Origin of the sequence: Pedobacter sp. SAFR-022 (assembly GCF_051965375.1) — a bacterium.
In the GTDB taxonomy this organism is placed as follows: domain Bacteria; phylum Bacteroidota; class Bacteroidia; order Sphingobacteriales; family Sphingobacteriaceae; genus Pedobacter.
Genome location: NZ_JBQCME010000005.1, coordinates 230687 through 288357 on the forward strand (window position 1 = coordinate 230687; position 57671 = coordinate 288357).

49 protein-coding genes (2 of these 49 running past the window's edge) are annotated in these 57671 nt (G+C 46.2%); 9 read left to right on the forward strand and 40 right to left on the reverse strand.

What is annotated here, in order from left to right:
• The 19 genes from ACTHQF_RS13680 to ACTHQF_RS13770 all read right to left on the reverse strand — a co-directional run.
• Positions 1-421: the 5' portion of a NuoI/complex I 23 kDa subunit family protein gene (locus ACTHQF_RS13680; protein ID WP_440430906.1), read on the reverse strand. 80 nt of this gene lie to the left of the window's left edge; 421 of the gene's 501 nt are visible here — the first part of the coding sequence; the start codon lies at positions 419-421; its stop codon lies off the left edge, out of view.
• A gap of 33 nt (positions 422-454) precedes the next feature.
• Positions 455-1492: an NADH-quinone oxidoreductase subunit NuoH gene (nuoH, locus tag ACTHQF_RS13685; protein ID WP_440430908.1), complete on the reverse strand. Its 1038-nt coding sequence runs from the start codon at positions 1490-1492 to the stop codon at positions 455-457.
• Positions 1492-2496, reverse strand: coding sequence for a 2Fe-2S iron-sulfur cluster-binding protein (locus ACTHQF_RS13690; RefSeq protein WP_440430909.1), 1005 nt, complete (start codon positions 2494-2496; stop codon positions 1492-1494). The genes nuoH and ACTHQF_RS13690 overlap by 1 nt, the downstream gene beginning before the upstream one ends.
• Positions 2497-2521: 25 nt before the next feature.
• Positions 2522-3880 carry an NADH-quinone oxidoreductase subunit NuoF gene (nuoF, locus tag ACTHQF_RS13695; protein ID WP_440430911.1) on the reverse strand — a complete coding sequence of 453 codons (1359 nt, stop codon included), beginning with the start codon at positions 3878-3880 and terminating at the stop codon, positions 2522-2524.
• Complete coding sequence (locus ACTHQF_RS13700; protein WP_440430913.1) at positions 3880-4392, reverse strand: NADH-quinone oxidoreductase subunit NuoE family protein; 513 nt, start codon at positions 4390-4392, stop codon at positions 3880-3882. The genes nuoF and ACTHQF_RS13700 overlap by 1 nt, the downstream gene beginning before the upstream one ends.
• Entirely contained in the window at positions 4385-5599 is a 1215-nt protein-coding gene (locus ACTHQF_RS13705; RefSeq protein ID WP_440430915.1) for an NADH-quinone oxidoreductase subunit D, read from the reverse strand. The genes ACTHQF_RS13700 and ACTHQF_RS13705 overlap by 8 nt, the downstream gene beginning before the upstream one ends.
• Before the next feature lie 3 nt (positions 5600-5602).
• Positions 5603-6106, reverse strand: a complete 504-nt coding sequence (locus tag ACTHQF_RS13710) for an NADH-quinone oxidoreductase subunit C (RefSeq protein ID WP_440430917.1) — start codon at positions 6104-6106, stop codon at positions 5603-5605.
• The gene (locus tag ACTHQF_RS13715) at positions 6106-6648 is read right to left on the reverse strand and encodes an NADH-quinone oxidoreductase subunit B (protein ID WP_440430919.1); all 543 of its coding nucleotides are present in this window, start codon (positions 6646-6648) and stop codon (positions 6106-6108) included. The genes ACTHQF_RS13710 and ACTHQF_RS13715 overlap by 1 nt, the downstream gene beginning before the upstream one ends.
• A 106-nt stretch (positions 6649-6754) precedes the next feature.
• Positions 6755-7126 carry an NADH-quinone oxidoreductase subunit A gene (locus tag ACTHQF_RS13720; protein ID WP_440430921.1) on the reverse strand — a complete coding sequence of 124 codons (372 nt, stop codon included), beginning with the start codon at positions 7124-7126 and terminating at the stop codon, positions 6755-6757.
• Positions 7127-7196: 70 nt separating this feature from the next.
• Positions 7197-8900 (reverse strand): tetratricopeptide repeat protein, encoded by a 1704-nt coding sequence (locus ACTHQF_RS13725; RefSeq protein ID WP_440430922.1) that lies wholly within the window; start codon positions 8898-8900, stop codon positions 7197-7199.
• 90 nt (positions 8901-8990) lie between these two features.
• Positions 8991-10694: a tetratricopeptide repeat protein gene (locus tag ACTHQF_RS13730; RefSeq protein WP_440430924.1), complete on the reverse strand. Its 1704-nt coding sequence runs from the start codon at positions 10692-10694 to the stop codon at positions 8991-8993.
• A 16-nt stretch (positions 10695-10710) separates the two neighbouring features.
• Positions 10711-11616: a PstS family phosphate ABC transporter substrate-binding protein gene (locus tag ACTHQF_RS13735; RefSeq protein WP_440430926.1), complete on the reverse strand. Its 906-nt coding sequence runs from the start codon at positions 11614-11616 to the stop codon at positions 10711-10713.
• Positions 11617-11850: 234 nt separating this feature from the next.
• Entirely contained in the window at positions 11851-12669 is an 819-nt protein-coding gene (locus ACTHQF_RS13740; RefSeq protein ID WP_440430928.1) for an energy transducer TonB, read from the reverse strand.
• A 25-nt stretch (positions 12670-12694) separates the two neighbouring features.
• Positions 12695-13246, reverse strand: a complete 552-nt coding sequence (locus tag ACTHQF_RS13745; RefSeq protein ID WP_440430930.1) for an ExbD/TolR family protein — start codon at positions 13244-13246, stop codon at positions 12695-12697.
• A 9-nt stretch (positions 13247-13255) separates the two neighbouring features.
• Positions 13256-13873 (reverse strand): ExbD/TolR family protein, encoded by a 618-nt coding sequence (locus ACTHQF_RS13750; RefSeq protein WP_440430931.1) that lies wholly within the window; start codon positions 13871-13873, stop codon positions 13256-13258.
• Between the two features lie 85 nt (positions 13874-13958).
• A complete protein-coding gene (locus ACTHQF_RS13755; protein WP_440430933.1) occupies positions 13959-14789 on the reverse strand; it encodes a MotA/TolQ/ExbB proton channel family protein in 831 nt (276 codons plus the stop codon).
• 269 nt (positions 14790-15058) lie between these two features.
• Positions 15059-16663 (reverse strand): phosphoenolpyruvate carboxykinase (ATP), encoded by a 1605-nt coding sequence (gene pckA / locus ACTHQF_RS13760; protein ID WP_440430935.1) that lies wholly within the window; start codon positions 16661-16663, stop codon positions 15059-15061.
• Between the two features lie 142 nt (positions 16664-16805).
• On the reverse strand, positions 16806-17156 hold the full coding sequence (locus tag ACTHQF_RS13765) for a translation initiation factor (protein WP_440430937.1): 351 nt from the start codon (positions 17154-17156) through the stop codon (positions 16806-16808).
• Positions 17146-18036 (reverse strand): diacylglycerol/lipid kinase family protein, encoded by an 891-nt coding sequence (locus tag ACTHQF_RS13770; RefSeq protein ID WP_440430939.1) that lies wholly within the window; start codon positions 18034-18036, stop codon positions 17146-17148. The genes ACTHQF_RS13765 and ACTHQF_RS13770 overlap by 11 nt, the downstream gene beginning before the upstream one ends.
• Before the next feature lie 229 nt (positions 18037-18265).
• Here ACTHQF_RS13770 and metK point away from each other — a divergent pair, with 229 nt between their 5' ends.
• Together metK and ACTHQF_RS13780 are read left to right on the forward strand one after the other, a co-directional pair.
• Positions 18266-19516 (forward strand): methionine adenosyltransferase, encoded by a 1251-nt coding sequence (gene metK, locus ACTHQF_RS13775; RefSeq protein ID WP_440430941.1) that lies wholly within the window; start codon positions 18266-18268, stop codon positions 19514-19516.
• 260 nt (positions 19517-19776) lie between these two features.
• Positions 19777-20121 (forward strand): hypothetical protein, encoded by a 345-nt coding sequence (locus ACTHQF_RS13780; RefSeq protein WP_440430943.1) that lies wholly within the window; start codon positions 19777-19779, stop codon positions 20119-20121.
• Between the two features lie 23 nt (positions 20122-20144).
• On the opposite strand, the gene ACTHQF_RS13785 is transcribed toward ACTHQF_RS13780, so the two are convergent.
• Both ACTHQF_RS13785 and ACTHQF_RS13790 read right to left on the reverse strand, forming a co-directional pair.
• The gene (locus ACTHQF_RS13785; RefSeq protein WP_440430945.1) at positions 20145-20474 is read right to left on the reverse strand and encodes a helix-turn-helix domain-containing protein; all 330 of its coding nucleotides are present in this window, start codon (positions 20472-20474) and stop codon (positions 20145-20147) included.
• A gap of 97 nt (positions 20475-20571) precedes the next feature.
• A complete protein-coding gene (locus ACTHQF_RS13790) occupies positions 20572-22110 on the reverse strand; it encodes a PQQ-dependent sugar dehydrogenase (RefSeq protein WP_440430947.1) in 1539 nt (512 codons plus the stop codon).
• A 174-nt stretch (positions 22111-22284) separates the two neighbouring features.
• Here ACTHQF_RS13790 and ACTHQF_RS13795 point away from each other — a divergent pair, with 174 nt between their 5' ends.
• Both ACTHQF_RS13795 and ACTHQF_RS13800 read left to right on the forward strand, forming a co-directional pair.
• On the forward strand, positions 22285-22647 hold the full coding sequence (locus tag ACTHQF_RS13795; RefSeq protein WP_440430948.1) for a hypothetical protein: 363 nt from the start codon (positions 22285-22287) through the stop codon (positions 22645-22647).
• Between the two features lie 70 nt (positions 22648-22717).
• The gene (locus ACTHQF_RS13800) at positions 22718-23890 is read left to right on the forward strand and encodes an aldose epimerase family protein (RefSeq protein ID WP_440430950.1); all 1173 of its coding nucleotides are present in this window, start codon (positions 22718-22720) and stop codon (positions 23888-23890) included.
• A gap of 50 nt (positions 23891-23940) precedes the next feature.
• On the opposite strand, the gene ACTHQF_RS13805 is transcribed toward ACTHQF_RS13800, so the two are convergent.
• The gene (locus ACTHQF_RS13805; RefSeq protein ID WP_440430951.1) at positions 23941-25386 is read right to left on the reverse strand and encodes an ATP-binding protein; all 1446 of its coding nucleotides are present in this window, start codon (positions 25384-25386) and stop codon (positions 23941-23943) included.
• A gap of 57 nt (positions 25387-25443) precedes the next feature.
• Between ACTHQF_RS13805 and ACTHQF_RS13810 the strand changes: the two genes are divergently transcribed.
• The gene (locus tag ACTHQF_RS13810) at positions 25444-26331 is read left to right on the forward strand and encodes an alpha/beta fold hydrolase (RefSeq protein ID WP_440430952.1); all 888 of its coding nucleotides are present in this window, start codon (positions 25444-25446) and stop codon (positions 26329-26331) included.
• A gap of 10 nt (positions 26332-26341) precedes the next feature.
• On the opposite strand, the gene ACTHQF_RS13815 is transcribed toward ACTHQF_RS13810, so the two are convergent.
• Positions 26342-27013: a metal-dependent transcriptional regulator gene (locus ACTHQF_RS13815; RefSeq protein ID WP_440430954.1), complete on the reverse strand. Its 672-nt coding sequence runs from the start codon at positions 27011-27013 to the stop codon at positions 26342-26344.
• A 142-nt stretch (positions 27014-27155) separates the two neighbouring features.
• Between ACTHQF_RS13815 and ACTHQF_RS13820 the strand changes: the two genes are divergently transcribed.
• Entirely contained in the window at positions 27156-29414 is a 2259-nt protein-coding gene (locus ACTHQF_RS13820) for a TonB-dependent receptor (protein ID WP_440430956.1), read from the forward strand.
• 2 nt (positions 29415-29416) lie between these two features.
• Here ACTHQF_RS13820 and ACTHQF_RS13825 read toward each other — a convergent pair whose 3' ends face one another.
• On the reverse strand, positions 29417-30208 hold the full coding sequence (locus tag ACTHQF_RS13825) for a TIGR00266 family protein (RefSeq protein WP_440430957.1): 792 nt from the start codon (positions 30206-30208) through the stop codon (positions 29417-29419).
• 216 nt (positions 30209-30424) lie between these two features.
• The gene (locus ACTHQF_RS13830) at positions 30425-30751 is read right to left on the reverse strand and encodes a winged helix-turn-helix transcriptional regulator (RefSeq protein ID WP_440430959.1); all 327 of its coding nucleotides are present in this window, start codon (positions 30749-30751) and stop codon (positions 30425-30427) included.
• A gap of 113 nt (positions 30752-30864) precedes the next feature.
• Here ACTHQF_RS13830 and ACTHQF_RS13835 point away from each other — a divergent pair, with 113 nt between their 5' ends.
• A complete protein-coding gene (locus ACTHQF_RS13835; RefSeq protein ID WP_440430961.1) occupies positions 30865-31641 on the forward strand; it encodes an SDR family oxidoreductase in 777 nt (258 codons plus the stop codon).
• Positions 31642-31695: 54 nt separating this feature from the next.
• Here the strand turns inward: ACTHQF_RS13835 and ACTHQF_RS13840 are convergent, their stop codons facing one another.
• The 9 genes from ACTHQF_RS13840 to ACTHQF_RS13880 all read right to left on the reverse strand — a co-directional run bounded on the left by ACTHQF_RS13840 (position 31696) and on the right by ACTHQF_RS13880 (position 46504).
• Complete coding sequence (locus ACTHQF_RS13840; RefSeq protein WP_440431006.1) at positions 31696-32565, reverse strand: hydroxypyruvate isomerase family protein; 870 nt, start codon at positions 32563-32565, stop codon at positions 31696-31698.
• Positions 32566-32646: 81 nt separating this feature from the next.
• A complete protein-coding gene (locus ACTHQF_RS13845; RefSeq protein WP_440430963.1) occupies positions 32647-33669 on the reverse strand; it encodes an FAD:protein FMN transferase in 1023 nt (340 codons plus the stop codon).
• A 9-nt stretch (positions 33670-33678) separates the two neighbouring features.
• Positions 33679-34998 (reverse strand): Gfo/Idh/MocA family protein, encoded by a 1320-nt coding sequence (locus tag ACTHQF_RS13850; RefSeq protein WP_440430965.1) that lies wholly within the window; start codon positions 34996-34998, stop codon positions 33679-33681.
• A 24-nt stretch (positions 34999-35022) separates the two neighbouring features.
• Entirely contained in the window at positions 35023-35985 is a 963-nt protein-coding gene (locus ACTHQF_RS13855; protein ID WP_440430967.1) for a formylglycine-generating enzyme family protein, read from the reverse strand.
• Positions 35986-36002: 17 nt separating this feature from the next.
• Positions 36003-37877 (reverse strand): RagB/SusD family nutrient uptake outer membrane protein, encoded by a 1875-nt coding sequence (locus tag ACTHQF_RS13860; RefSeq protein WP_440430969.1) that lies wholly within the window; start codon positions 37875-37877, stop codon positions 36003-36005.
• Positions 37878-37906: 29 nt separating this feature from the next.
• Positions 37907-41194 carry a SusC/RagA family TonB-linked outer membrane protein gene (locus ACTHQF_RS13865; RefSeq protein ID WP_440430971.1) on the reverse strand — a complete coding sequence of 1096 codons (3288 nt, stop codon included), beginning with the start codon at positions 41192-41194 and terminating at the stop codon, positions 37907-37909.
• Between the two features lie 767 nt (positions 41195-41961).
• Positions 41962-43650 (reverse strand): sodium/sugar symporter, encoded by a 1689-nt coding sequence (locus ACTHQF_RS13870; RefSeq protein ID WP_440430973.1) that lies wholly within the window; start codon positions 43648-43650, stop codon positions 41962-41964.
• Positions 43651-43674: 24 nt separating this feature from the next.
• On the reverse strand, positions 43675-45006 hold the full coding sequence (xylA, locus tag ACTHQF_RS13875; RefSeq protein WP_440430975.1) for a xylose isomerase: 1332 nt from the start codon (positions 45004-45006) through the stop codon (positions 43675-43677).
• A 22-nt stretch (positions 45007-45028) separates the two neighbouring features.
• Entirely contained in the window at positions 45029-46504 is a 1476-nt protein-coding gene (locus ACTHQF_RS13880; RefSeq protein ID WP_440430977.1) for a xylulokinase, read from the reverse strand.
• 112 nt (positions 46505-46616) lie between these two features.
• Between ACTHQF_RS13880 and ACTHQF_RS13885 the strand changes: the two genes are divergently transcribed.
• Positions 46617-47657 (forward strand): LacI family DNA-binding transcriptional regulator, encoded by a 1041-nt coding sequence (locus ACTHQF_RS13885; RefSeq protein WP_440430978.1) that lies wholly within the window; start codon positions 46617-46619, stop codon positions 47655-47657.
• Positions 47658-47701: 44 nt separating this feature from the next.
• On the opposite strand, the gene ACTHQF_RS13890 is transcribed toward ACTHQF_RS13885, so the two are convergent.
• The 3 genes from ACTHQF_RS13890 to ACTHQF_RS13900 all read right to left on the reverse strand — a co-directional run bounded on the left by ACTHQF_RS13890 (position 47702) and on the right by ACTHQF_RS13900 (position 52819).
• Complete coding sequence (locus ACTHQF_RS13890; protein WP_440430980.1) at positions 47702-49048, reverse strand: PepSY-associated TM helix domain-containing protein; 1347 nt, start codon at positions 49046-49048, stop codon at positions 47702-47704.
• A 39-nt stretch (positions 49049-49087) separates the two neighbouring features.
• Positions 49088-50329, reverse strand: coding sequence for a DUF4374 domain-containing protein (locus tag ACTHQF_RS13895; protein WP_440430982.1), 1242 nt, complete (start codon positions 50327-50329; stop codon positions 49088-49090).
• A 111-nt stretch (positions 50330-50440) separates the two neighbouring features.
• Positions 50441-52819 (reverse strand): TonB-dependent receptor, encoded by a 2379-nt coding sequence (locus ACTHQF_RS13900; protein WP_440430984.1) that lies wholly within the window; start codon positions 52817-52819, stop codon positions 50441-50443.
• A 99-nt stretch (positions 52820-52918) separates the two neighbouring features.
• Here ACTHQF_RS13900 and ACTHQF_RS13905 point away from each other — a divergent pair, with 99 nt between their 5' ends.
• A complete protein-coding gene (locus tag ACTHQF_RS13905) occupies positions 52919-53668 on the forward strand; it encodes a helix-turn-helix transcriptional regulator (protein ID WP_440430985.1) in 750 nt (249 codons plus the stop codon).
• A gap of 11 nt (positions 53669-53679) precedes the next feature.
• On the opposite strand, the gene ACTHQF_RS13910 is transcribed toward ACTHQF_RS13905, so the two are convergent.
• From ACTHQF_RS13910 to ACTHQF_RS13920, 3 genes are all read right to left on the reverse strand, one after another.
• Entirely contained in the window at positions 53680-54453 is a 774-nt protein-coding gene (locus tag ACTHQF_RS13910; RefSeq protein WP_440430987.1) for a 3-keto-disaccharide hydrolase, read from the reverse strand.
• Positions 54414-56204, reverse strand: a complete 1791-nt coding sequence (locus ACTHQF_RS13915) for a beta-L-arabinofuranosidase domain-containing protein (protein WP_440430989.1) — start codon at positions 56202-56204, stop codon at positions 54414-54416. Before ACTHQF_RS13915 ends, ACTHQF_RS13910 begins: the two co-directional genes overlap by 40 nt.
• A 71-nt stretch (positions 56205-56275) precedes the next feature.
• Positions 56276-57671, reverse strand: the 3' end of a protein-coding gene (locus tag ACTHQF_RS13920; RefSeq protein ID WP_440430991.1) for a sugar-binding domain-containing protein. Its footprint extends 1415 nt past the window's final position; 1396 of the gene's 2811 nt are visible here — the last part of the coding sequence; the start codon falls outside the window, past its right edge — the gene reads right to left on this strand; its stop codon occupies positions 56276-56278.

The following is a 57671-nucleotide window of genomic DNA, read 5'->3' on the forward strand; positions in this document are numbered from 1 at the left end:
TTGGTCCGTCCAGGTAAATTGCTTCCTTCGGACAAGCTTCCTCGCATAATCCGCAGAAGATACACCTAAGCATGTTAATTTCATAAACTGCGGCATACTTTTCCTCGCGGTAAAGATGTTTTTCTTCCGGCTTGCGCTCAGCAGCGATCATTGTAATCGCTTCTGCCGGGCAGGATAATGCGCAGAGGCCACAGGCCGTGCAGCGCTCCCGACCGTCTTCGTCGCGTTTTAGCGAGTGCATGCCGCGCCAGTTGGTCGAGAATTCCCTTTCAACTTCCGGGTACCGGATGGTGGCCTCTTTTTTAAAGAAGTGGCTTATGGTGATAGACAAACCTTTGGTAATTGCCGGCAGATACATGCGCTCGGCCAGTGTCAACGGCTTTTGTTCTAATACTTTCTTTTTATTGGTTAATGGTTCCATGAAACCTCCCTATTTATTCCGCTCTGCGGGTTATTAAAATTTTTCAACTATCGCAATGACTACCCCTGTTACAATAACGTTGGCAATCGCCAAAGGTATAAGCACTTTCCAGCCTAAATGCATCAACTGATCGTAGCGGAAGCGTGGAATGGTCCAGCGCACCCACATGAAAAAGAAGATGAATGCAAATATCTTAGCGAAGAATACTACCGTACCGATCAAAGGGCCAATAGTAGTCCCGGTATGCTGCAATACCCAGTCCATTCCAGGGTAATTGTATCCGCCAAAATAAAGCGCTGCGATCACCGCTGAAGAAACAAACATGTTAATGTACTCGGCAAAAAGGTAGAAGCCAAGCTTCATAGACGAATACTCGGTATGATATCCTCCGATTAACTCTGTTTCACATTCCGGTAAATCAAATGGTGCACGGTTGGTTTCCGCAAATGCACAAATCAGGAACAGGATAAATCCTATAGGTTGATAAATTACATTCCAATGCCAGCCATGCTGCTGCTCTACGATCTCTTTCAAACTCATCGTGCCCGAAACCAGCAATAATGCGATAATAGATAGACCCATTGCAATTTCATAGCTGATGTTCTGTGATGCAGCACGAATCGCACTTAACAATGAATACTTATTGTTAGAGGCCCAGCCCCCGATCATTACACCGTATACACCCAAAGACACCACACCAAAAATGTACAATACGCCAACGTTGATATCGGTTACCTGCAAAGGAATTACGCGTTCACCAATCTGAATGGCCGTTCCCCAGGGTATTACCGCGGTACCAATACAGGCTGTAAGCATGGCTAAGCCGGGGCCAACCATAAAAAGCCATTTATTCGAGTTTGCAGGTACAATTTCTTCCTTCATGAACATCTTTAAGCCGTCGGCAAGCGGCTGAAAAATCCCGAAGGGACCTGCTCTGTCCGGACCTAAGCGGTCCTGCAGAAAAGCGGCTACTTTACGCTCTGCATACGTCGAATACATCGCGATCACCAGACTGATTCCGAAGATTATGGTAACGAGTATAAATTTCTCTAAAACAAAGGCTATCTCCATCAGAATTTACTGGTTTTTTCAAGTTCTATTTTGTTTGCCTCCCGCAATTTAGGATTAACCTGGATTACTGGCAATGGCTTTAGTGTTTCATAGTGATTAGATGCAATTACCGAAGCATCGCTGATGTGTGTAGGATGTTCCAGCACCCAGTCAGATGTTTGCTTTTTATCAAAGCGGCAGGTATTGCAAATGAAGGCCTCCACTTCGCCGTAAACATCCTTACGCGCAGTTACACGTAGTACATCTTCACCTTTGTACCACAAGGTAACCTTGCCACTGCAGGTTGGACAATCCCGATGAGCATCAATCGGCTTGGTAAACCAGACACGATTCCTGAACCTGAAAGTTTTGTCCGTTAAAGCACCAACAGGACAAACATCGATAACGTTGCCAGAGAAATCGTTATCTACAGCTTGCTGTATGTAGGTAGAGATTTCCGAGTGGTCACCACGGTTGAGCACCCCATGTACACGCTTTTCGGTGATCTGGTCGGCCAGGAAGACACAACGGTAGCAGAGTATGCAACGGTTCATGTGCAACTGAATCTTATCACCGATATCAATACGGTCGAAGGTCCTACGCTCAAACTCATACCGGGTTTTCTGTAATCCGTGCTCATAGGTAAGATTCTGAAGATCACATTCTCCTGCCTGGTCGCAGATTGGGCAATCCAGCGGGTGGTTGATTAAAAGGATCTCCACTACGCCACTGCGTGCCTCCATTACCTCCGGAGAAGTTATGTTTAGAACCTCCATGCCATCCATAACGGTGGTCCGGCAGGAAGCGACAAGCTTCGGCATCGGCCTTGGGTCTTTCTCAGAACCTTTACTCACCTTAACGATGCAGGTACGGCATTTACCGCCACTACCCTCAAGTTTAGAATAATAGCACATCGCAGGTGGCACAATGTCACCTCCAATTTGCCTTGCGGCATTCAATATCGTCGTTCCGGGTTCCACTTCAACTGTGATCCCGTCTATCGTCACCTTAACTTTATCACTCATAACCGATGATATGTATTTGGTTAAATTATGTAGTAACTTCTGTTTTTGCAATAGGCACTGCATAGTTCGCCAGGCCATAATTGGTCTCCAAACATTTTACAGGCTCTTTTACATGCCATTCAAATTCATCCCTGAAGTGCCTTATTGCACTGGCTACCGGCCAGGCTGCAGCATCGCCCAGCGGACAGATGGTATTTCCTTCTATCTTTCTTGCAACATCTACCAGAAGATCAATATCGCTCATTTTACCCTGACCATATTCAATCTTACGCAGAATCTTCTCCATCCAGCCGGTACCTTCACGGCATGGAGAACATTGTCCGCAACTTTCATGTGAATAAAAGCGCGCAAAATTCCAGGTATTGCGAACCATACATTGGTCTTCATCAAAAGCAATAAAACCACCCGAACCCATCATGGTTCCTGTGACAAAACCACCTTCAGATAAACCCTCATAGCTCATCACACGTGCTTCGCCATTCGCCTGTTTCAGGGTGAGATTCGCAGGAAGCACGGGTACGGAGGATCCTCCGGCAACGGTCGCTTTCAACCGCTTACCATTGGCAATACCGCCACAATATTCTTCAGAGTAGATAAACTCCTCCACAGGGAGGCCGAGTTCAATCTCATATACCCCTGGGCGAACAAGATTTCCGGAAGCTGAGATCAGTTTAGTTCCCGTACTTCTTCCAACACCTATCTTCGCGTATTCATCACCACCATCGTTAATGATTGGAACCGTCGCGGCAATCGACTCCACATTGTTCACCACCGTTGGGCAGCCATAGAGGCCTGCAATCGCCGGGAAAGGTGGTTTGATCCTCGGATTACCCCGTTTTCCCTCCAGTGATTCCAGTAATGCGGTTTCTTCACCACAGATGTAGGCACCACCGCCTGGCTGCACGTACAACTCCAGATCATAGCCGGTGCCTAAAATATTTTTCCCAAGGTATCCAGCATTCCTAGCTTCCGCAATCGCGCGCTCTAAAATCCGGACCTGGGGCATCATTTCACCCCTAACATAAATGTAAGAGGTCTTTGCACCCAATGCAAAGCTGGAGACGATCATCCCCTCGATTAATGCATGAGGTATATGCGTCATCAGGAACCTATCCTTGAAAGTTCCAGGTTCCGATTCATCTGCATTACAAACCAGGTAGCGTGGCACGCCTTCCGGCTTAGCCAAAAAGCTCCACTTCATTCCCGTTGGGAAACCTGCACCACCCCTGCCGCGTAAGCCCGACTTCTTAACTTCCTCCACAACCTCATCGGGAGTCATCTTCAAAGCCTTCTCAACGGCCCGGTAACCACCTTTCTGGCGATAAACATCAAAAGTATTGATGCCCGGTACGTTTATATGTTCTAATAATAGTTTACGCCCCATTATTTATTTCGTAAGTCTTGGATTAACTGATCTACCTTTTCTTCATTCAGGTTCTCATAAAAGGTGTATTCTGGTCCAATTTGTAGTACCGGTCCAAACCCGCATGCCGCTAAGCATTCTACCCCTCTCCAGCTGAAAAGACCATCTGGAGTAACCTCGTTTTCTTTTACGCCGAGCCTGTTTTCAATATGCGCCATGACCTTCTCCGCGCCAACAAGGCAGCAAGGCCCGGTACGGCATACCTCAAGTACATACTTTCCTTGTGGTTTTAGAAAATACATGGTGTAGAAAGAAGCGACTTCATACACCTCAATCGGCTGGATGTTCAGGTAAGCCGCAACCTTATCCATTGCGGGCACACTTAGCCAGCCGAAAACGGCCTGCACCTCATGTAACATCGGCAGTAAGGCCGACTTCTGCTTGCCAGCAGGGTATCTGCTTATGATTTCATCAAACTTTGCAATCAAAGTCTCCGGAAATACTTCAGGTTGTTGTTCTTCTACTTTAAGCATCTAATTCTCCAGCAATAATATTCATACTACTCATGTTGATAATGGCATCTGAAAGCAGCATACCTTTACTCATGGGTGCATACATTTGATAATTTATAAAACTAGGTCTTCTGAAGTGTAACCGATATGGTGTACGACCACCATCATTGATCAGGTAGAAGCCTAATTCACCATTTCCACCTTCTACGGCATGATAAACTTCTGCTTTAGGGGCATCAATCTCACCCATTACGATCTTAAAGTGGTAGATCAAGGCCTCCATGTTGTTATAAACCTCTTCTTTTGGCGGAAGGTAAAAATCAGGCACATCGGCATGGAATATGCCAGCAGGTTCCTGCTTCAGCTTCTCCATCGCCTGCTCGATCAGGCGCAGGCTTTGCCACATCTCTTCGTTGCGCACCAGGAAGCGATCGTAAATATCCCCATTGGTACCTACCGGAATTTCAAAATCAAAATCCTGGTATGATGAATATGGCTCACTAACGCGTACATCATAATCTACGCCTGTAGCCCTTAGAAGCGGGCCTGTCCAGCTATAGTCCAAAGCTGCTTCCGGCGTAACAGCGGCTACCCCCGCAGTTCGGTCAATGAAGATCCTGTTCCGGTTAAGAAGACTCTCAAACTCTCTTAATGCAACCGGAAAATCTTTCAAAAACTTGTTGATCTTGGCAAAAGCAATTTCATTAAAATCACGTTCAAAGCCGCCAATCCGGCCAATATTCGTCGTTAATCGCGCTCCACAGATCTCTTCGTAAATTTCGTAGATGTGTTCACGAAACTGGAACAGGTAAAGGAAAGTCGTTGTTGCACCGGTATCCTGTGCAATAATGGTGTTGCAAATGATATGGTCAGATATACGTGCAAGCTCCATCACGATCACGCGCAGGTAATCTACACGTTTAGGCATTTTGATGTTCAGCAGTTTTTCCACTGTCATGTGCCAGCCCATATTATTTATCGGCGACGAGCAATAATTAAGGCGATCTGTAAGCGGTGTAATCTGATAAAATGGGCGGTGTTCCGCGATTTTCTCGAATGCCCGGTGAATATAGCCAATAGTAGATACGCCGCTTACTATGCGTTCACCATCTAGCTGAAGTATGTTTTGAAACACACCATGAGTTGCTGGGTGTGTCGGCCCTAAATTCAGGGTCACCAACTCACTCTGCGGATCATTGTCTGTTGTTACTGGTCGATTGTGTACCATAAGTTATCTGCCAAAGTATTCATCTTTCTTGTCCACCCGATTAGGGTCTTCAAGCGGGTATTGTTTTAACATCGGATGTACACCCAATTCATCCATATTCAAGATTCTACGCAGGTCAGGGTGGCCATCGAACAGTACACCAAAAAGATCATACGTTTCGCGTTCCATCCAGTTAGCCCCATTCCACAGATCTGAAGCCGTAGGAATATTGGGTGTTTGAGTATTCAAAAATACCTTTATACGAATCCGGACCTTCGCTACCATATTGTGAAGATGATAAACAACCGCAAGCCCCTGTTGCTTTTCAGGATAGTGTACGGCGGTGATATCTGTCAGGAAATGGAAATTGGTCCTCGGATCTTTCTTTAGAAAAGTTAACACTTCAATGATATCATCCTTTGTAGTCTCAACTGTTAATAAGCCATAAGGCTCATCCACGTTCGTGACACGTGTTCCAAATTCGCTGCTTAAAAGTTGTATTAAATTATGGTTGGTCTCTTCTGTCATTATAAAATTCCGTATGAGGCTAACAATTGCTTATATTCTGGAGAATCCCGTCTTCTACCTGATTCATTGCGCACCAACTCCTGAATTTTCCCGAAGCCATCAAGAATGGCCTCCGGTCTTGGCGGGCAACCTGGCACGTAAACGTCAACAGGAATAATCTCGTCAATGCCTTGCAGCACCGAGTAGGTATCGAAAATACCACCACTAGATGCACAAGCACCGACAGCCATCACCCATCGTGGTTCAGCCATCTGTAAGTATACCTGCTTCAACACAGGGCTCATTTTTTTAGCGATCGTTCCCATCACCATCAACAGGTCTGCCTGACGCGGCGAAAAGCTCAAACGCTCAGACCCAAATCTACCAAAATCATAGTGTGAACCCATGGTGGCCATAAACTCAATACCACAGCATGAAGTCGCAAATGGTAGTGGCCACAAAGAGTGTGAACGAGCCAATCCAATGACTTTATCGAAGGACGTGGCAAAGAAGCCAGATCCTTCTATGCCCGGAGGGGCGTTTACGATATTGATTTCACTCATGATCTTACAAAAAAAAAAGTTCATTCCGACGAAGAATGAACTACAAATCTACAATAATAGAGGAATTTACATAATGTTGGCCTGATTTAGAAAGAATCTAAATAGCTTAGTTCCAGTCCAATGCTTTCTTCTTAATCACGTATATAAAGCCTAGTAAAAGCGTTCCCATAAAGATGAACATTTCAATCATACCATCCATGCCCAGCTCCCTAAAGTTTACCGCCCAAGGGTACATAAAGATCACCTCGACATCGAACAACACGAACAGGATCGCCACCAGGAAATACTTGATCGAAAATGGCTGACGCGCATTACCCACAACCTTAATCCCCGCTTCAAACGTGGACAATTTATCTGCTGTTTTCCTGCTTGGACCCAGATAATGCGTAGCGATTAGGGTTACAACGACGAACCCGAGTGCTACAATGACCTGAAAAATGATCGGCAAAAAATCTACTGGTACACTTTGACTTTCCATAAGCATGCTTTAGACACAAAAATATAAGAAAAAGGCAGGATAACAACCCTGCCTTATCTTTTCTGAAAATTTATTTACGCCTACCCGAACGTACCGGGCCAGCTAGTGACTTAATACCTGCCAAAGCTGCAGGATCCTGTGATTCCAGAGCCAAAGCTTTATTCCAGTAGGTTCTGGCTTTTTCCTTGTCCAATTTCGCAAATGCGAAAGCCGCAATGGCATTATAGGCCTCAACCAGATTTCGCTTGGTAGCGGCGGTTTGTGCAAGGCTACTTCGATCGGCAGCCTCAATATAGGCCTGATAGGCCGGCACCATGGCACCTTGTGGGTTCTGCTGGTCCTCCATTAGGAGCAGCGCTCTTGCACGCCAGAGATGAGCTGTAATCAGATCTGGTGAACTGCGCAAGGCCTGATCAAAAATCGCGTTAGCCTGAGCAAGCAGCGCCTGTGAGGGCTGCTCCTGACGGTTAAACGATTCGACGTACCGGAAATATAATGCCGTTCCATGATATAACCCAAGTTCCCCAGCATTCACAGGCTTTCCACCAAGCTGTTTCATCAATTCGAAGGTCTCTATCGCTTTGACCCAGTTTCTTGCATTGTAGTAGCGTTTGGCAATATGATCCATTGCTACTGTTTTTGAAGAATCAATTCTTATTGCTTTGGTAGCACTTACTAAGGCAGCATCGCCTAGCTGAAGTTTCTGTTGTGTCAGACTTAGATAAACATAGTCATCTGCGGTGGCTTTCCGTTCGTCAGCAAGGCTGCTAAACATGCTGTTCAGGTACTGCTGGGCTGCAGGGTAATTGCCATTTTCATAGGCAGCATAACCGCTTAACCGCGCCACGACGGGTGCTTTCCAGTTATTCGCCGGAACTGGCAAAAGCGCCTGTAGTTCCCGTTCAAGATTCCGGTAGTCCCCTACGGCAAACAGCAACTTGGCAAATTCAAGCCTAGAATCGAAGGACCGGTCTGTTAAATTGAGATATAGGCTGTAGTTCGCAACGGCGTTTGCTGCTGCTGCAGCATTATTCTTATCGTTTAAATAAGCTTGCAAGCTGTAATCAGACATCAGGCGATATGCCGGACCGTAGTTGCTGTTAGTTGCCAGCACAGCTTTTAATACACTATCAGCCTTTAAGGGCTGACCCGCCTTGAAGTACATCCCAGCGATCTGCACCTTGGCACGCAGCAGCGTAGAATCACGCTGTAGTGCTTTCGTATACTGCTCCAGCGCCTCAGTATATTTACCTTGTGCCGCATAGAAGTTCCCAAAGGCTAAAAAGACTTGTGCATCTTTATCTGACTTATCCAGTTCATCGGCCCTTTTCAAATAAGGTAATGCAGCGTTAAAATCGGGCTGCGCCGCAGATGTATAAGCCTCGCCAATGGCAAGATGAGCGTTATATTTACGCTTGGAACTTACATTGACCGCTTTGGCAAAGTTAATTTTAGCTGCGGCAAGGTTTCCAGCTTGCAAGTCGGCTTGCCCAATACCAGCATAGTTTAAGGGATTCTTTTTGGCAGCACGAATACCCTGGGCAAAAATAACTTTAGCCGAATCAAGGTAGCCGGTCTTCAGGTAAACTTCACCCAAACTGTAGTATAGATCACCCTCCTTGGGCTTTGTCCCCAACAGCGTTTTCAGCATTGATTTGGCCGTTTGGTACTGTTCCGCATCAATCGTTCTCCTGACCTCCCCTAGTTCCTGCCCAGAGGCGCCGAAACCCAGCGTCAGAAGTACAATCGCCAGAATATATTTTTGTTTCTTCATAGCTTGTCAAAATGGGTTATTAAACCACATTAAACAAAAAAGAGAATGCCAATGCGGCACTCTCTTCTTAAGATTGAATTATTTAACTTTTTACTTCTTTGCTGTTTTAGCAGGAGCTGACAATGATTTGATACCAGCTAATGCAGTTGCATTTTGCGGATCAATAGCAATTGCTTTGTTCCAGTAGGTTCTTGCTTTTTCTTTGTCTGTTGTAGACGCAAATCCAGCGATAGAGTTATAAGCTTCCACCATATTCTTTTTAGTAGCAGGTGTTTGCTTATCTACATGTGCTTCAGCAGAATCTAAATATTGCTGATAGTGTGGCACGTAGATACCTTGTGGGTCGGTTTCACTATCCTTGAAATAGTTAACCCTTGCACGCCATAAGTGTCCGTCATAAGTAGATGGAGATAATCTAACCAACTTCGCAAATGACGAATCCGCTTTTACTAAAAGATCTTTCGAAGGATTCTTCTTAGCAGTGTAATCTGCAGCATAGCTGAAGTAAGCCGCCAGACCATGGTAGTAGTAGTTATAAAGTGAACCTACACCACTTGGATTTAAACGGTTTACAACGTCATAAGTTGCCACTGCTTTTGGATAGTCTTTAGCCTCATAGAAGGACTTAGCCATGTTAGCTAATGCTTCAGCTTTAGTAGAGTCCATCTCAACAGCTTTGGTGATGTTGATCAAGGCAAGGCTATCTTGTTTTTGTTGCATCTGTGCCTGACCTAAGTACAGGTAATCATCAGCAACGATACGGCTTGTATCTTTAACCTTTGCAAAGAAATCGTTCATGTATTCCAATGCCTGAGGATAGTTTTTGTTTTCGTAAGCAGAGTAACCTCTCAAACGTGAAATCAAAAGACCTTTAGGGCTGTTTTGAGCCATTGCTGCCAACTCATTGGTTTCAGCTTCCAGTTTCTGGAAATCTTTCGCATAGAACAAAATCTGTGCGTATCTGATACGTGAGTCAAAAGACTTATCTGTTAAGTCTAAATACTTCTGATAGTTCTCAATTGCAGCTGCTGATTTTGCCTGTCCGTTTGGATCACCGAAAGACCATTGGTTATATAACTCAGAAAGCTCTCTGTATGCAGGACCGTAGTTAGGATCTTGAGCAATTACCTCCTTTAAAGCTGTTTCTGCCTCAGGAAACGCACGTGATTCTTTGTACATCCTTCCAATCTGAACTTTAGCCCTTAGGATGTTCGGATTAATGTTTAAAGCACGCATGTAGTTCTGAAGTGCTTCAGAGTTCTTACGCTGATAAGCATAGAAATCTCCAAGTGCTAAAAACGTCTCCGCATCTTTGTCGTTTTTATCCAGCTCATCCGCTTTTTGTAGATATGGCAAGGCCGCATTAAAGTCAGGTTTGTCAACCTCGATGTATGCTTTACCAATATATAGTTGAGGAATGTAATCGTTCTTTTTAGATACATCTACCGCTTTATCAAAATTTGTTTTCGCGGAAGCTGCATTGTTAGATAATAGATCTGCTTCTCCAAGTCCAATGTAGTTCAATGGATTCTTAGGATCAGCAGTTACACCTTGTGTAAACACCGCTCTTGCAGAGTCAATGTAGTCTGTTTTTAAGTAAACTTCACCTAAATTAAAATAATTCTCTCCTTTGCTGGCTTGAGATTTTACAAGCCCTTTCAGCATTGAAGTCGCTTTTTGATACTGTTCAGCATCTACCGCTTTCTTCGCATCTTCCAGGCTTTGAGCAAAAGAGGCAGAACCCATTACTGCTAAACCTAGACTTAAGGTTATTGCTTTTTTTGTCATCTTCATATTTCAAATATATTATTTAGTTTGAATTCTTTAAGTTAAAATCCCTTGAAATCAGCTTATGTGGCCCCAGACCTGATTTCAAGATTATAAGCTGTCCTCGCGGACTTGCTAACCAGTTTGCAAATCCCGTACCGACACCATCTTTACCTTCACAGTTGATGATGTAAACATTTCTAAGAAACGGATATATACCACTGATCAGATTATCCTGGGTAGGTTTGTAAAATGCATCATCACCCTTTCCACCTTTGACATTCTTTACACCAATTAGTTTAACCTTAGGATAATCGCTATCGCCTTTTTTTCCAGCTTGTAGATACCAGTTCAGGCCAATAACGCCAATGTAGTCTTTGTCCTCTGCGACGTATTTAATAACGTCAGCATTGCTGTTTAAAGTATACACCCCTTTAGATGGAAGTGTATTTATTTTAGCAAGATCCTTAAAGTACTTTACCGTGCTCGAATAAGGATTGTCAAAAACCAACTGCTTATTACCTGTGTAAGTTCCCTTCAAAATGGCGATCATCTCCTCAGCAGTGACGGTGCTATCAGGGCTTTCTGCATTCGCAATCAGTGCAATGCCATCAATCGCAAAACGCTGCGTATAGGCCACGATACCTCGATTGGTATAAAATTGCTCCTCTTTTGGCGTCAAGACCCTGGACATGACAATCACCCGGATGCTGTCATTCAAAAATGTAGGCAAAATCCGCTGTTCCTGGCCTTTGATCAGTTCAACTTTCGCGTCCGGATAGTCCGAGTTAAAAACTTCCAGTTGCTCATCCACAATATTGGAGAAAGTGTCATCAACCAGTACTTTCACCGAACCTGTGGTCCTCGTTTCCTGAACCCCCTCCGATTTCGGCTTGTCTTTACAAGAACTGAACGCTATCAAAATGCATAAAAAACCAAGATACTTCATGTCTATCTGTCCGTTTGATTAAGTCTGAAAAATCTGATGATCGCATATACGATCAGCAGAATACCAAATAAGATCCTGTAGGTCGGTTGAATGTCGAAAGGAATGTCCTTCCAAAAGATTAAAAGGATGCCTAATGCAAAGTAAAACAGCAAGATGATTAGGCCGAAAATAAACAGAAATCGCTGTTGGGGCGATTTCTGCTTAAAATTATTGTAGTTAAACATATTTTAACTCTTATTGAGATAAGGTGAAACTGATTGGAATGTTGTACTTAACACGTACTGGTTTTCCATTCTGAATACCTGGGGTCCACTTAGGGCTCGCCTTTAACACACGGATCGCCTCTTCGTCGGTACCACCACCCAGTTTTTTACCTGCTAATTGAATATCAGTCAGTTCTCCATTTTTCTCTACTACGAAAGAAAGGAACACTTTACCTTGAATATTGTTCTCAGCGGCCATTGGCGGATATTTTACGTTTTTAGAAACATAAGCGTAAAATTTATTGATACCGCCTGGGAAACTTGGTGGAGTTTCGATACTTACGAAATCGTAAACCTGGTTATCTTCTACCACAGCAGCTTGTTTCGGACCCTCACCTACTGGTGCGGTAATCACGATATCAGCATCCGGATCCCCGGCTATGGTTTTCTGACCTGGGTCAGCTTTTTTCAAATCCTCGATCTGTGGTGGCTCCTGGTCACGCACCTCAACATCCGGTTTTACAATCGGAGGCGGGAACTTCACCTGATCAACTTTTGGTGGTGGTGGCTCTACCGGTGGCGGCGGTGGAGTCTTTGGATCAACAGGTGGTGGTGGCTGAATCGCAACCTCAACCTGCTGTACTATTTCTTCTTCTGGCATCGAGCCTTTGATCAAACTAATGATCTTCGGCGTCATGAACAGCAATATAAATGCTGCCGATGCGATCAGCGTTGCTCTTGTTGTAGTTGAACCATTGTTCTGACGAAGCCTGTAGGCACCGTAAGACTTATTTTTGTTTTCAAAAACAACATCAAGCCATTCTTTTCTGAACAAATCTATTTTAGACATTGTGCTTGGTTTTAGTTGTTAAATGTTAGAGTATACCGTTTTGCTTCATTACAGCAATCTCAGAATCAAGGATGTTTTCATCATCAATAGCCGGAGCCGCGCTGATTTGAGCAATGTTCAACTCGTCCATAATATCCACAAAGTTCTTATAGGTTGCTCCTGAAGTTGGCTTAATAACGACTACAAGAGATTTCTTCGGGTCGTTACCATATAACTCAGCAACTTTCTTTTTGTTTGCCAGGATAGACTGTCTTACTTCTGGGTACCCTTCAATTGTCGGGGTTTCCTTACCTGCTTCTCCCATATACCAGGCTACCTTGTTGTTTTTTCCAAGTAGAATGGTCATGGTTTGAGATGCACGCAGCTCCAACCTGTTGGTATCGTCTTTTTCGTTTTTATCGGGTTTTGCAATGTCCATTGCAATAGGCTTCGAAAGCGACGTAGTTAGCATAAAGAAAGTGATCAAAAGGAAAGCTAAATCCACCATTGCGGTTAAATCTACTTTCGTGTTGGCTTTCTTGGTTCTAACTTTGCCGTCTTTTTTGCCACCCCCGCTGGAGGTATCTAATTCTGCCATTGCTATTTCTTATTGAGCACCGCCTTCGGCCGATGTAATTAAACTAAATTTGTTGATTTTCTGTTTCTGAAGAATATCTACAATCTTCTTAACAGTAGGATATTCTTCCTCAGCATCTCCTCGAATACTAATCCGCATCGCTTCAGAGTGCAACTCCGCAACTGCCTGGCGTGAATTTAAGATCCAATCCGCCAATTGGTTGTTTGTTGAATCTGCCGGGATTCCGGTACCCAAACCAGATTTCTCACGTGCTGCTTCATCCGGTAAATTGATGTACTGCTTCAAACTCTGAATTGGTACGCCAAAGGACTGAATTACACCGAAACGCTTACGTTCTTCTGGAGTAAATTCGATTTTGTACTGCGCTGCCATTTTATCCAAAGTGGCCATCTTCACGTCTTGTCCCGCTACTTCATAAAACACCTTGCCATGACCGATCGATAATTTTGCAATATCAACATCAGGTACCGGAATTTTATAGGTCGATGTCGGAATTGTAATCTTAAGAGGATCAGGTTGACGTGCTGTAGCTGTTAATATAAAGAAAGTCAGTAGTAAGAAAGACACGTCGCACATGGCGGTCATATCGATCGAAGTACTCTTTCTTTGAACCTTTGCTCTTGGCATAATTTAAATATTACTTATGTTTTTTTATTAATGATGTTTATTCTTCCGGTTTTCCATAAAGCCGGTAAAAAAAATTCATTATTTCTTATTTATGCGTAGAAGCATAAGTCTGGATGATGCTGAAACCAGCTTCATCAATTGCATAAGTTAATTTGTCAATTTTAGAAGTAAGGATGTTGTACATGATAATCGCAACAGTTGAAGTCGAGATACCTGTAGCGGTGTTGATCAACGCCTCAGAGATACCATTCGCTAGTGCTGCCTGATCCGGAGCTCCAGATGTAGCCAAACCACCGAATGCCTTGATCATACCTGTTACTGTTCCTAATAGACCGGTTAATGTACCTACTGATACTAAGGTTGCAATTACAGTTAAGTTCTGCTCTAACATTGGCATTTCTAATGTAGTTGCTTCTTCAATATCCTTTTGGATTGCAAGACATTTCTGATCTGTATCCATGTTAGCCTCAACTTCCATTTCACGATATTTTTTCAAACCAGATTTAATCACGTTTGCAACAGAGCCTTGTTGTTTGTCACACTCAGCCATAGCAGCTTCGATGTTGTTTGAACTTAAAAGGCCTTGAATTTTCTTGATGAATGTATCTAAGTTTCCGTTTCCTGTTGCTCTACCAATTACGATAAAACGCTCTACTGAAAACACAAATACCATTAATAACATACCCATTAAGATCGGTACGATAAATCCACCTTTGTAAGCCATACCACCATAATTTCCTGGAAGTGGGTGATTATCTGGATTGCCATCCACGAAGTTTGATGGATTACCAAGGACAAATTTGAAAAGCAGAACACCAATAATGATACAAATTGGAATTACTAGTGTTGCGAACATGTTAGAAGCTGTAGACGAGCCTTCTTTTTTAACTGGTGTAGTTTTTGGTGCGTTTGCCATTTTTTTGTTTTTAGTTTTTTAGTTTTTAGTTTGTTTTAATTTCGAATAATTTCTGTAATACACTTCAACGGCTAATGTAGGCAATTGTTGCTATAACAAATTTAAAATTTCAATTTTAAAATTACAGTAAAATTTCAAAAGTTATCAATTCGTTACGTTAACCGACAGACATTGGTAAAATCAAAAAAAGATTGCCCCTTTCCAGACAATCTTTCACAATTAAAACTAAAAAAAAAATGAAATGCAAATTTTAGCCTAAATTTCCGCCTTTAAATTGCTATTTCACGTACTTTAGGTAAAGAAGCTGACATCTCCTGGTTAGCATATGGCTCAAACACCCGGAAGTTTTCCAGGAATGCTTTTGCAAGCTCGTTGGCTTTGGCGTCGTAGGCTGCAGCATCTGCCCAGGTGTTTTTAGGATCCAGTATTTCAGCAGGTACACCAGCACAACTTTCCGGCATCTGCAACCCAAATACAGGATCGGTCTTATAACTCGCATTATTTAGCGTGCCATTAAGGGCTGCGGTAATCATTGCACGGGTATGCGCAAGCTTGATCCGCTTTCCAACACCATATACACCGCCGCTCCAGCCGGTATTGACCAACCAGACATTTACCGCATGCTTTTCCATCTTTTCACCAAGCAACTCGGCATAACGTGTAGGATGCAGGGGCATGAAAGCTTTTCCAAAGCAGGCTGAAAAAGTTAGCTGCGGCGCTGTAACGCCAGCTTCAGTCCCCGCTACTTTAGCAGTATAACCGGAGATAAAGTGAAACATGGCCTGTCCTGGAGTTAATTTCGATATGGGTGGTAATACACCAAGGGCATCTGCTGTAAGAAAAAAGATGTTCCGCGGAACTGGTGCTATGGAGGGTTGCAGGGCATTATCTATATAGTTAATCGGATATGCTACGCGGGTATTCTCCGTTTTTGACACATCTTCAAAATTCACCTCCCTGGTGTCCGGAAAAAAGTTGATATTTTCCAGCAAGGCACCAAAGCGGATAGCTGAATAGATCTGTGGCTCCTTTTCTGCGGTCAGGTCAACACATTTCGCATAACAGCCACCTTCGAAATTAAACACAGAGTCGCTACCCCAACCGTGCTCATCATCGCCAATCAAACTCCTTTCTTCGTCAGCAGACAGTGTGGTTTTACCCGTTCCGGAAAGACCAAAGAATATTGCCGTATCACCCGCAGCCCCAACATTGGCGGCGCAGTGCATAGATAAGGTCCTTTTCTGAACCGGCAACAGGAAGTTTAGCACCGAGAATATGCCTTTCTTAAGCTCTCCGGTATAACCGCTGCCACCTATTAATATTACTTGTTTACTGAAATTGATAATGGTAAAATTTCCCTGGCGGGTACCGTCACTTGCCGGATCAGCCTGTAAACCCGGTGCTGCAAGGATCGTCCAGTCCGGCCGGCTTAACTGATCCCGCTCTTCTACGCGCAAAAACAGGTTATGTGCGAAAAGATTTTGATAGGCCGTTTCCGTTACTACGCGAATGCTAATTTCATACGCAGGGTCTGCACAAGCAGCTGCATCCCTGACGTAACACTTCCTACTATTAAGATAATTGGTAACCTTATGATATAGAACCTCAAATTGTTCAGGCGAGATCTTAATGTTTACATCACCCCACCAAACATCATTTTCCGTCAGGGCATCGGCAACAATATAACGGTCTTTTGGCGAGCGGCCAGTAAACTTTCCCGTGTCAATGGCCAGGGCACCGCTATCGGCAAGTTTACCCTCTCCATTTGCCAGCGCCTCCTCTATTAACTCGGGAACGCTTAGCTGATACTTCACTAAACTTGTACCTAAACCCAGGTAACTTAAATCGGGTGTTGTTGATTTAACTTCAGGCATAAAATTTGGTTTATGCCTCAAAGCTAAATACTTTGAAAGGAATTTTTGCCCAGATTCAGCTATTTATTTTACTTATTGTGCTGCATACACTATAGACATCATGCTAAAATACAGCCATTTATCAGCAGCCCAGCCCACAACCTTAGCCTCCAGATCTTTTGGCTTTATAACCCTCTTTTTGAAGCAAGCTCAGCACCTTCTCCCTGAAGTCGCCCTGAATAATGATCTCGCCGTCCTTAGCAGATCCGCCCACCCCACATCGGGTTTTCAGCAGCTTTCCCAATTGTTGTAAATCTTCATCAGAACCTTTGAATCCGGTAACCAGTGTCACGGCTTTACCACCACGGTTTTTACGATCCAGCGTTACCCGGAGGTCTTGTTGCTGATTGGGTATGTTTATCGCCTCCACCGGCTCCACAGGATATTCAAAATCCGGATCGGTGGAATACATGATTCCTCCAAGATCCTCCAACGACTTCTTTTTAGGCTTCATAATCTGGTGTAATAATATTTAACGATAAAGGCACGATCTGGATCTTAAGCTCCGTTCCCATCTGGAAGGGTTCCCCATCAATATGAATGGCAGCCTCCTGATTGCGCCTGATAATAATGTTTTTGCCCCGAATGATCTCCACCATATCGCTATGGTGCGCATTAGCCCGCAGCATCTGATAGGCAAGTTTAGGCAACCGTAACAGTGGAAAGGATTTGATTACACACACATCCAGCAAACCATCGGTAACAGAGGCCTCCGGAGATATATAGGTATTGTTCCCATATTGTGAACTGTTGGCAATACTCACCACAAAGGCTTTCCTTGTAATGGACCTGCCATCTATTTCAATATGATATACCTCAGGCTTATAGTTTAACATCTCCTTCAATCCAAGTTGCACATACCCGGAAAGTCCACGCTTTTTGTTTCCGGCAAATATGGAACTAATATGTGCATCAAAGCCCATGCCCGCCATATTGAAAAAGCATTTTCCATTGAAAGTAGCTGTGTCAATGCGTTTCACATGCAAGCCGTTGATCACCTTTATGGCTTTAACGGTATCCATTGGAATTTTCAGGTACCTGGAAAGGCCGTTCCCTGAACCGAAAGGTAAAACACCCATGATTTTGCCCTGCGGCATCACCGCGGTGCCCACTTCATTGATCGTCCCGTCACCACCTACCGCAACCACGACCTCGAAGTTCTTATTCCCCGCTTCCGCAGCAAGTTCGGAGGCATGCCCCACATACTCCGTAAAACGGAAATTGGCATTGAACCTGGATTTATCCAGATACTTGTCAATCAGCCCAGGAATGTTCTTTTTATCCCGGCCACCGGATATCGGATTTATGATGAATAAGATGTTTGTTTTAGACAAGGTACTATTTTTAAGAAGTTGCAAAATAATTGATATTTTTTGACTATATGAATATATATCCTATTTTTGAGCGCTTAAAGTGGACTGATTTGTGATGCTATTTAACGATAGCGGGATTGCAACCACGTAAAAAAAAGTGCTAACCATCAATACACTTCCTTTTACTGACTGTTTGACCAGGATCATCATCCATTTTATCTAATTATTAATCGTTAATAAATTATTTAGAATGTCATACTTATTTACATCAGAATCTGTTTCCGAAGGTCATCCTGATAAAATAGCAGATCAAATATCAGACGCACTAATTGATAACTTTCTAGCATTCGATTCTGATTCTAAGGTTGCCTGCGAAACCCTGGTTACTACAGGTCAGGTAATTTTAGCCGGAGAAGTTAAATCCAAAACTTACCTGGACGTACAGCAAATCGCTCGTGATGTCATCAAAAAAATCGGCTATACCAAAAGCGAATACATGTTTGAGGCGAATTCCTGCGGGATCTTATCCGCCATCCACGAACAGTCGCAAGACATCAACCAGGGTGTAGACAAATCCAATAAAGAAGATCAGGGTGCCGGAGATCAGGGGATGATGTTTGGTTATGCCACCAATGAGACTGAAGATTACATGCCGCTTGCGCTGGATCTTTCTCATAAATTGTTGCAGGAGCTTGCGGTTTTGAGACGTGAAATGAATGAAATCACCTATTTACGTCCGGATGCAAAATCGCAGGTAACACTTGAATATGATAACAACAACAAGCCTGTTCGCATTGATGCCATCGTGATCTCTACGCAACATGATGAGTTTGATGAAGAAGCGGCGATGCTGAAAAAGATCAAACATGACCTGGTAAGCATCCTTATCCCAAGGATCATTAGCAAAAACCCGCAATACGCACACCTTTTCAACGAGCAGATCCAGTACCATATCAATCCCACCGGAAAGTTTGTGATTGGCGGACCCCATGGTGATACCGGTTTAACCGGCCGTAAGATTATCGTAGATACCTATGGCGGTAAAGGTGCTCATGGTGGTGGTGCCTTCTCGGGTAAAGATCCAAGCAAAGTAGACCGCAGTGCGGCTTATGCCACCCGTCATATTGCTAAAAACCTGGTTGCCGCGGGCGTTGCAGACGAGGTGCTGGTACAGGTGAGTTATGCTATTGGCGTAGCAAAACCTATGGGTATATACATCAATACTTATGGCACCGCCAAAGTATCTAAAACTGATGGCGAGATTGCAAAGATCGTAGAAAGCATCTTCGATATGCGCCCTTACTTTATTGAGCAGCGTTTAAAACTGAGAAACCCAATATATAGCGAAACAGCTGCGTATGGCCATATGGGCAGAAAGCCGGAAACGGTAACCAAAACTTTCAGAACCCCGAATGGTGAGGAGAAAGTGCTTACGGTAGAGCTGTTTACCTGGGAAAAGCTCGATTATGTAACCGAAGTTAAAGCTGCGTTCAGCCTGTAAAACACGAGTAGATACACATCATTACAGAAGGTAGCCGTCTTACATGCATATTGTAAGACGGCTTTTCTTTTGAGCCATGGTTATGGGTTTAACAGGCATCGATTAAGCCTTTATAGGGGGTTCATCCGGCTGATGGCCGGCTAAGGGCGGGTTGAGCCCGGGTTGAGGGCGGGTTGAGGGCGGATGAACCCCAAAGCTGGTAGCAATTCAGGCAAACCATTTAGGTTAGCTGTTGTTTTATTTACATAAACCTATAGAAGATGAAACAACCAGCAGAAATGAACACCCTAAGCCAGATTCTTGAAAAATTAAGGCAGAAGGGCTACGATAACGAACTCACCATGACTGAAGATGGCCATATGAAAGGTAATAAGATTTATAAAACTTATAGTCCTGAAGACCTGACCATCATCAAAACCTATCGCTTTGAAGGTCATTCCGATCCTGGAGATAATTCGGTCATTTACATCTTAAAAGATAATGAAGAAAACATCTCCTTTATCTCTGATGCATATGGCATGTACAGCGAACAGAAAGGTCCGGGCTTCGATGAATTCCTTAAGAAAATTAATACCGCAGACCGGGACATGCAGGAGTTATTTTAAAGAAAGGGCGTTAAGCCCTTTTTTTATGACGTTCCATACTTTTCCTCATACAGCTTAATGATCTTATGTTGTAGGTTTGCCAATTCTTCCTTCGATTTACGTAGTTCATTGATTAACTCTGCGATTTTGCGTTCCACCGAATCATCAAGTGGCTCACCAAAGGTGAAGATCTTGTCAATTCCACAATTGTATATTGCAGCGAGTTGAATAAGCCTGGATCCGGTAACATCCGTGGCCCCGGTCTCCAGTTTGCTGTACGCCGGTACAGAACAATTCAGTTTCACTGCAACTTGTTGTTGCGTCATGTTGTGTTTAACTCTGAGTAATCTCAACTTCGCATGTAATTTAGTCATATAAGCGTTTTTAGCCGGAATATCCCGGTAATAAAAAGTATACGCCCGACTAAATTGGAGGTAATAATTTATTTTAAATTTATTTACAATTACCACGTTACTGTTGCTGGTAGGTTAATTCCAATATACACCCCTTGTAAGAAACCTCTTCCGTATGCTGCTCTGATGGCCCCGAGCTTACCGCTGAATTATCCGCAGATAGATAAATTTTCTTGCCATCACTGGAGATCGCCAGATCCCGGTAGCGTACCTTTCCTTTTACATAGACCTCGGGCGCCCCATCCATCACCTTACCTGCTGCGTCCAGCTTCAATCGCAGCAATGCGGAGCCTTTCAAGGTTGTGATCAGGAGCGAATTTTTCCATCCCGGGATGCCATCACTCGTATAGAGCGCGATACTCGATGGGCCATAGGCTTCCCATTCCTGCTCCTCACCTTTGACGATCTTACTAAACAGCGCCTGCAATTGCTTAGCAGGCATGGCATAGAAACTCCGCTCCGGATCTTTGTAGCTGGTACCCATGGCTTTTGTATTCGCTGATTCTGAATTGATCTGCGGATAACTGGTATGCCATTTTCCGGGAAGCTCCGCATGGTCGGAGACCGAAGCCGCCAGGCCATCATAGTTTCCGTCGTTACGGCCAATGATCAGCGGATGACCATAGTTCTTTCCCCCTTCGATCAGGTTCAGTTCGTCATCGCCATAAGGCCCATGCTCCACACTGTACAACAAAGCCTTTCCATTAATTGCCGCATAGGTTAAACCTTGCGGATTGCGGTGCCCCATGGACCATACCGCGTTTTGTGCCGCAGCATTAAATGGATTATCATTTGGTATCCAGCGGTCAAATGGATCCTTGTCCTGATCCGGCTCGGTGTTAAAGCGGAGGATCTTTCCTTCATAACTGTTCTTGTCCTGTGCCTTGTTCTGCCGCCCGCCGTTAGCAAACTGTCCCGCACCCATATCACCGATGCTATAATACAAATAGGACTTACCTTGTACCGGCGCAATTAGCAGTCGCCCCCCGTTATGGTCAGAGCTCGCCGGGATGCTGTCGCAGAGGGAAAGCGGACTGTGCAAGCGTTGTCGCTGCTGATCATAGGTGTAGCGTACCACGCGCCCCACAAAGTGATAACCTTTAAATCCAGGCTCGCCGCCATCCCCCTTTTCAGCTGCCGCTTTAAAGCGATAGATATAGGCAAGATAAACATAGGGCTTGCCACGCAGCAGGTCCGGATGCAGCGCCATGCCCATTAATCCTCCCTGGGGCCAGGGTTTACCCCCATCCTGCTCATCGGGAAGCTCATCATATCTTGGAAATTCACGTGCCGACCGGAGATCTAACAGCTGCTGCCGCTTGCCGCTTACCGGGTCTATTCGCCAGACCTTGTAGTTTTTAGATTCCGTCACCCAAAGCTGATCATCAGGGCCATAGCTGATCTCCCAGGGATCACTGAGCTTGTCGGCGATGACCCTGATTTTAAAATCGCCCTGCTTAGACATCGCAGGCTCCTGGGCTGTAGCGCCGGTATCTGCAAGAATAATAATCAATATAGCAAAGTATAGGGAGTATAAACGGCCGGTCATGCGCATAGAATCTTTAGGGTTAAGGGTAGAAGTGTTGCTCAAAAACAAGCAGGACACGTTTTAGGTTTTCCATTTTTCAGAGGCCTTGTACCCGTTATTATCAGGTAATTATCCCGATCCATGCAGAAAGTACCCCATTTTACATTAAAGCAAAAGGCGCCGGCATCAGGCATCAGTTTTGTTCGACGTCCATAATAAACATCACCTAAACCGAAAAACGTCATGATACAGGGAATTACAAAAGACATGCATGTCTACGCCGATTACAGTTACATTCCATTGGTGTTACTTGCACCAAATCTAATGGGTTTTGAAGATGACCGCAGCAGTGCCATGGTCTGCCGCTCCTTTGCTTTTGCGGAACTTGGCACCAGTCTGCTTACGGATGCGAAATGGGGCGCCATCAAGTGTATTCCATATAAAACACATGCCATCATCGACCTTGCTTCGGGTGTGATGGCCCTGGGTGCCGCGGTAATGAGGCCCATGTCCGAGAACAAGAACGCCAGAAACACGCTGATTGCAATGGGCATTACCGGACTGGTGGTGGGGGCACTTTCGATATTAGGTGCTAAACAGCGTTAAGGTATTCGATTTTTTTTACGTTCTTAGTGTTATAACTAAATATGATCACCTAACCTGTTATTTCATTAAAATGAACGCAAAAACAAACCGCATTAACCTACTTTTGCTTTGTGCCGTGGTTGTGTCCGCAACTGCATGCAACAGCGGCAATAAATCCAACGAAGCAGATTCATCAACCAAAACAAGCAACGTGTCACTAAACCCTAAAGATTTCGAGAAAACCATAGACGGCAAAGAAACCAAACTCTTTACCCTCCAAAACAAATCCGGCGCAAAAGCCCTGATCACCAATTACGGTGGCCGACTGGTGAGCATGTATGTTCCCGATAAGGATGGCAACCTAACCGATGTTGTTGCGGGCTTTGATGACGTTACCGGCTTTAAGGAGTCTGCCGAACCTTATTTTGGTGCCACCATCGGCCGTGTGGGCAACCGCATCGCTAAGGGCAAGTTTACACTCGATGGTAAAGCCTACACGCTATTTACCAATGATGGTCCAAACACCCTGCATGGTGGTAAGAAAGGCTTTCAGGATGTCGTTTGGGAGGCGAAACAAGTCGATGATCATACCCTGGAGCTGCACTACCTTTCCAAAGATATGGAGGAGGGATTTCCAGGCAACCTGGATGTGAAGGTTACGTACGACTTACAGGATGATAATGCTTTAAAGATCAGCTATCATGCAACAACAGACAAAAACACCGTAGTAAACCTTACCAACCATGCTTTCTTTAACCTGAATGGTGAAGCCAGCGGCAGCATCCTGGGGCATACCGTGGAGATCAAAGCGGATAAGTACACCCCTGTGGATGCAACGTTGATTCCAACGGGAAAAATCGAAGCCGTAGCTGGTACACCACTTGATTTCACGAAAGCAGAAACCATCGGTGCCCGCATTGAAGACAAACACCAGCAACTGCAGTATGGTGCAGGTTACGACCATAACTACGTGTTAAATCAACATGGTGTAAATGACGTTGTGGCAAGTGTTACCGGTGACAAAACCGGCATCATGATGGAGATCTATACGGAGGAGCCTGGATTACAGTTTTACAGCGGTAACTTCATGAAAAGTAAAAACGTTATGAAAGGTGGCCATAAGGATGATTACCGTACGGCATTCGCCATGGAAACGCAACATTTCCCGGATTCACCAAATCAACCGGCCTTCCCTTCCATCACTTTGAAGCCTGGGGATACCTACCAGACCAGCACCACATACAAGTTCAGCGTAAAAAAATAAAAATGGCCCGAAAGGGCCATTTTTATTTTATATCAGCATGCCAGGTAGATTCAGGCATCCAGGGGTAAAGTAAACCAGAAGGTACTGCCCTTCCCCGGGCTGCTGTCCACGCCAATTTGCCCTTTGTGTCGCCTGACAATCTCCGAGGCGATGTACAAGCCCAGCCCCAGGCCAGAATACTGCCCCGAGCTGATATCCGCACGGTAAAAACGGTCGAATAAATGTGGTAACTTATCCTCTTCTATTCCAGGCCCCTGATCGGTCACCGAAACCTTTACATCCCCATCAACTTTGGCAATGTTAATCCAGATCTTCCCGGTGCCATGTGCATACTTCATTGCATTGTTTACCAGATTGATCACCACCTGTTGAATGCGTTCAGAATCGGCCTCCACCTCCTGGTCCAGGTCGCCGCTGGTGATGATCTCGAAGATCCCTTCTGCAGCTACATGCAAACAACAATCATCTACGGCGCTGCCAATGCGGAACCGGGTCTTTTTCAACCGGAGCTGTCCCTCCTTAAGGTTGTTCACGTTCAGCAAATCATCAATCAGGTGGGTGATCTTATGCATACTTTTATTCGCCTGCGTAATCAGACTGGCCGCTTTAGGACTTTGTCCCTGCTTCATGGTATCCAGTAGCTGCAGGGAAGCCTTCAAAGCAGTAATTGGTGTCCTAAGTTCATGACTGGCAATGCTGATGAAGTCATCCTTATCCCGCTCCGCAAGTTTCTCCTTCGTAATATCTGTGATCGTACCCAGGATCTTTGTCGGTTGGCGCCCATGCTCAAGGGAGGGCTTGCCCTGCAAATACACCCAGCGCACCACGCCATCCAGGGTTCGGATGCGACCCTGAAAGTCAATGGTAGATTCTTTGTTGATGTTTGCCAGAACCTCCCGGAGCCTTTCGCCATCTTCTTTCAGGAACTGACGTAACAATCGCTCCCTGTTCCATGCTTTTACCGGCTCTTGGATACCAAACAGTTGCTTGAAGCCGGTAGTATGCATAATAGAACCATCCTCCAGATCAAGCTCCCATACCGCCATCCTTGAATTCTCCAGCGCCATGCTCAAACGCTTTTCCGTTTCCTCCAGGTTCTTCTGATAACTGAAGTCGTCCAGTACCGTATAAGCAAAATATTCCTGGTCCTGCTGGAACAATACCGTTGTAACGTGGATCCAGGCCAATGATCCATCTTTACGGACCAGGCAGGCATCCAGTTTAAAGTAGGGCTTTCCGTGTTTCCACATGGCGTCCTGCAGGTCTTCCCAATGGTGCACCACATCTTTACAGGCGTAATCCATGATTTTGGTGCCCACGATCTCCGCTTCCGAAAAGCCAAGTAACTCGACCAATGCGCGGTTTACCTTTAAAATCTCCAGATCTGAATTGATGATCTTACTTGCGGCAGAGGTATGGTCAAATACACCTTCAAACCTGCCATTACACTCCTCAAACTTATTCTTATAATCCGTTTCCGGCTGCTGTTCCTTCATAAAAAATTTCTTGGGAATAGAATAACAAAAAAATATTTCGTTGGTTTCTAATGGACTATGAAAACAGCAGACATCAAGAGCCAGCACTATAGCTTAGGCAACCTCAATTTGCACGTGATCGAAGCGGGACCGGCAGCGGGAACACCAATTATATTCTTACATGGCTTTCCCGATTTCTGGTATGGCTGGAAGGATCAGATCGCTTATTTTGCCGATCGCGGCTATCGTGTGATTGTACCCGATCAACGCGGATACAACCTTAGCGGGAAGCCACAAGGCATCAAGGCTTATCGCTGCAAACACCTCATGGAGGATATCTGCAGCCTGATTGAAGTGCTGGGCTTGAAAGAAGTGCATCTTGTGGGCCACGACTGGGGTGGGATTGTATCCTGGTTACTCGGCATCTATCACCCACAACATTTTAAAACCATCACCATCCTGAATGCCCCGCATCCTGGCGTTCTCCGTAAACGGATATCTCCAAAGCAGCTCCTCAGAAGCTGGTACATATACCTTTTCCAACTGCCCTGGATCCCGGAATGGCTTTTCGGACGGAACAACTTTAAACTGCTTCGTAAAAGTATGCTGAAGATGGCGCTGCCCGGAACCTTCAGCACATCAGATATGGAACGTTATACGCAGGCCTGGAAAGGCAATCTCAGGACCATGATCAACTGGTACCGTGCCATCAGACGCAGTAAGGAATTCCGGGATAACCTGAAGACACCAAAAGAGGTCTCACTGCCCTTGCTGATGCTTTGGGGAAAACAGGACCTCTCCCTGGATTTCTCTTTGGCTGAAGCCAGCATGGACTTTGCGGGTAATGGCGAAATGAAGGCCTTTGGGGATGCCACACACTGGCTACAACATGAAAAAAGCGCGGAGGTGAACCGCGCCATTCTGGATTTTATAAAGAAAGAAGACCGGAAAGAACCAGATCTATAACCTTTTGTGATTAGTTAGTTTTCATGTTAATTTTTTCAACCAGGAGTTTGTCGCAGATAAGTTGACTGAAGGTCTCCTTCGATTTCCCTTTGATCTCCACCTGCATACTACCATCAAAGTGTTCCTTAGCCACAACCCTGATCTGATCACCCAGGAGAATGGAACGCCCGTTCAGAAAACGCAGGAAGCCTTCCGAAGAGTCCGAAACTGCCTTCAAGGTCAGTTCTTCCGCTGGCGAACATTGGCTTAGTGGTACGTACGCAGGTTCAAAAAGTGCTCCGTTTTTATCCGGAATTGGCGAGCCATGCGGATCAAACTTCGGATAACCCAATAGCGCATCCATCTTCTCGAAGAACAAAGGTGACTTAATATGTTCAATCTGCTCGGCAATTTCATGCACCTCTTCCCAGTTGAAATCCATTTTCTCCACCAGGAACATCTCTGTAAGCCGATGCTTGCGAACTACCATGGCAGCTTCGCGTTTCCCCAGTGCCGTTAATTTCACAGGCTTATAACTCTCATAGTTGATCAAGTCCTTCTCCACAAACCGCTTCATCATGCTGTTCACCGTAGGCATCTTGATCTTTAACCGTTTGCTCAGCTCATTGATGCTCACCTCGTCCTCCGTATTCGCAAGACTAAGTAAGGCTTTCAGATAATTTTCTTCAACAACAGAATACATAGACCAAAATTACACAATCTACCGCTTGTAAGTTTATTTTAAACAAAACTATTGTTAGCATTGTCTAACAATATATATTTGTATTTCTAATACTAAACATGATATGAAGCTAAAGACCTTACTAATCTTATACTTATTATTAATGAGTCTATATGTATTTGCACAGCAGGGGCAGTTGCGTGGACGTGTTACGACACCAAGCGGTAGCGGCGTTGAACATGTTACTTTAAATATTCCTGCGCTGAAGCAGAAAATACAGGCAGACAGTCTAGGCTACTTTTTCTTAAAAGACCTGAAGCCTGGCCGCTATACACTGCGGCTAAGTGCAGTGGGCTATGTCAATCAGCAACTGGAGGTTTCCGTAAGTGAAAGCCTGCCGCAGGATCACCATATCATCCTGCAAGCTCAGGGCAATGACCTGGATGAGATTGTCGTGTCTGGAACCATGAAGGCGGTTTCAAAGCTCAACAGTCCCGTTCCAGTGGAGGTATACACGGCAAAGTTCTTCCGGGCAAACCCCAACCCATCAATCTTTGAAAGTCTTCAAAATATTAACGGCGTGCGCCCGCAGCTCAATTGCAACATCTGCAATACTGGCGACATCCACATCAACGGACTGGAGGGACCATATACCATGATCCTGATCGACGGTATGCCAATCGTAAGCGGTTTATCTACCGTATATGGTTTAAGCGGCATCCCGCAGTCGATCATTGACCGGGTGGAGATCGTAAAGGGGCCAGCCTCCACCTTATACGGAAGTGAAGCCGTAGGCGGTCTGATCAACATCATCACCAAAAAACCGGAAGATGCGTCGCGTATCTCGGCCGATGTCTTCGGCACCAGCTGGGGCGAAATAAATACGGACATCGCGGCAAGATTCCAGCCGGGCAAAACGGCCAGTGCATTACTTGGCATCAATCATTTTATTTACGACAACCCTATCGACAACAATAAGGATGGCTTTACGGATGTTACCCTGCAGCACCGCGTTTCTGTGTTCAATAAATGGGATTTTCAACGGAAACAAAACCGCCAGTTTTCCATCGCTGGCCGCTATGTGTATGAAGACCGCTGGGGTGGCGAAATGAAATGGGAGAAAAAGTACCGCGGTGGCGATGAAGTGTATGGTGAAAGTATCTACACCAGTCGCTGGGAAGTTCTCGGGAATTATCAGCTGCCCCTGCGCGAAAAGCTTTTTTTTACCTTTAGTGCAAATGCCCATGACCAGAACAGCGTATATGGCAACCTCAACTACCAGGCCCAGCAGCAGATCGGTTTTGCGCAGCTTACCTGGAACCGCCGCCTGGGCAGGCATGATCTGCTTGGTGGACTGGCCTACCGCTACACCTTTTACGACGACAATACCCCGGCAACCGCCGCAGCAAGCGACATCAACATCAACAGGGCTTCTCATATAAATCTTCCTGGAGCGTTTTTACAGGATGAAATCAAAGTCGACACGAACAACACCTTGCTACTGGGCCTTAGATATGACTACAACTCCATTCATGGCAGTATTCTAACCCCTCGAATAAACTACAAGTGGAATTCTGATGACCAGCACAACATCCTGCGGCTGAGCTTTGGAAACGGCTTCCGCGTAGCCAATGTTTTCACGGAAGATCATGCCGCATTGACCGGCGCCCGGGATGTGGTCTTCATCGACGACCTTAGACCGGAAACTTCCTGGAATGGTAACATCAACTTCGTAAAGCGGATGTACACCGCGGGAGGAGGCATATTTGGCCTTGATGCAACCGCATTCTACACCTGGTTCAACAACAAGATCATTGCAGATTATGAAACGGACCCAAACAAGATCATCTATAATAATCTGGATGGTTATGCCGTATCGAAAGGAGTTTCCCTGAATGCGGACCTGAGTTTAAAAAACGGGTTGAAGTTCCTGGTTGGCGGTACATTGATGGATGTTTACAGCAAACAGCAAGGTGTTAAGATTAAACAGCTCTTTACGGAGCATTTCACCGGCGTTTGGAACATCGGCTATAAACATGAAAAGTATGGCATTCAAATCGATTACACGGGAAACGTTTATGGCCCCATGCGGCTTCCGCTTTTAAGCGATACCGATCCACGCAAGCCGGTTTCTCCATGGTGGAGTATACAGAATGTGCAGCTTACGAAAAGCTTGCGCAATGGCATAGATCTTTACGGAGGCGTGAAGAACCTGCTGAACTGGACACCAAACAAGGGAAATCCCTTTCTAATCGCCCGCTCACATGACCCCTTCGACAAGCAGGTGCAGTTTAATGAAGCAGGTCAGGCGATGGTGACTCCGGAGAACCCCTATGGCCTGACCTTTGACCCTTCTTATGTGTACGCACCCAATCAAGGGATCAGGTGGTTTTTTGGTATTCGCTATCAGCTTAAGAACTGAAACTAACGACCATCGCCGTCGAGTAGGTTACCGAAGCCACCTAAGATGCTGCCTTCCTCCTTGCGGTTTACGGTACCGTACTGCAAAATTCGCCCGGCAAGCCTGCTGATCGGAAGTGACTGTATCCAGACCTTACCGCTACCACGTAGCGTAGCGAAGAACACACCTTCTCCACCGAAAATGGTATTTTTGATGCCACCAACAAACTCAATATCATAGTCGATGCCGGAAGTAAATGCCACCAGGCAGCCGGTGTCGATCTTCAACGCTTCACCATGCTGGATGGTCCTTTCCAGCACGTGCCCCCCGGCATGCATAAAGGCCATACCGTCACCTTCCAGCTTCTGCATGATGAAGCCTTCACCGCCGAAAAGGCCGGTACCAAGTTTCCGCTGAAAAGCGATACTCACACTCACTCCTTTTGCTGCACAAAGGAAGGCATCCTTCTGGCAGGTGATCCTGCCCCCAAGCTGATGAAGGTCGATCGGGATGATTTTTCCAGGATAAGGCGAAGCAAAACTCACCCGCTTCTTGCCGTAAGCTACATTCGTGAAAGCCGTCATAAAAAGGCTTTCACCAGTAAGCAGGCGCTTTCCTGCGCTGAAAAGCTTACCCAACAGCCCACTGTCCTGCTGACTCCCGTCTCCAAAAATGGTTTGCATCTGTATCCCATCGTCCATCATCATAAAGGCTCCGGGCTCGGCAATTGCTGTTTCATTAGGGTCTAGCTCAACCTCTACATATTGCATTTCTTCACCATATACATGGTAGTCAATTTCATGATTGCTGATCATTTGATTCTGTTTTGATGGAAGGAAAATTACAAATAAATCCAGCACAATTTCAAGTATTCAACATTACATCAGGAAAAAATTGTCCCAATAAGCTGTAATTTTGGCTCAGTAGGAAGCTGAGAAGCATAACCTCCTGATTACCGCTGGAAATCTTAACATTACCACGGAAAGCAAACCTCTACAATGCTGAAAAAGCAGCTTAGATGATTATGGTGGCTATGCGACATATTCCAATCCCCACTTATACAATTCGTTAATAATTGGCTCCAATTTTTTCCCTTTTGTAGTTAAGGTGTATTCTACCGTCGGTGGTACTGTTGGAAACACTTCTCTGACCACTATGCCGTTTGCTTCCATATTCTTTAATTCCTTCACCAACATTCGACTGTTAATTTTAAGCACAAGTCGCTCTAATTCACTGAACCGCTTCGTGCCTTCAAACAAAGCGTAGATAATAGACATTGACCATTTTCCACCAATTACACCCAAAATCTCCTGGAGTGCACATCGTTCGTCCGTTTTTTTATCTTTTTTATCTTCCATAAGTACTTGATTATCTGCAAGGCTTTACCTTTTGGTATTACTGTACAAAGATGTAACTACTTCCAAAAGTAAAGTATTGTATTTTACTTTACAACTCATTAATAAAGAACGATATGGAAGGTACATTGAAAGGACTGGTTGCTTTGGTAACCGGCGGTACAAAGGGTATTGGCAAAGCCGTTGCCGATAAACTAAGCAGCAGTGGTGCTCAAGTTGTGATAACTGCACGAACCGCACCCGAAGAAAACACAAACGTACATCACTTTATAGCTGCTGATCTTACGAACCCAAAAGATGCAGAAGTTATTGCTAGGGATATCGTAGAAAAGTATGGTAGAATAGACATCATTGTCAATAATGCGGGGGCAAATTTAAGTCCGGGTGGTGGCTTCCAGGCACTTTCAGACGAACACTGGTATAGTGACTGGCAACTAAATTTTTTGTCAGTTGTTCGCATTAATAAATTGCTATTGCCTTTGATGATCGAAAAAGCTACTGGGGTTATTATCAATATCTCTACCAATGCAGCCAAAGAACCGATTTGGGAGATGACAATGTCCTACTCTTCCGCCAAAGCAGCGCTGAATGCCTATAGCAAGGCGCTGGCGAGTGAATTGGGGCCGAAAGGAATTCGGGTGAATGTAGTGTCCCCCGGCCTGGTTAAAACAACCTTAATGATGGATTTTATTGAGAATATAGCAAAGTCTTCGAACATTACAGCGGATGATGCCTATAAAGCCATGATGGATAAGGTAGGGATTCCCCTGGGCAGGATGGCCGAGGCTGAAGAAGTTGCTAATCTGGTAGGCTTTTTAGTTTCCTCGGAAGCCAGATACATCACCGGCACAAATTACGCAGTAGATGGTGGTGCTTTTTCCACGGTATTATAGAAATTGTGTTCAAATCTCTAAAAAAGGCTCCGAATACTGGAGCCTTTTTTATTTCTAAATGAACTGATCAACTTCCCGGTACGCCTCGATAACCCGCAGCTCACCTGCTTTCTCGGGCCTGGAGTTCCCATGTTCCATCCCCATAACTCCCTTATAACCTTTGCTGTGAATGTGCTTAAACAAGTTCTTGTAGTGGATCTCCCCAGTGGTAGGTTCTTTACGCCCTGGATTGTCCCCAATCTGGATGTAGGCAATCTCATCCCAGCAACGGTCCATGTTCACGATCAGATTACCTTCAGTTTTCTGCATGTGATAAATATCATACAGGATCTTACAGGAAGGGCTATTTACGGCCTTACATACGTTATAGGTTTCATGGGTCTGTTGCAAGAACAACTCCGGCGTATCGCTCAGCGTTTCCAGCACCATGATCAGGCCGGCAGGTTCAAAGATTTCCGCCCCTGCACGCATGGCATCCACAACATTGGCCATCTGAATACCGTAAGGTAGTTTACGTTCATAGAAGCCCGGCACAACGGTCAGCCATTTGGCATTACAGCGTTTCGCCGCTTCCACAGATCGCTTGCAGGTATCAATAAACTTGTCCTTAAACTCCTTTTTTCCGGTGGTCAGTGAGGTCTTCCAGTTATCGCCGCCATCTACCACGAACACCCCCATGCGCATGCCCAGCTTGGCCAGCAGGTTCCCGATCTTGGTCTGCTCCTCTACCGGACGGTTCAGGTAGCCATTATCTTCGATCGAACGGAAGCCCTGGTCGTACATAAACTGGATCTGATCCAGGAAGTTCTTACCTGCGCTATTGGCGAACATGCCTTCATGCGGGGCATAGTCCAGGTTAAAGGTTTTTCCTTTTTGCGATGCCGCAAGATTCTCGCTTGCAACCGTTGCTGCATCAGCAGACATGATGGATCCTGCCATCAATGATCCGCCTGCCAGCAGGCTATTTCTTAAAAATTCTCCTCGTTTCATGATGATTATAATTGGTTAATTTACCAGCAGCTTTTTAAATCCACTGGTAAGCGTATCTGCCACACGGCCATCCGGTTTGTGGTAGATGAAATATGCTTCTAAATCTGCTTTCCTGGCAAATGCCATCGCCTGCTCCACATCCATCGCCATCAGCGCATTATCGTAGCCATCCGCAGTGATGGCATCCCTGGCATACACGGTTACACTGATCATCCCGTTATTCAGCGGATAGCCCGTCTTCGGGTTGATGAGGTGGCTGATCTTCCCATCTTTATAATTCAGGTATTTGTTAAAATTCCCGGAAGTCGTGATTGCACCTTGCTTAAGCTCCACAATATGTCGAAAGGATGCAGCCCCTTCCTTCGCTTTCAGACTTGCATGCTCCGGAACAGGACCTTCAATGCCAATCCTATAACCGCCGCCATCCGGCTTAGAGCCATGAACAACCACTTCCCCACCAATTTCGACCATGTAAGACTGAATACCCCGCCGCTTCAAAAATCCCGCGACCTGATCAACACTATAGCCCTGCGCAATACCATTCAGGTCGATGCGTATCTTAGGATCCGCTTTGTAGAGCATATTCCCCTTCAGTTTAAGCTTGCTCATACCCACCTGCTTTAAGGTTTCACGCACCTCACTGCTGTCCGGAAAGCCTTGCACCGCAACTGGTCCAAAGCCCCACAATTGTACAAGCGGAGCAACGGTAATATCAAAGCGGCCAGCGGTTTTGTGATAGATCTCAAAAGACTTTTGAAGAACGGTCCGAAATCCATCGTCCACACGCAGCTGCCGCCCGGCACTATTGAACTGGTTGATCAATGACCCAGGCTTATACAAAGACATGGAAGCATCAATCTGCCGCAGCAAGCTGTCTACCTGCGCTTTAGACACCCGTTCGGTATCCGCATAATATCGCAGGCTGTACCCTGTACCCTGTGCAAAGCCTGTGATGGTATATAACTGCTGTTCCCCGGATTTAAAAAGAAAGGGGAACAGCAATAACAGACAAATAATGGTTGATCTGTAAATAAGCACCGAAATTCTTTAGATCACCTTCGTTTTCCCCGGTGTTGGAATCGGATATAAACCATTTGCATCCGGCAGTATCCTCGGTTTAGCATCCCATGCCAGCGTTTCCGGGAACAGGCTGTTGTTTGCATTCAAGGCCTCATCCCACTTAATGGTCTGCCCCGAGTAAGTTGCATAACGGCCCATGATTGCGGTCAGACAGCTTTTCGCTCCGCGTTCGGCATCAGCAAACTTGTATTCGCCTTTGCTGATCGCTGCAAATAACTCATCATGTTCCGTCTGGTAGGGGTTTGCATTTCCTTTTGTCGGGTGACTAAAGATCTCTTTTCCGGTATGATCCCAAAGTATGCCCTGGTTGTTCGCAGAAAGGTAGGTCCTGCCCTTGGTGCCCTGAAAGGTTTCATCCACACGGTTTGCCGTACCTTCGAAATGGCGGCATTGGCTGTAGATCACCGCACCATCAGCATAAGTAAGCTCTACCGCATGGTTGTCATAAATTTCGCCGTAGTCCTTACCTGTTCTCCAGGCGCGGCTGCCGGTACCCTGGATTGAAACCGGATAGGCATTTTTCGCCCAGTTGGCGATGTCGATATTGTGTACGTGCTGTTCTACGATGTGATCCCCGCAAAGCCAGTTGAAGTAATACCAGTTACGCATCTGGTATTCCATTTCTGTTTGTTGTGGCTGACGTGGTTTCACCCATACACCGCCACTGTTCCAGTACACCTGTCCGCCGACGATATCCCCTATCGCACCATCCTGAATGCGTTTCATAGTTTCGCGGTAGTTGGTCTGGTAGCGGCGCTGCAATCCTACCACAACGTTTAATTTCTTCTTTTTGGCAACCTCTGCTGCGGCAAGCACCTTACGGATCCCTGGTGAATCCACAGCAACAGGTTTCTCCATGAACACATGTTTACCTTTGTCTACCGCTTCTTCAAAATGCATCGGTCTGAAGCCCGGAGGGGTTGCAAGTAAAACGACATCTGCCAAGGCAATAGCCTTTTTGTAGCCGTCGAAGCCTACAAACCTGCGATCTGCAGGTACGTCGACCTTATCTTTGAACTTATCACTCAGCAGCTTATAGCTTTGATCCATCCGGTCCTGAAAAGCATCAGCCATGGCCACCAGCTTCAGGTTAGATTTGGTACTTAAAGCCTGGAAAGCAGCACCGGTACCCCGGTCTCCACATCCAATTAGTGCGATCTTTATGGTGTCATTTACGCCGGAGTGTCCTGCAGCAAATGCGAATTGGTCAAGCAGTAAGCCGCCGGTTAACAATGCGCCGGCCTTTATAAAGTCTCTACGTTGACCAGATAATTTTTCGTTTTCCATTCTGTTAATATTTGGTTTTTAGTTTTAATAATCAGGAATTGCTGGGGTATCATAATACTTCTTGATCTCTGCTTCCGAGGGCTGCACCGCCGGGCGCACCAGGCGCATGCCAATGAAGGGCGCTTCCGGGAACCACCAGTTGCTCTTTGGGATCTGTGGATCAATCTGCTTCCATGCCGGATCAGAGGCCAGACGCGCCGCGGAACGAAGGTCTTTCGCCACATCTTCATACGAGCCTCCTCTGATCACATGGGCGTAGAGCTTGTCCGGCACATTTACCGGGTCCTGCTGACCGTCCTTTACACTGGCGTAATAGTCGGCCTGATACTGGTCGTAGGTCCATTCCGCCACGTTGCCGTACAAGTCATAGATGCCCCATTTGTTTGGCTTCTTCTTGCCCACCTGCTGGGATTTTCCGCCGCTGTTATCCTTATACCAGGCATATTCGCCCAAGGCAGCTGCATCATCACCAAAAGCATACTCGGTGGTACTGCCTGCCCTTGCGGCATACTCCCATTCTGCTTCGGTTGGTAAACGGTAAAAAACACCAGTCCTGGCGTAAAGCCATTTACAGTACTGGATGGCATTGTAATGTGTCATGGCCAGTGCCGGATGGTTTTCCTTACCCATGCCGAAGGTCATATCCAGATAAGGTTTCGTGGGCCGCGTTACCGCATCCACATTCGCCGGCACAGCGCCAATGCTATGTGTCGTTTCATAGTCCTTATACAGGAAAGCTTCATACAGGTCCCAGGTCAGCTCATGCGTACCCATCCAGAATTCGCTGATCCTGACCTTATGCACCGGCTTCTCGTCGGGATTGCCCTTGTTGCTGCCCATCATAAATTCACCAGCCGGTACCGGCTGCATGGAGAAGGACAGCTTTGTCCCATTGATCTCTTGCACGTAAGGCTTCCCTTTCTGCTGTGCATAGCAGAAAGAGGAAGCCCACATGAACGTTAATACACCAAAAATTCTTATTCTCATCGGCAGTCTAATCGGATTTAATATCCGGGGTTTTGTATCAGTTGATTATTTCTATTGATTTCGTCACGGCTAAAAGGCCTGAAGTAGATTTTGTCCTCCCACTTGCGATTCTCCTGGGCGGTTTCTACCGTAGGCGTATAGGTATAGTTATAAATGGTCTCATCATGGCGGTATGGCGCAGAAAGTGTCTGTCCAGGCTTGAACTTACCGGTCACCTTGATATAGGTTGTTTTACGGCCAAGGGTCTCCGGAGCAATCATCCAGCGGCGTGCATCATGGTAGCGCTGCTCTTCATACACCATCTCAATGCGGCGCTCATGGCGATAAGCATCTCTTAAAGCTGTGCCGCTTGCCGTGATTGCAGGCATCCCCGAACGGTAACGGATTCTGTTGAGCCATAAAAGTGCCTCACTCTCCTGACCAAGTTCGATGCTGGCTTCCACATAGTTAAACACAGCTTCCGTGTAGCGGAAGAAAGGCCATGGCACGAACTGCGGATTGGAAGCTTCTATGATGTTCGGATCCGGATCAATAAACTTGTGGGTGTAATAACCGGTCCAGCTGCCGTTCCAGTTTTCGATAGAACTGCCACGGGTATCAAGACCTTTGAAAGTAATTACACTGGAACCCTCTTGGAGGTCGTATTCACCAGTCTGGATTTGATTTGCAGGGTCTACATTCCCTGATACCAGGTTCCGCGGTTTCCAGTCTGCCCCATCATACAGGATCGTGGCATAGAAGCGTGGATCTCTGTTTACGTAAGGTCTGGCTTTCTGCGCAGGATTGTTCCAGCTGAAAGGTGTTCCGTCAAGCATTTCGTAGTCGTCCACTAGTAAACCAACGGGCGTATTTCCCGCCCAGTTGTGATAACCGTTAGGTCCGTTTGCACGACCATAGCGCATATCGCTGCGATCAATAAAATAGCGGGCAAAGATCAGCTCTGTTGCTGCCGAGGCATCAACACCCGGCGCCTTGCTGCCGCCACCCATCGCTATGCTTTTATAGTTCATACGTCCTTCTTCCGGTGTCACTGGAGCTGTAAGGTTTAACTTATAACCAGCACCTGCATCAAGAACTGCCTTGGCAGCAGCTTGCGCCGCAGTCCAACGAGCAGCTCGGTCACCGGAAAGATAGCCAAGAAACTCTGGATTTGCAAAACCGGCAATCACGGAAGACTTCGTTTTTGCAGTCGGAATATCATGTAAATCACTCGCGGCATACAGCAGCACACGGGATTTTAAGGCCATGGCAGCCATCGCTGTTGTCCGGCCTTTTTCCATGGTACGTCCATTCAGATAACCGATCGCTTTCTCGCAATCGGCAAGAATAAAGTTCACACACTCCTCATAAGTGGCCCTTTTAACCTGAAAATCATCATTTAAGCCGTAGCTCTTTGAAATCAGCGGTACACTTCCATAATAGCGGAGCAGCTGCTGATAGAAGTAACCGCGAAGAAAATAAGCCTCCCCAAGCAATTTGTCTTTAACATTCTGGTCGGAGATACCGTTCTCCCCGCCTTCCAGTCTTTCAATAACAATGTTACATGAACGGATGCGATTATACATCTGATTGTAGCCATAAGTTTCATCCACCCAGCCCAGGGTAGTCGGGTTAATGGTACCCGCATTGATCAGGTCGATGCCCCGGTTAGGATGCGTGAACATGGATTCATCTGATAATGACGAAAGCATTTGTTCATCAAATCCACCCACATCCAGACCGTTGTAGATCTCGGTTACAAAGCCTTGTGCCAAGGCTGGATCCTGCCAGACCAGCTCTGCGGAGATCTGGTTAGGCGGCTCGACTGCCAGGAAGTCTTTTTTGCAACTTGTCGCTACTGTTGCGAGCAGTGCAAGGGCATATAAATAGGTATTTCTATAAATCGGTCTCATAGTAAATTTATTTTCAGTTCGCATTGTTTCTAAAATCCAGCTTTAATCCCTGCATTGATCACCCGCGCTTGTGGATAATATTGAGCACTGGAGTTTGTTGATTCCGGATCCCAGATCTTGATCTTATCCATGGTAAACAAGTTCAATCCATTCGCATAAACTCTCAGCGACCGCAACCCGATCCGCTTGGTAAACTCCGGCGACAGGCTATAACCCAGCTCTACGTTCTTCAGGCGCACATAGTTGTTGCTGCGGATCCAATAGGTGTTTTGCGCGGCATTATTGGTGTCGGTATAGTAGGTCTGCCCACGGTTGGATAGCCTTGGGAACTCGCTGCTTGGATTATCTATACTCCAGCGATTGATGTATGACCACTCAAGGAAGTTCCCGATATCACCAGATTCGGTTAAACCTACAATCTGAACACCACCGGTAGCACCCTGAATTAATGCGGAGAAATCAAAGTTCTTATAGGTCAGGTTAATGTTCAAACCACCGGTAAACCTCGGCACATTCGTTTTATCCAACCGGATCTGGTCATCACCGTTGATCTTACCATCCCCATTCACGTCCCTGAACTTCATGTCTCCAGGCAATAGCCTGTTCGTTAGGCCGGTGTAGTCAATTGCATTGGCATCAATCTCCGCCTGATCCCGGAATACACCGGTGTATTCATAAGCGAGGCCAGTGCCAGTCGGCATGCCAGTGGAGCGTTGCCATTCTGGTGCACCAGGGGTTTCATCCCAGAAAACGATCTTATTCTTCGCATAACCGCCGTTCACGCTAACCGAGTAACCGAAATCTCCGGAGTGATCTGCATAACCCAACTTAAACTCGAAACCTTTATTATCAACCTTACCCAGGTTCACCGGAGGCAACTTATCAGTGATACCGGAACTTCCCGGAATAGAATTACCTCTGGAGATCAGGATGTTTGTACGTTTGTTATAGAAACCATCCAACTCTAAGGTCAGCTTGTTGTTCAGGAAAGACGCGTCTAAACCGATATTCGCATTATTTGCAACCTCCCAGCCAAAATCAAGGTTGGGCACGCGGTTTTCAAACAAGGTTTGTGTCAGCTGATCATTGATCACATAGTTCCCAAAACCCATGGTACTTAAATACTGGTATTCTGCAAGTGCATCACCAAAGTATGCCTCAGCACCCATCTGACCCCAGGATCCACGAAGTTTTAAGTTATTGACGAAGGCGATGTTGTTTTTGAAGAAAGGCTCTTCAGAGATACGCCAGCCCACGGAAATACCTGGGAAAAATCCAAAACGCTTATCCTCCGGGAAGATGTATGAACCATCTGCACGCCATAAGAATTCGGCAAGGTACTTTTCTTTGTAGTTGTAACCTATTCTTCCGAAGTAACTTAACCTTGCCCTGCGGTAAAGGTTATATGGCTCGTCTGTTGGATTGCTGATCGCTTGTTCTTTATCACTACCGCCAACAAGTTCCTGCAAGGCTGTTGAAAGGAAGTATCTGCGGAAAGCAGAAAAGCCACTGTTATCCACTTTCTCGCGGGTAACACCTGCCATGAGATTAAACTGGTGATCCTTGATTTTTTTGTCATAGTTGATCATACCCATCAGGTTAATGGCCAGCTGATCGCCTGCATATTCCTGTAAACTCGGGTCTGTTCTTTCCGAGCGCACGGAGCCCACCAATACCGGCGTTACACCGTCGGCCTCAAAGGTCTTCTTGTCCCAATCGTACAAGGTCCATGGCGTTTGCCAGCGCTTGCGTTTACCCCAGAACTTATCGATTGAGGCGGTACCTGTTACTTTCAAACCTTCAACACCCGGAATCTGAATTTCCAGACGGCCGGTAGACTGAAAGTAATCCCGTCTGTCGCGGTCGTATCCGGTAAGGTCCGTTGCAATAACATAAGGGTTGTAACCAAACTCGATATCCCGCCCCGGCAAACCATTGGGCCAGACCTCAATCTCCGTTGGCTTACCGCGCATCAGCATCCTGAAGATGTCGCCCGCACCTACCGTAGGAAAATTGCGCATCTCCTCACGTCCGGTAATGCCCAGATTGGCCGTAACATATTTATTGAACTTCGATTCCAGGTTTACCCTAAAATCATACTGCTTGTAACCGGTAGCAGATTTATTATAATAGCCATCCTGATCCAGGTAGCCCATCGAAACCAGGTACTTCGTATTCTCGGTTCCTCCATTTACCTGTAAATTATGGCGTTGTTGCGGCGCCCATGTTCTCAAGGTGGTCCCGTACCAGTCTGTGTTTGGATAACGTAAAGGATCGGAACCATCCCGCAGCTTTTGCATCTCATCCGGGCGGTACGCCGCGTTTAAGGTATTGCCGTTATCCGGCCGTACATAGGAGCCCGTATTTTTGAAAGCCTCCCAGGCGGCCGACCATTGGTCTACCGGCAAGTCGGATCCAAAGATGTTCAGCTCATTGAGGATCTCGGCATACTGTACCGAGTTCGACATTTTCGGAATCCGTACAGGTTGCTGTAAGCCATAACCAAAGTCATACGAGACCTGGGTTTTTCCGCTCTGACCTTGTTTGGTGGTAATCAGGATAACACCGTTTGCTGCACGTGATCCATAGATCGCTGCCGAAGCATCTTTCAGTACGGATACACTTTCGATATCGTTCGGGTTGATCCTTTCCAATCCACCGGCCCGGTTAGGCACCCCATCGATAACGATGAGCGCATTATTGTTGCCCAGCGAGTTTACCCCGCGGATCCGGATGGCAGAGCCATCATAACCGGGTTCACCGCTGGCTTGAACGGCAGTGACACCGGGAAGGCGGCCCGCCAGGGAGTTGGACAAGTTGGCTGTAGGTGTTTTTGCCAGCTCGGTACCTTTTACAGCGGTCACCGCACCAGACACCACAGCCTTCTTCTGGGTGCCGTAGCCCACAACGATCACTTCTGAAAGTGCTTCGGTATCCTCCAACAAGGTGATGCTGATGGATTTGCGGTTATTCACCGGCTGCTCGCTCGTGACGTAACCCACATAGCTGAACACGAGCACTCCTGTTTCAGGTACCCGGATGGTGTATCGTCCGGAAGCATCTGTGGTGGTTGCAACGGTGGTGTTTTTAAGTTTGACGCTGACCCCGGGGATGCCGGAGCCTTTAGCATCAGTGATCTGGCCGGTGACCACGATATCAGCCTGGTTGGTACTTAGATAGCTGTTCGGAAAGGCCGCTGCTGCGGCCTGTTCACAGGCAAAAAGGCTGGAGACAAAAATCACATTCGCGAGGAGCATGACCCTGTTTTTTCGCAGGCGGAAGCATCGCGTGTTCGTACACTGTTCCCTTTTTTTCATAAATTTGTGGTTGATTGTTAAAATTCTGATAATGGTTCATACTGTTGTCGGAGGAAAAAGGAGTTGAATGTTGGCGCATTCGCTCCTTTTTTTATTAACTATTCATAGGCGAGCTATTAAAATCATTTATACAGTCGATTTCACCGGCCAGAAAATGGCCAGTGCATGATCAATGCTAGAAATTATGGTAGCCGAAGCTGCTCCGAAGAATTAAATGTATTTCTCGGAATAAAACTGGACTCGAATAGACAGGTTTGTTGTAAATAAACAGCAGGAAAGGTACTTTTTGTCGACTTGATGGGTGCCACGTGGTTCATTGTGACCGGTCAAGTCTGCTGAGGTAGGTAAAGGTTTAGGCATAAGGATATATTTGGTTAAAACAAATTTAATATTTAAATCATAACCTCCAAACATTTAATCTATTGATTGTATATTTTATGTTATACGATCGAATTGCTCAGGTTTTCTCAATAAAAAGCTAAAAATATTCAGCTCATCCCCGCATTCCTGTAAAAATTCACGGAGAAAAGCAATAAAAAGTTAAGACTTCATGCATACCTCCCTTAGGCGCTGCTACGGCGAAAGCTTTGCAGTACAAAGCCTTTTCGGCACCTATTCGCCGCCTTTGCTTCGCCCGTAGCCGAACAATAGGCGAACAATAGGCGGTGAAGAGGCGATGAAGAGCCGTACAGTGGCCGAGGTTGGTAGCGCATAAAAAAGCCGCACTAACTTTCATTAGTGCGGCCTAAAGCAAAAAATTTAAGCTGTTACCAGAAAACGGTATAAAGTGCTACAATAATACCCAACACGATCAGCGAACCAGCGGCGAAACTGTTGCTGGTTTTGAACATGCTGCTGTCAATCTCCAGTCCTTTCGGGTTTGCGCCTTTACGACCTTCGATGGTACTGATAATCCACATGACAAGCACACTGATCAGGAACACAAATCCCATTCGATCCAGGAATGGAATCTCGTATAAGCTGCTGCCATCTTCCTGTGTAACGAGCTTTGAAAATCCATAAGGACTAAGCCATTCCAGATTGGCGAAATTCGGCAAAGCTTTGAAGAATACCGATAGCAGGAAGCCTCCGATCGTTGCAAACAATGCTGCATTTGAAGTGGTTTTTTTCCAGAAGAAACCGAGAATAAACATGGCGAAGATGCCCGGGGATACAAATCCGGTGTACTCCTGAATAAACTGGAAACCGCCTTTTTTGTCCATGCCCAGGTGTGGTGCAATGACAATGGCGATAACCATGGCGGCGATCACCGTGATACGACCAATGACTACCTGCTTATGCTCATCCGCGTTCTTGTTAATGACCTTTTTATAAACATCAAGCGTAAAGATCGTCGCGATGCTGTTCGCTTTACCGGCCAAAGAAGCGACAATTGCGGCAGCAAGGGCTGCAAATGATACCCCTTTAAGACCTTCCGGCAAGAGGTTCAACAGTACGGGATAAGCCGAATCTGCGTTTAATGAACCGCCTTTCTGCATGGCATTCCGGAAGTCACCAAACCCTTCCTGGTAAAGCACATATGCCGCAATACCCGGTACAACAACAATTAAAGGCATCAGCAACTTCAATACCGCAGCGAATAGCAAACCACTTCTTGCCGTTTGAAGATCCGCGCCCAATGCCCGCTGGGTGATGTACTGGTTACAGCCCCAATAGTTCAGGTTCACGATCCACATACCACCGATCAGTACGGTTAGTCCTGGAAGGTCCATATAGTTTGGATTCTCCTGTTTGAAGATCATGTGGAAGTGGTCTGAGGCCTTTTCTGTGATCAGCTTCATTCCACTCGCAACGCCTGAACTGCCGAAGTGTGTGGCTACAAGCTCGAGTGCCAGGTAGGTCGTTGCCAAACCACCCAGAATTAAAAAGAATACCTGAATTACATCGGTGTACCCAATAACCTTCATACCGCCAAGGGTGATTAGTACTGCGAAAATGGCCAGGATATACATACATGCGGTGATGTTGATTCCGGAAATGCTATTTATCGCTAATGCACCCAGGTAGAGTATGGATGTCAGGTTAACGATTACATACAATAACAGCCAGAAGATGGCCATAATCATGGCTACGGTACCGTTATACCGCTGCCCCAGGAACTGCGGCATGGTGTAGATCTTATTTTTCAGGTAAACCGGAATAAAGAAGACCGCCACGATGATCAGGGTTACTGCAGCCATCCACTCGTAGGTTGCAATGGCAAGGCCCATGGTGAAGCCGGAGCCACTCATGCCGATGAACTGTTCGGCAGAAATGTTGGAAGCGATCAATGATGCGCCGATCGCCCACCAGGTTAAAGAATCTTTAGCAAGAAAGAAGTCTTTCGAGTTTTCTGCATCTGATTTTTTCTTGTGGTAAACCCAGTAGCCATACGAAGCTACGATAATGAAGTAGACAAGAAAAACGACGTAGTCGTAGGTTCCTAATGAATTCATGTACTTTTAATTGTTTATATCTGGTTAAATATACCGGTTGACAATATTCTCAAGCAGTTCCTGCTGTCCGCTGATTGTCTCAGGCTCGCCGTGTTCTACGGCATAGTTCCTAAGATCTTCAAGGCTCAGTTTACCATTTTCGAAGTCTTTGCCGGCTCCGGTGTCGTAAGATGCATATCTTTCTGTACGGATTTTCTTATAGTCTGATTTTTGTAGAATCGCATCTGCGGTAACCAGTGCACGGGCGAAGGTATCCATACCGCCAATATGCGCGTAGAACAGGTCTGCAGGGTCTGTAGAATTTCTACGGATCTTCGCATCGAAGTTGATCCCGCCTCCTTGTAGCCCGTTGTTTTCCAGTACGATCAACATCGCTTCGGTAACTTCATTGATGTTGTTAGGAAACTGATCGGTATCCCAGCCGTTCTGCACGTCACCTCTGTTCGCATCCATAGAGCCCAATAATCCGGCATCTGCAGCGACCTGCAGTTCATGCTGGAACGTATGTCCGGCTAAGGTTGCATGGTTTACTTCGAGGTTCAATTTAAAATCTTCCAGCAGGTCATACTGACGAAGGAAGCCGATTACGGTTGCCGCGTCATAGTCGTACTGGTGTTTTGTAGGCTCACATGGTTTCGGCTCAATAAAGAACGTGCCTTTGAAGCCTTGTTTACGTGCATAATCTTTGGAGGCATGCAGGAATTTAGCCAGGTGCTCCTGTTCGCGTTTCATGTTGGTGTTTAACAGGCTCATGTAACCTTCACGGCCACCCCAGAACACATAATTCTCACCGCCCAGGGCGATGGTTGCATCGAGCGCTGACTTTACCTGCGCCGCGCCGTGTGCAAGTACATGGAAGTTTGGATTGGTCGATGCGCCATTCATGTATCTGCGGTGTGAGAACAGGTTTGCTGTGCCCCATAGTAGTTTAACACCACTTTCCGCTTGCTTTTGTTTGGCGTATTCTACCATGGTCTGCAGGCGTCTTTCGTTTTCCACCACATCATTACCAAAATCCACCACATCCACATCGTGGAAGCAATAGAAAGGCAGGTTCATTTTGGTTAAAAATTCAAAAGCCGCATCCATTTTATCTTTTGCACGTTCAATTGGATCTGCTTTCTCATCCCATGGATGATTGATGGTTCCCTCGCCGAAAGGATCGTTGCCTGTTGCAACGAAAGAATGCCAGTAGGCACCTGCAAAACGAAGATGGTCCTTCATCGTTTTACCTGCAACAACACGGTTTTCATCATACCAGCGGAATGCCAGTGGGTTATCTGATGCTAAGCCTTCATATTTCACCTGGCTGATGCCTTTGAAGAATTCCTTTTCTCCTGTGATTACATTTCCCATAATTTGTCTTATTGTTCTTAGATTAATTTTGCTTGTTTAGAAAGTTCAGCCAGCTTTGATAAACCGGCTCGTATTGTTCAACTGCTGATGGTTCGACCAGCTGTAGTGGTTTAATGTTGTGGAATGCCTCGGCGGCGGTGCTGAACATGCCCGAGCCTATTCCAGATCCTAATGCGGCACCTACGCTACCATCATTCTCGTATAACTCTACCGGCACCCCTGTTGCATTTACAAAAGCTTCCAGGAATAAATCGCTGAGGAATAAGTTGGCTTTGCCGGCGCGGATCACACTTGGGTAAAGGCCATTGCTACGCATGATATCCAGTCCATAGCGGAAAGAAAAGGCTATGCCCTCCTGTACCGCCCGGAATATATGGCCCTGGTGATGTAGATTCAGGTCGATATCGTGAAAGTGCACCCCAACGATCTTGTTGTTCAACATGCGTTCGGCGCCATTTCCGAAAGGAAGGATACGGATTCCGGCAGCGCCGATGGGTGTTTGAGCCGCCTGTTCGTTCATCTGCATGTAGTTTACGGCGGAGCCAAAAAGATTCTTCGTCCAGCGGTTTAGACTTCCCGTACCATTGATGCATAGCAGTACGCCAAGCCGTGGTGCTTCCGCCGTGTGGTTCACGTGGGCGAAGGTATTTACCCTGGATTGCGGGTCGTAAGTGAGCTGGTCACTAACGCCATAGATCACACCCGAAGTGCCAGCTGTAGCTGCAACTTCGCCTGGCTGCAGCACATTTAACGAAAGTGCATTGTTTGGCTGATCTCCGGATTTATAAGATACCGGGGTACCTGCTTTGAGGCCTAAAAGTTCAGCAACCGCCTGGGTCACACGTCCATGCTCGGAGAATACTGGCCTGATTTCAGGAATTAGCGAAGCGTCGATGCCATAAAGCGCCATCAATTCAGCAGATACCCTATTCGTTTGAAAATCCCATAGAATGGCTTCAGAAAGCGCCGACATGCTGGTGGTGATCTCCTGCGTAAGCTTCATGGCTATGAAATCGCCGGGCAGCATCATCTTATGGATGCGTGCATAGACTTCCGGCTCATGCTGCTTTACCCAGGAGAGTTTAGAAGCGGTGAAGTTGCCCGGAGAATTCAGTAAATGGGAAAGACTGAAGTCATGCCCAAGCGCATCAAAAGCCTGGTTGCCGATCTCCACTGCACGACTGTCGCACCAAATGATGCTGTCGCGCAGCACCTGCTGATCTTTGTCGACCAGCACCAAACCATGCATCTGGTAAGCGATGCCGATGGAACTGATATCATGCGGATTAAAAGTGCCTTGCTGTTTACAAAGGTTAAAAGCTTGCTGTACATGCGCCCACCACATCTCCGGCGACTGTTCTGCCCAGCCGGGCTGCTTCGCGATGATGTCGCTTTCTTGTTCAGGGTATTGTCTGGAGATAATGACTTGCTGTGTGTTTGCATCCAGCACCGACACTTTTATGGACGAAGTGCCTATATCAATTCCTAATAATAACATAATTGCAGAGGTGTTACCCGTTAAGTTTATCTTGGTTATATAAAAACGAATTTAGTATAATAATTTAAGTGGGCAATCGATTGCAAAGATAATTATCTGCATTTTTGCAATTATGAAGACTCCCCAGAAAAGAACGACCATTTATGATATTGCGAAAAAGCTGAATATCGCCGCTTCTTCAGTCTCCAGGGCACTAAGCAACAGCAGCAAGGTAAATCCTGCAACTAAAGCACTGATCTTAAAGACTGCGGCTGAGATGAACTATCAGCAGAATGTGATGGCTTCGAATTTACGTAAAGGGAGTAATCGTACCATTGGAGTGGTTGTGCCGAGGATTAACCAGGGCTACTTTTCAAACATTATCGCAGGCATGGAAGATATCACCTACGATAAAGGTTATAATCTGATCATCTGCCAGTCGAATGAACTCCATGCCCGGGAAGTGGATTGTGTAAATACGCTGATCAATCAGCATGTGAACTGCATTGTCATCTCCATTGCTGCGGAAAAGGGCGGTCATGAGCACCTCCAGCAGGTGATTGATCACCGGATCCGGCTGATTCAGTTCGACCGCGTGGTTGATGAGCTGGAGACCTTTAAGGTGATTAATGACAATGAAAGGGCTTCTAGTGAAGCGGTAAATCATTTAATTGAACAAGGCTATCAACGGATCGCCTTGTTGGAGGGTCCTCAAAACCTGGACATCTTCCGTCAGCGTAAAGAGGGCTACCTGAATGCTTTACGTAAACATGGGCTGCCTGTAATGGAGGAATTGATGTGTGAGAATGCCTGGACGAAGGAGCTCAGTTCGGAAGCAACACGCAAGCTGCTGCGCATGAAAAATCCGCCAGACGCCATCTTTGCCTCCACCTCCGACTTCTCCGCACTGGGCGTACTGGAGGTTGCCACGCAGCTTGGGATCAGTGTTCCCGACGAGCTTGGTATTTGTGGATATTCCAATGAACCCTTCACCGAGATCACCAGTCCATCCATCACCACCATAGATCAGTATAGCTTTAGTATGGGTAAGACGATTGCTAACTTATACTTTCAGGAGATGGAGGTTGCAGATTTAGATGTAGAACCAAAAGTTATGAGCATTAAGCCAAAACTGATTGTGAGGAACTCAACCAACAGGTGGTTGAGTCTTTGATGCTCTTAGATTGCTGAGGTAAGCTACTAATGCAATAGATTGCATCATCTTTGAGGCTCACCATTTAAGGGTAAGGGGGAATTATCGATTGCAAGGACAGGTTCCTCCTTTAGGCTCCGCCTGATCACTGGCTTTCTTAAACGCGGTTCAGTTTGCTGATTAGCATCGACCAGCGCCGTTGCTTTTTTCTTTTTCTTTTTGAACTTCCGACCGTACCAGATGAGGAAGCCAGTGACTGGCAAACTTGCACCGATCAAGGAGGCAAGAAATGCCAGCACCTTTCCTGGAAATCCAAGAATACTCCCCACATGAATATCATAGTTCATTTTCCTGAGCTTACCACCCACTCCGGAAGCCTCATAGCTTTTTGAATAAACATCATCCCGCTTTAGGGGCTTAAGGGTATGGCGGTCAAAAGTATAGCCTTGGCTGTTGTAGAACTGACCTGCTGTTGGATAAACGGTGATGTCGATGGCAGAGCTTGCTTTCAACAGATCAGGAAATACATAATAGAATCCTTCTGACTTCGGATGGTTCCTGATCACCCGCTCCCAGGCAAGATCCATCGCCTGCTCCGCGGTATATAGCTTGTTTGCTGCCAGGGAATCTGATTGTAAACGCCTGTTGTACTCCGGCAATTTCTCCCCACCAGAAGTTACCCAGTACAAGCCCTCACTGTACCACTGGATGCCGTACACCATGCCCGACAAGGCGATGGCCATTAGCGCCAACAGTGAATAAAAGCCCAGCACATTATGCAAGTCAAGGTTTACCCGTTTAAACGATGCACCCCACTTGATCTTGAAGCTTTTATCAACCGTGGATTTATTCCATTTCTTGGGATACCACCAGATCATACCCGTGATCAGCAACACCACAAACACCAGCGTTCCGTAGTTTACAACTGGTCTGCCGATTTCAAAAGGCAGCCACAGAAAACGGTGGCCATTGAGAATAAATCGGAAGAAGTCGGTTTCACCTTTTTTACGCACCTCTTTTTTCAGCAGTTCACCGGTATAAGGATTGACCTTAAGCGTGATACCTCCGCCACGGCGTCCGGTTTCCTCTGGATTCCGGAGCACCATGTTTATCGTCCTGCCCTGCTGGTATTGCGCATAGCCTATAACCTTTTCAGGATAAAGCGAAGCGGCGATGTGCTGGAGTTGAGAGGGTTTTAAAACCGGCTTATCTTGTTTTTCGACTTTTGTCTCGGGTTCCATCATACCGGTAATCTCTTCATTGAAAACCCAGATGCAACCTGTTAGACATACAATTAAGACAATGAGGCCAGAGGCAAGCCCAAGCCATAAATGCAGCCATTTGTTAATGCGGGTAAAGGTTGAATCTTTAGCCGGCTTCTTCGCGGGGGTTTGTTTTGCGCCTGTCATCATTGTCTTGTGTATAAAAGTTATTGTACTTGCGTATTTAGGTTATTGTAAATGTTGAATCGCCGTGATCACCCCACCTTCAACTTTAAGCCCGCGACTAGCAGCTGCGCTGGATGCATCCACCTTGTACACATAACTTGATCCGTCTTTCAGGTTTACACCGACGTAAGCCGTCTTACCATCTTTCGGCGTATAGTTGTTCACTGTTACAGATTTGATTTCCGAAACCTCTGGAAACCCACTTACGAGCTTGAAAGTCTTATCTACTACATTTACGACGCCGATCTTTGTACCGTCCACGAAAGCACCTTTTTGTGCCTTTAGAGTGGCGTTTACCACAAAGTTGTTGTTACCGATATATAGCCAGTTCGTGATGACATAACCATTTGATGCCGCTTCAACATCCATGAAGTAATCCTTATCGAATTCGGTTGTACCTGCTTTGATCCTTGTAATTGCAGATGGTTTTGTAGAGGTAAGTACACCGCCCTTGGTGGCTACACTGGAAGAAAAGGCGTAAACATCACCATTTTCGACCAGGTCAAGTCCGTTGGTAAAGTAGCGGCCAATAAAGCTGGTACGGTCGTCCTGGATCACCTTCTCCAGCTTCATTTCCGGGTAAGAATACACTGCAATCCATGCCTGATCCGGGTAGTCAGTTCCAAATGCATCGTTACAGCAAGCTTTGATGGAGAAGTATGGTGCATAAACTTTGTTTCCCACTTGTTTTATCCAGCTGAAAAATGCGGTTTCACCGTTGTTAGAAGGGGCATGAACATCTATGGTGCCCTGACCGCTGATCAACAAGGTGTTTGTATTTACGCGGTACCAGTTGGCCAGCGGCGTTGCGATGTTCCTCGGAATCTTTACCAGCAGCAGGTCGTCATTTACCGGGGCAAATGCCTGAACCGTTTCAGTCTGGAAGTTGGATAATTTGTTCAATTTTCCTGCTTTAACATCGTAAGTAGTAACTGCACCAGGATTATTCTGCCCATAAAGCATGCTGAAGAATTTGTTGTTGTGCGCTACATAATAGCGGTAGGTACCATCCTGCTCCACACCATTTCCGATGATGGATTTCACCCCGCCGCCCAGGTCAGTGGTGGTAAGCAGATAATCTGCCACACCGGTGGAAGCGGCTGGCGTTACTGCAAGAATGAAGTTCCCTTTGCTTTCCGGATTTACCGGATCAACCGGGGTGTCTGTAGATTCACTTTTAGTGCAGGCGCTTAGGACAGCTGCAAATGCGATGGCAATAAATGCTTTTGTAAATTTGGTTTTCATGATTAATAGGATTTGAAGGAGGCGTTAGGTTATGTGTTAATTGTTGATTTGTACTTGTCTAGATACGTTGGCTGCATTTGCTACATGCTCAAATGCTGACCTGAACTTGGCTTAATGGCGACTGGCATTGATGAAATACCTGATGTTCAGGTAGAATGACCGTCCTGGCTTCTGCAGGCTGAAGTTGTCGTACAAGTCCGCATTACCCAGGTTTTTGCCTTCCAGCCCGATGTTGTACCTGCCCCTGCCCATGCTGTATACGACATTCACATCGTGCGATAGCTGCTGCGGCACAACCTTCTTTTCGTCGCTTTCCGCCCGCCCCCCGAGGCTCGGCCAGTACAACCAGAATGCATGTACATACAGGAGGTTGTATCCAATACTGAGGTTGTTGCCTTTACGGCCGAAATCTTTTATTGAAGCAGAAACATCGGCATTGCCAAAGAGGTAAGGGATGTTCGGCATCTGATCACGGTACAGCGGGCTTACGCCAGTAGAGCCTGGTTCATACTGCTGCAGGTTGCGCAGAAACTGATAGGTCACCGTTGTACCCGCTGTGAACCAATTTTTGTAGGCATAACGGATTTCCGCATCACCACCCCAGGTGCGTACACCATCACGGTTATCGGCCACGAGCTTCGATTGATTATTGTTCAGCCGGTTGTATATAAAATTATCCGCATGCCTGTAAATCCCATTTGCGGTTAGCAGGATGGTGTTGTCTTTATCCAATGCAAATCCGTAGGTAACACCAAGGTTCACATTGTTACTTTGTTCAGGTTTCAGGTTGGCATTCCCCTCCTGATTTTCGACGTCACCGAAGATCTCCTGGGCCTCAGGCATGCGGTTAGTTAACTCATAAGATGTTTTTAATTGCAGGTTTTTATTGATGAAGTAGGTGGCTGCGGCACCATAACCCAGCCTGTTCTGGCCGGCGCGGTTTGCAGTACCTCCAGAACCGCTGCCATCAACACTTCCCTGATAGAGGTATTTACCAAATACCGTGGCACTCCATTTATGTTGCATATCGAAGCTGTAGCCGAAACCGAGCACGTTCTTATTGGTTTTCTTGGGTTGCTCGTATGCTGAATTCGCAGGATTTAGTTTATCACTGCCTTTGCGATTGAAAGTGCTGAAGACCTCGCTTAATGCCAATGACTGATGATCATCAATTTTGTAAGTCAGTGTTGCTGTAGCCAGGCCGTTGTTGTTCTTATATTTGTACAAGCTCCTGGACCGCTCCCCATTGGAGCCCTGCGGTATGCTGTTGCCGTACCAATCGTAACGTACGTTCATGGTATCAATATTCTGTTCCTCCCCGAGATTGTAGTTGGCATTAACCGTTACATCCAGTCCTTTGATCAGGTTGGTTTTCCGATACTTCAGGCTCGGCATAATGATATTCCCCCGGCGATGCCAGCCACCAAACACCGAAACCATACGTGCGCCGGTTTGAATCTCTTTGTAGTTTTTACCCAGCGTTACCCCGATTAACAGTTTGTCAGCATAGCTTTTATCCACCACACCCACATTGGCGATTAAGGTTTCGTTATGATAGTTATCATGGAAGCGCCTTAGGGCCGCTCTTGCTGCGTAAGCTCCAGTGTTAATATCAGCAGCTTCCACATTTACCTTATAATCGTTGTCCGAGTAATTCTGAAAGGCATTTACCTGTACGGTGAATCCATTTTCGGCAGTAGCCGCGGCATTAATTACACTGCGATGGGTGTTAAATGATCCGAAAGCATAGGAGGCGTCAAAGTAATTCCGGTATTTGTCGCCAGTAACAATGTTTATCGCCCCACCCAGGGCGTCAGAGCCTAGCCACATGGGTACTACGCCTTTATAAACTTCTATCCGGTCTGCGATATTGATCGGGATATTATTGATCTGGAAAGAAGAACCGAAGTTGTCCATCGGAATACCATCGATGAAATATTTCACATGATTACCGGAGAAGCCGTTTAATGAAAGGTTAAAGTTTGAACCTACGCCTCCGGATTCACGAACACGTACCCCTGCCACCCGGTCCAGCGCTCCAGAGATATCAAGTGTCGTATTATAAAGCTTTTTAGCGTCGATCGCTGATACATTAAAAGCCTGCCTGTTGGTTTCCTGCGCTACCGTCCGCCCAATGACAGACACTTCTGACAAATCCTGCTGCGCATCCTGCAAGGTAAACTGCAAAGCCTGATCTCCATTTAAAGGAACTGACACTCGCTTTTCAAGCAGGGCAAAGCCGATATGAGATATCCGGACGGTGTAAGTGCCTGCGGGTAAAGAAATGAACACAAATTTACCCTCCTGGTCGGTCAAGGTAGATTTTTGAACCTGTTTGATCTCTACCCCGGCGCCATAGACAGGCCTGCCATCGGCAGTAACTATCCGGCCGCTCAGCCCATGCAGTTGTTGCGCAGACAGCTGAAGGCTGCTCAGAATAACACATATAAAGAATATAATGGACCCGAATCTTTTTGTTATGGAATGCATTGTTTATGGTATGCTTATTTAGACTAATTCTTAACTTGGCCAAAAATACAGGTTACCATCTACGAGATTTGCAGGAATTCGTACGCATTTAACAGCACAATGTTTAAGGTCAAAATCAGGAAAGCAGCAGAAATTATTTTAGAAACATATTTTGAACCGGCTGAATATCCGTTAGTTAATATCTATTTCAGTACAGACTTATTGTATTTGCGATACTGGTACAATGCAACAGCGCCTGCAAACGTGGCGCTTGCCGCGGAACCGGACATACTGCTCGACCTAACCTTATCAGAAGACACTTACATGAAGTTGACTGGAGAATTTCCAATCACTGAGGGAATAGACAACTCCGGCTCGATGGCTGCAAAGCGTGTAACGAATGACGTGAGAAGCATCATCTTTGAGATTTTGCATTGCGACTGCCAGCCGCGGTACCGGGAGGCCTACCTTAAAGCGAAGGTTTCCGAGTTGTTGGTAATGATGCTTTCTACCGGGTACATGGAAAAACCATCCGGGCGCTGGACGGTCCGGGAGATCGCCATGTTAACAGAAATCAAAGAGCTGATCTCCCTGAACTTGCAGAACTGCTACTCGATTGAGCAGCTCGCGGAGATCTCCGGCATGAACCGCACAAAGCTGCAGGAAGGCTTTAAAGACCTGTTTGGTAAAACGATCTTCAGTTATACCACAGACATGAAAATGCTAAAAGCCAAGATGCTCCTGGAAGACGAACAAGGACTGAGTCTAAAGGAAATTGCCGGGATGCTGGGCTACAGACACACCAATCACTTTTCTGCAGCCTTTAAAAAGCGCTACAACTTTTCCCCTTCCCAGTTAAAAAGATCATAGTCGCAACTGCGCTAAATGGCTTTAACCTTCAGCTGGTCAAAGGCAGCCTGAGCTTTATAAGCCCGGAGACCAATGCTACCGGATTTGAACTCCTCGTCCTTAACAGATATTATTGGCATGGAGGCACCATCAAGGAATACTTTCAAGCTGTTTCCCTGTGCCCGCACCTTCAACCTGTATTGCTGGTGTTGCTTCAAGTTCGCTTCTTTACTGCTGATGACCTGCCAGGTATAACCATTAGCCTTCCCTAAGGTCACCAGACCGGTTTCAGGATTAAGTCCAACGTAGTAGCCTTGGTACGCGTTTGCACCGATCGCGGGTTTAGTCACACGGAAAATCATCCCTGCATCGCCCGGACTGGTAAGTTCCAGGGATGCTTCATACTCGAGGTCCGAGAATTCAGTCGCATTGGCTACAATCTTGGACCCATCTATGCCATAGCTTCCCGAGCCTGCATTTGAAGCCGAGTGAATGGCACCATCTTTCCAGAACCAGCCACCGCCATAAAATACCCAACCCTCTGGCATACCTTTTTTGAAATTCTCCGCTATCGTCTTATTGCGCTTCCCGGGTGTGCCAACAACCGGAAACAGGCTTAAGCGGATGTTCTCCGAACCAAATGGCACCAGGGTGATCTCTTCCATTGGCGCGTCCGAAACGACGGGGCTTACCGGAACATCAAATGCAGCCACTTTACTATAGGAAATACCCCAACCCGGAATCTTACGGGCGCGCATTTTCAACTTTACGGGCGCATCTGAGGCAATAAAAGGGTTATCAGCCATAGCAGATCGCAATACTTCGGCATCGCTAACCGACTGGGTAGAACTAAAACCAGCGCATAGTTCCAGGATGTTTCAGGCAGGATCTCATAGTCATTAAAGCCTTGCACAGCATGTGTTTTAGTGATCTGGTTTTTAGCCTTCATGTCAAGGGCAAAAACCAAGGGTCCACGTTCTACGCTAACCGCATTGTTTACCTGATGCTTTGTCCTGACTTCCATTGGGAAATTAAGCTCCAGCACATCATCTGCTTTCCAGGTTTGCGCAACCGTAAACATTTTACCCGCCTGAATACCGCTCAGCAATTGCCCGTTATATTTCACTTCAGGATTTACACTCCAGCTTGGTATTCTCAGTACCAGGGGGAAGGACACAGGCTTGTTAAGGGAGAACTTCATTCTGATCTTTTCTTCGAAGGGATAGGCAGTTTCAATCGCCAACTTCAAGTTCTCGCCGCCAGCTACCACTGCATTTACTTCCATGGGCCCATAACTTAACATCGCCAATCCTTGCTCCGGTGTAGCCATCACGCTGTTCTTCACAAAATAGGGCCAGCCCATGTGCATGTTGTAGCGGCAACAGGGGAATCCGGAATATGGGCTAGAAATAATGCCGGTTCCATAATCCTGATTAAAACCATGCCCACCATGTATACTGAGGACCTGATTGGGCAAGGTATAGTAGGAATGATTTTTAAAGTCCCTGCTAAATTGTGCTGGCAGTGCATTGAAAGCCACTTGCTCCAGCTGATCCCCAATATGCGCTTCGTGAATTACCCGGCCGGCAGTCTCCAGGCTTTGCATCCATTCCACCACAGAACAGGTTTCCACCCCCTGAATGGAGCTCCTGCCCGCAAGGAACTCTGTACCTGAACCAAGTCCCTGCGGCTGACCGTGGTCGCGCATGATATGCCTGATGCCCGCCCCCATTGCCTGCAGGTTCGTCGGTTTATCGTTTAATTGTCCATATATCACCGGGAATTTCAGCGCCTGGGCAACATTGACCATATGCTTTGGTTGAAAATCATCTCCATAGTAGTAGAACTGATTCTTCGTGTAGATATCAATCCATGGATAAGCCTGTTGTTTCAGCTTTTCTACCAGTTTAAGCAAATCGGCATCACCAGTTTTATTGTACACCCAAAGGGCAATCTCCATGTTATCCCCTGCACGTGATTTACCCCAGTCTTTCAGTGGGTCGCCATCGAGATGAGCAAGTTCATACTTCAGGTATTTCTGCAAGAAAGGAACAACACGCTTATCACCTGTTGCTTCAAAATAGCTCTGCAGCGCATACATCATGGGCATGCGTGGCCACCAGTCCTTCATTTTGGCAGGACCAAACAAACCATTAGTCTGCTGGCTGTTCAATGTCCAGTCGATGTATTTCTGTGCCTTTGCTTTTAGTCCGGCATCATCAAGGGTGTATGCCAGGGCAACCAATCCTTTCAGGTAATACGGTACCCGCTCCCAGCCAGGTTCGCTGCCGCCAAGCCAGTCCGAACCTTTCCCCAGATTGCCATCTTCGGGATATAGCGCCTCTGCATGGCCCGTGGCGCCATCCCGTTGCTGCTCAAGCTGCTTAAGCAGCCAGCCTTTTGCTTTGATGCTGCCCAGTGGCAGCTGCACATAAGTATCTTGTTTTAAAGGCTTACGGTTGAAATCGTAAGCACCGCCCGATTGCGCAACACTGCTCCATGGAATTGCCAGGCAAGCGAGCACTGCAAGGCCGATAACTTTCAATGGAATTGCCATACCAAAAGATTATTCACACTAAGATAGCATTTTACTACTTTCCTGGAGCATAACAAATTACCTACCTGTAATTAACTGAGTTCCAGTCCGCCAAGCTGGCTCGCACTGAATTCGTATGCAGGATCAAAATCAGCAGACTGCATATAATTCAAGATAGAATTATAAAGCTGTTTCGCTTCCGGCTTATCCATGATCAGGTTTAACTGCGACATACAAACCAGTAGTTTTCCTTTACCCACTTTGAATTCGAATATCAGACCCAGCTTATTATTACGTTCCAGGTTGTCGATCACCTGCACAACAGGGCGATAAGAGTGATCAGTTTTGTTCAGAATCAAAGGATTGCTGGCCTTGATAATGGAAAACCACTGCCAGTTAGTATGTGAATTCGTAGGAAATGATGCAAACAGTGGATGTGTTGGGTTCATCAGCAAGCCCAAGGTACCTGGAGATACGGGCTTCTTAGCGTTTTCACTGATACCTTTGAACATACCCCAATTCCAGAATTCAGGCGGGAACAAGCCTGGAACAGCATGATCTTTTACATCTTCAAACTGTGGAAATAGCAAAACCTTTGCTCCACGCTGTAGTTGTTTAAACACGTTCTCATCTAGTTTCGTCACAACGTTAATCGATTTCTCCTCCACAACACCCGCAGAAGCTGGATACACCCAAAGGGGATAAACATTCTTGTAGTTGCTATTCTCCATGGAGATTTCCAGAAACACCTGCTCGGCTTGCTTTATAGAACCAAGTGGAATGCTGATGTCCTTAACAGCGGTCAGCCCACCTTGTTTAACGACCAAGCCCTCCAAAATGGACATGGCAAAGGCCTCACCGTTCGACTTCATCAACTTCCAAATAATAGCTTGTTCGAGGTCTTTATCCGAATAGTTCGCAACCTCTATCTTAGCCTTAAACTGCTCGGCATTGGTCCACACGTACTTCGGAAAGGCTGCAAGAAGCACCACGTCATTGATAGACATCCGCCAATCTGCTTCAGAAATTACATGTTTGCTGTCCATAAACGCATCGAGTATTCCCACGAGTGCTGTTCCCTGTCCTGGGAAATCCTGCAGGTCCAGCAGTTGGAAACCCCCGAATCCTTTGGTGCGAAAAGCAGCTTCCATTTCCGCTTTGTAACAGATGGCGGCCCACTTGCCTGATGCCTGCTGAAAGGCTAAATTCTGATCCAGCATGCCAGCCTTCTTCAAGCGGTTGCGAAACGCTTCAAGGTTCCGCGCCTCAACGACACCGGTGTATTTTTGAATTTCCCGGTAATCCGGATAAATCTGGTATTGCCCAATCTCATGGCTTACAATGGGTACGTTAAGCTCGGATACGGGATAACTGTAGTCGAAATCTGTTGAAGGTAGCAGCGAATTTAACCTGGCACCCTGCTTTGAGTCCGCAAATGCATGTGTCATTCGCGTATGGGTAAGTATTGTATCTCCTTTCGAGCCCGTC

What these genes read in the sequence shown, in the direction of transcription:
- nuoH (WP_440430908.1), bottom strand. Translation starts at nt 1,492, where the DNA reads ATGGAGATAGCCTTTGTTTTAGAGAAATTTATACTCGTTACCATAATC.
- ACTHQF_RS13690 (WP_440430909.1), bottom strand. Translation starts at nt 2,496, where the DNA reads ATGAGTGATAAAGTTAAGGTGACGATAGACGGGATCACAGTTGAAGTG.
- nuoF (WP_440430911.1), bottom strand. Translation starts at nt 3,880, where the DNA reads ATGGGGCGTAAACTATTATTAGAACATATAAACGTACCGGGCATCAAT.
- ACTHQF_RS13700 (WP_440430913.1), bottom strand. Translation starts at nt 4,392, where the DNA reads ATGCTTAAAGTAGAAGAACAACAACCTGAAGTATTTCCGGAGACTTTG.
- ACTHQF_RS13705 (WP_440430915.1), bottom strand. Translation starts at nt 5,599, where the DNA reads ATGGTACACAATCGACCAGTAACAACAGACAATGATCCGCAGAGTGAG.
- ACTHQF_RS13710 (WP_440430917.1), bottom strand. Translation starts at nt 6,106, where the DNA reads ATGACAGAAGAGACCAACCATAATTTAATACAACTTTTAAGCAGCGAA.
- ACTHQF_RS13715 (WP_440430919.1), bottom strand. Translation starts at nt 6,648, where the DNA reads ATGAGTGAAATCAATATCGTAAACGCCCCTCCGGGCATAGAAGGATCT.
- ACTHQF_RS13720 (WP_440430921.1), bottom strand. Translation starts at nt 7,126, where the DNA reads ATGGAAAGTCAAAGTGTACCAGTAGATTTTTTGCCGATCATTTTTCAG.
- ACTHQF_RS13725 (WP_440430922.1), bottom strand. Translation starts at nt 8,900, where the DNA reads ATGAAGAAACAAAAATATATTCTGGCGATTGTACTTCTGACGCTGGGT.
- ACTHQF_RS13730 (WP_440430924.1), bottom strand. Translation starts at nt 10,694, where the DNA reads ATGAAGATGACAAAAAAAGCAATAACCTTAAGTCTAGGTTTAGCAGTA.
- ACTHQF_RS13735 (WP_440430926.1), bottom strand. Translation starts at nt 11,616, where the DNA reads ATGAAGTATCTTGGTTTTTTATGCATTTTGATAGCGTTCAGTTCTTGT.
- ACTHQF_RS13740 (WP_440430928.1), bottom strand. Translation starts at nt 12,669, where the DNA reads ATGTCTAAAATAGATTTGTTCAGAAAAGAATGGCTTGATGTTGTTTTT.
- ACTHQF_RS13745 (WP_440430930.1), bottom strand. Translation starts at nt 13,246, where the DNA reads ATGGCAGAATTAGATACCTCCAGCGGGGGTGGCAAAAAAGACGGCAAA.
- ACTHQF_RS13750 (WP_440430931.1), bottom strand. Translation starts at nt 13,873, where the DNA reads ATGCCAAGAGCAAAGGTTCAAAGAAAGAGTACTTCGATCGATATGACC.
- ACTHQF_RS13755 (WP_440430933.1), bottom strand. Translation starts at nt 14,789, where the DNA reads ATGGCAAACGCACCAAAAACTACACCAGTTAAAAAAGAAGGCTCGTCT.
- pckA (WP_440430935.1), bottom strand. Translation starts at nt 16,663, where the DNA reads ATGCCTGAAGTTAAATCAACAACACCCGATTTAAGTTACCTGGGTTTA.
- ACTHQF_RS13765 (WP_440430937.1), bottom strand. Translation starts at nt 17,156, where the DNA reads ATGAAGCCTAAAAAGAAGTCGTTGGAGGATCTTGGAGGAATCATGTAT.
- metK (WP_440430941.1), top strand. Translation starts at nt 18,266, where the DNA reads ATGTCATACTTATTTACATCAGAATCTGTTTCCGAAGGTCATCCTGAT.
- ACTHQF_RS13780 (WP_440430943.1), top strand. Translation starts at nt 19,777, where the DNA reads ATGAAACAACCAGCAGAAATGAACACCCTAAGCCAGATTCTTGAAAAA.
- ACTHQF_RS13785 (WP_440430945.1), bottom strand. Translation starts at nt 20,474, where the DNA reads ATGACTAAATTACATGCGAAGTTGAGATTACTCAGAGTTAAACACAAC.
- ACTHQF_RS13795 (WP_440430948.1), top strand. Translation starts at nt 22,285, where the DNA reads ATGATACAGGGAATTACAAAAGACATGCATGTCTACGCCGATTACAGT.
- ACTHQF_RS13800 (WP_440430950.1), top strand. Translation starts at nt 22,718, where the DNA reads ATGAACGCAAAAACAAACCGCATTAACCTACTTTTGCTTTGTGCCGTG.
- ACTHQF_RS13805 (WP_440430951.1), bottom strand. Translation starts at nt 25,386, where the DNA reads ATGAAGGAACAGCAGCCGGAAACGGATTATAAGAATAAGTTTGAGGAG.
- ACTHQF_RS13810 (WP_440430952.1), top strand. Translation starts at nt 25,444, where the DNA reads ATGAAAACAGCAGACATCAAGAGCCAGCACTATAGCTTAGGCAACCTC.
- ACTHQF_RS13815 (WP_440430954.1), bottom strand. Translation starts at nt 27,013, where the DNA reads ATGTATTCTGTTGTTGAAGAAAATTATCTGAAAGCCTTACTTAGTCTT.
- ACTHQF_RS13820 (WP_440430956.1), top strand. Translation starts at nt 27,156, where the DNA reads ATGAGTCTATATGTATTTGCACAGCAGGGGCAGTTGCGTGGACGTGTT.
- ACTHQF_RS13825 (WP_440430957.1), bottom strand. Translation starts at nt 30,208, where the DNA reads ATGATCAGCAATCATGAAATTGACTACCATGTATATGGTGAAGAAATG.
- ACTHQF_RS13830 (WP_440430959.1), bottom strand. Translation starts at nt 30,751, where the DNA reads ATGGAAGATAAAAAAGATAAAAAAACGGACGAACGATGTGCACTCCAG.
- ACTHQF_RS13835 (WP_440430961.1), top strand. Translation starts at nt 30,865, where the DNA reads ATGGAAGGTACATTGAAAGGACTGGTTGCTTTGGTAACCGGCGGTACA.
- ACTHQF_RS13840 (WP_440431006.1), bottom strand. Translation starts at nt 32,565, where the DNA reads ATGTCTGCTGATGCAGCAACGGTTGCAAGCGAGAATCTTGCGGCATCG.
- ACTHQF_RS13850 (WP_440430965.1), bottom strand. Translation starts at nt 34,998, where the DNA reads ATGGAAAACGAAAAATTATCTGGTCAACGTAGAGACTTTATAAAGGCC.
- ACTHQF_RS13855 (WP_440430967.1), bottom strand. Translation starts at nt 35,985, where the DNA reads ATGAGAATAAGAATTTTTGGTGTATTAACGTTCATGTGGGCTTCCTCT.
- ACTHQF_RS13860 (WP_440430969.1), bottom strand. Translation starts at nt 37,877, where the DNA reads ATGAGACCGATTTATAGAAATACCTATTTATATGCCCTTGCACTGCTC.
- ACTHQF_RS13865 (WP_440430971.1), bottom strand. Translation starts at nt 41,194, where the DNA reads ATGAAAAAAAGGGAACAGTGTACGAACACGCGATGCTTCCGCCTGCGA.
- ACTHQF_RS13870 (WP_440430973.1), bottom strand. Translation starts at nt 43,650, where the DNA reads ATGAATTCATTAGGAACCTACGACTACGTCGTTTTTCTTGTCTACTTC.
- xylA (WP_440430975.1), bottom strand. Translation starts at nt 45,006, where the DNA reads ATGGGAAATGTAATCACAGGAGAAAAGGAATTCTTCAAAGGCATCAGC.
- ACTHQF_RS13880 (WP_440430977.1), bottom strand. Translation starts at nt 46,504, where the DNA reads ATGTTATTATTAGGAATTGATATAGGCACTTCGTCCATAAAAGTGTCG.
- ACTHQF_RS13885 (WP_440430978.1), top strand. Translation starts at nt 46,617, where the DNA reads ATGAAGACTCCCCAGAAAAGAACGACCATTTATGATATTGCGAAAAAG.
- ACTHQF_RS13890 (WP_440430980.1), bottom strand. Translation starts at nt 49,048, where the DNA reads ATGATGACAGGCGCAAAACAAACCCCCGCGAAGAAGCCGGCTAAAGAT.
- ACTHQF_RS13895 (WP_440430982.1), bottom strand. Translation starts at nt 50,329, where the DNA reads ATGAAAACCAAATTTACAAAAGCATTTATTGCCATCGCATTTGCAGCT.
- ACTHQF_RS13900 (WP_440430984.1), bottom strand. Translation starts at nt 52,819, where the DNA reads ATGCATTCCATAACAAAAAGATTCGGGTCCATTATATTCTTTATATGT.
- ACTHQF_RS13905 (WP_440430985.1), top strand. Translation starts at nt 52,919, where the DNA reads ATGTTTAAGGTCAAAATCAGGAAAGCAGCAGAAATTATTTTAGAAACA.
- ACTHQF_RS13910 (WP_440430987.1), bottom strand. Translation starts at nt 54,453, where the DNA reads ATGGCTGATAACCCTTTTATTGCCTCAGATGCGCCCGTAAAGTTGAAA.
- ACTHQF_RS13915 (WP_440430989.1), bottom strand. Translation starts at nt 56,204, where the DNA reads ATGGCAATTCCATTGAAAGTTATCGGCCTTGCAGTGCTCGCTTGCCTG.